Origin of the sequence: Shewanella sp. TB7-MNA-CIBAN-0143, assembly GCF_040310065.1 — a bacterium.
In the GTDB taxonomy this organism is placed as follows: Bacteria; Pseudomonadota; Gammaproteobacteria; order Enterobacterales; family Shewanellaceae; genus Shewanella.
On the sequence record NZ_JBEOPL010000014.1, the window covers coordinates 1 to 57,671 of the forward strand.

Annotated in this window: 53 protein-coding genes and 2 pseudogenes (1 of these 55 running past the window's edge); 38 read left to right on the forward strand and 17 right to left on the reverse strand. The window is 39.9% G+C overall.

The annotated features are described in order from the left end of the window. Window positions 1–63: 63 nt before the first annotated feature. A pseudogene (locus AAEY97_RS12435) lies at window positions 64–1,141 on the forward strand (ISAs1 family transposase). A 146-nt stretch (window positions 1,142–1,287) separates the two neighbouring features. Here AAEY97_RS12435 and AAEY97_RS12440 read toward each other — a convergent pair. Next, window positions 1,288–2,260, reverse strand: a pseudogene (locus tag AAEY97_RS12440) (IS3 family transposase). A 397-nt stretch (window positions 2,261–2,657) separates the two neighbouring features. Between AAEY97_RS12440 and AAEY97_RS12445 the strand changes: the two are divergent. From AAEY97_RS12445 to AAEY97_RS12480, 8 genes are all read left to right on the forward strand, one after another. Continuing rightward, window positions 2,658–3,143 carry a hypothetical protein gene (locus AAEY97_RS12445; protein WP_350999115.1) on the forward strand — a complete coding sequence of 162 codons (486 nt, stop codon included), beginning with the start codon at window positions 2,658–2,660 and terminating at the stop codon, window positions 3,141–3,143. Window positions 3,144–3,177: 34 nt separating this feature from the next. Beyond that, on the forward strand, window positions 3,178–3,945 hold the full coding sequence (locus AAEY97_RS12450; RefSeq protein WP_350999118.1) for a hypothetical protein: 768 nt from the start codon (window positions 3,178–3,180) through the stop codon (window positions 3,943–3,945). Window positions 3,946–3,968: 23 nt separating this feature from the next. Beyond that, a complete protein-coding gene (locus AAEY97_RS12455; RefSeq protein ID WP_350999120.1) occupies window positions 3,969–4,628 on the forward strand; it encodes a hypothetical protein in 660 nt (219 codons plus the stop codon). Window positions 4,629–4,664: 36 nt separating this feature from the next. Then, window positions 4,665–5,075 carry a hypothetical protein gene (locus AAEY97_RS12460; protein WP_342859085.1) on the forward strand — a complete coding sequence of 137 codons (411 nt, stop codon included), beginning with the start codon at window positions 4,665–4,667 and terminating at the stop codon, window positions 5,073–5,075. Between the two features lie 472 nt (window positions 5,076–5,547). Continuing rightward, on the forward strand, window positions 5,548–7,641 hold the full coding sequence (locus AAEY97_RS12465; RefSeq protein WP_350999123.1) for a glycoside hydrolase family 97 protein: 2,094 nt from the start codon (window positions 5,548–5,550) through the stop codon (window positions 7,639–7,641). 398 nt (window positions 7,642–8,039) lie between these two features. Next, window positions 8,040–9,599 carry an MFS transporter gene (locus AAEY97_RS12470; protein ID WP_350999126.1) on the forward strand — a complete coding sequence of 520 codons (1,560 nt, stop codon included), beginning with the start codon at window positions 8,040–8,042 and terminating at the stop codon, window positions 9,597–9,599. Window positions 9,600–9,936: 337 nt separating this feature from the next. Then, window positions 9,937–12,399: a glucan 1,4-alpha-glucosidase gene (locus AAEY97_RS12475; protein ID WP_350999129.1), complete on the forward strand. Its 2,463-nt coding sequence runs from the start codon at window positions 9,937–9,939 to the stop codon at window positions 12,397–12,399. A 170-nt stretch (window positions 12,400–12,569) separates the two neighbouring features. After that, window positions 12,570–12,965, forward strand: coding sequence for a DUF805 domain-containing protein (locus AAEY97_RS12480; protein WP_101087613.1), 396 nt, complete (start codon window positions 12,570–12,572; stop codon window positions 12,963–12,965). 164 nt (window positions 12,966–13,129) lie between these two features. Here the strand turns inward: AAEY97_RS12480 and AAEY97_RS12485 are convergent, their stop codons facing one another. Together AAEY97_RS12485 and AAEY97_RS12490 are read right to left on the reverse strand one after the other, a co-directional pair. Then, on the reverse strand, window positions 13,130–14,062 hold the full coding sequence (locus AAEY97_RS12485) for a DUF808 domain-containing protein (protein ID WP_350999132.1): 933 nt from the start codon (window positions 14,060–14,062) through the stop codon (window positions 13,130–13,132). A 192-nt stretch (window positions 14,063–14,254) separates the two neighbouring features. After that, the gene (locus tag AAEY97_RS12490) at window positions 14,255–15,292 is read right to left on the reverse strand and encodes a LacI family DNA-binding transcriptional regulator (protein WP_350999135.1); all 1,038 of its coding nucleotides are present in this window, start codon (window positions 15,290–15,292) and stop codon (window positions 14,255–14,257) included. A 261-nt stretch (window positions 15,293–15,553) separates the two neighbouring features. Between AAEY97_RS12490 and AAEY97_RS12495 the strand changes: the two genes are divergently transcribed. Then, window positions 15,554–16,078 carry a T6SS effector amidase Tae4 family protein gene (locus AAEY97_RS12495; protein ID WP_350999136.1) on the forward strand — a complete coding sequence of 175 codons (525 nt, stop codon included), beginning with the start codon at window positions 15,554–15,556 and terminating at the stop codon, window positions 16,076–16,078. After that, entirely contained in the window at window positions 16,075–16,482 is a 408-nt protein-coding gene (locus tag AAEY97_RS12500) for a hypothetical protein (RefSeq protein ID WP_350999138.1), read from the forward strand. Before AAEY97_RS12495 ends, AAEY97_RS12500 begins: the two co-directional genes overlap by 4 nt. A gap of 145 nt (window positions 16,483–16,627) precedes the next feature. Here the strand turns inward: AAEY97_RS12500 and AAEY97_RS12505 are convergent, their stop codons facing one another. Then, on the reverse strand, window positions 16,628–17,338 hold the full coding sequence (locus AAEY97_RS12505; RefSeq protein WP_350999141.1) for a DUF3334 family protein: 711 nt from the start codon (window positions 17,336–17,338) through the stop codon (window positions 16,628–16,630). Between the two features lie 275 nt (window positions 17,339–17,613). Here AAEY97_RS12505 and AAEY97_RS12510 point away from each other — a divergent pair, with 275 nt between their 5' ends. The 13 genes from AAEY97_RS12510 to AAEY97_RS12570 all read left to right on the forward strand — a co-directional run bounded on the left by AAEY97_RS12510 (window position 17,614) and on the right by AAEY97_RS12570 (window position 29,846). Then, window positions 17,614–19,230, forward strand: coding sequence for a methyl-accepting chemotaxis protein (locus AAEY97_RS12510; RefSeq protein ID WP_350999144.1), 1,617 nt, complete (start codon window positions 17,614–17,616; stop codon window positions 19,228–19,230). Window positions 19,231–19,564: 334 nt separating this feature from the next. Further along, a complete protein-coding gene (locus AAEY97_RS12515) occupies window positions 19,565–19,822 on the forward strand; it encodes an HPr family phosphocarrier protein (protein WP_041413537.1) in 258 nt (85 codons plus the stop codon). A 12-nt stretch (window positions 19,823–19,834) separates the two neighbouring features. Beyond that, window positions 19,835–21,556 (forward strand): phosphoenolpyruvate--protein phosphotransferase, encoded by a 1,722-nt coding sequence (ptsP, locus tag AAEY97_RS12520; RefSeq protein ID WP_350999147.1) that lies wholly within the window; start codon window positions 19,835–19,837, stop codon window positions 21,554–21,556. Between the two features lie 81 nt (window positions 21,557–21,637). Next, entirely contained in the window at window positions 21,638–22,147 is a 510-nt protein-coding gene (crr, locus tag AAEY97_RS12525) for a PTS glucose transporter subunit IIA (protein ID WP_101087606.1), read from the forward strand. A 275-nt stretch (window positions 22,148–22,422) separates the two neighbouring features. Further along, window positions 22,423–22,764 (forward strand): ArsC family reductase, encoded by a 342-nt coding sequence (locus AAEY97_RS12530; RefSeq protein ID WP_101087605.1) that lies wholly within the window; start codon window positions 22,423–22,425, stop codon window positions 22,762–22,764. Next, complete coding sequence (gene dapE, locus AAEY97_RS12535) at window positions 22,764–23,897, forward strand: succinyl-diaminopimelate desuccinylase (protein WP_101087604.1); 1,134 nt, start codon at window positions 22,764–22,766, stop codon at window positions 23,895–23,897. Before AAEY97_RS12530 ends, dapE begins: the two co-directional genes overlap by 1 nt. Beyond that, entirely contained in the window at window positions 23,888–24,598 is a 711-nt protein-coding gene (locus AAEY97_RS12540; protein WP_101087603.1) for a M15 family metallopeptidase, read from the forward strand. Before dapE ends, AAEY97_RS12540 begins: the two co-directional genes overlap by 10 nt. A gap of 35 nt (window positions 24,599–24,633) precedes the next feature. After that, window positions 24,634–25,482 (forward strand): alpha/beta fold hydrolase, encoded by an 849-nt coding sequence (locus AAEY97_RS12545; protein WP_350999152.1) that lies wholly within the window; start codon window positions 24,634–24,636, stop codon window positions 25,480–25,482. A 109-nt stretch (window positions 25,483–25,591) separates the two neighbouring features. Continuing rightward, window positions 25,592–26,206, forward strand: a complete 615-nt coding sequence (gene can / locus AAEY97_RS12550) for a carbonate dehydratase (RefSeq protein WP_101087601.1) — start codon at window positions 25,592–25,594, stop codon at window positions 26,204–26,206. A 169-nt stretch (window positions 26,207–26,375) separates the two neighbouring features. Beyond that, on the forward strand, window positions 26,376–27,560 hold the full coding sequence (gene kdnA, locus AAEY97_RS12555; protein WP_011637227.1) for an 8-amino-3,8-dideoxy-alpha-D-manno-octulosonate transaminase KdnA: 1,185 nt from the start codon (window positions 26,376–26,378) through the stop codon (window positions 27,558–27,560). A 71-nt stretch (window positions 27,561–27,631) separates the two neighbouring features. Then, entirely contained in the window at window positions 27,632–28,702 is a 1,071-nt protein-coding gene (gene kdnB / locus AAEY97_RS12560) for a 3-deoxy-alpha-D-manno-octulosonate 8-oxidase KdnB (protein ID WP_101087600.1), read from the forward strand. A gap of 88 nt (window positions 28,703–28,790) precedes the next feature. After that, window positions 28,791–29,528, forward strand: a complete 738-nt coding sequence (gene kdsB / locus AAEY97_RS12565; RefSeq protein WP_101087599.1) for an 8-amino-3,8-dideoxy-manno-octulosonate cytidylyltransferase KdsB — start codon at window positions 28,791–28,793, stop codon at window positions 29,526–29,528. Window positions 29,529–29,603: 75 nt separating this feature from the next. Next, window positions 29,604–29,846: a DUF2897 family protein gene (locus AAEY97_RS12570; protein ID WP_182743665.1), complete on the forward strand. Its 243-nt coding sequence runs from the start codon at window positions 29,604–29,606 to the stop codon at window positions 29,844–29,846. Between the two features lie 262 nt (window positions 29,847–30,108). Here AAEY97_RS12570 and AAEY97_RS12575 read toward each other — a convergent pair whose 3' ends face one another. Continuing rightward, on the reverse strand, window positions 30,109–31,191 hold the full coding sequence (locus AAEY97_RS12575) for an AI-2E family transporter (protein ID WP_101087597.1): 1,083 nt from the start codon (window positions 31,189–31,191) through the stop codon (window positions 30,109–30,111). 25 nt (window positions 31,192–31,216) lie between these two features. Continuing rightward, window positions 31,217–31,438 carry a sulfurtransferase TusA family protein gene (locus AAEY97_RS12580; RefSeq protein WP_162022940.1) on the reverse strand — a complete coding sequence of 74 codons (222 nt, stop codon included), beginning with the start codon at window positions 31,436–31,438 and terminating at the stop codon, window positions 31,217–31,219. A 163-nt stretch (window positions 31,439–31,601) separates the two neighbouring features. On the opposite strand from AAEY97_RS12580, the gene bepA reads away from it, so the two are divergent. The 4 genes from bepA to AAEY97_RS12600 all read left to right on the forward strand — a co-directional run bounded on the left by bepA (window position 31,602) and on the right by AAEY97_RS12600 (window position 35,978). Then, window positions 31,602–33,035: a beta-barrel assembly-enhancing protease gene (bepA, locus tag AAEY97_RS12585; protein WP_350999264.1), complete on the forward strand. Its 1,434-nt coding sequence runs from the start codon at window positions 31,602–31,604 to the stop codon at window positions 33,033–33,035. Window positions 33,036–33,132: 97 nt separating this feature from the next. Beyond that, the gene (gene arsC, locus AAEY97_RS12590; protein ID WP_101087594.1) at window positions 33,133–33,489 is read left to right on the forward strand and encodes an arsenate reductase (glutaredoxin); all 357 of its coding nucleotides are present in this window, start codon (window positions 33,133–33,135) and stop codon (window positions 33,487–33,489) included. 11 nt (window positions 33,490–33,500) lie between these two features. Further along, window positions 33,501–33,878, forward strand: coding sequence for a DUF2069 domain-containing protein (locus AAEY97_RS12595; protein ID WP_011637219.1), 378 nt, complete (start codon window positions 33,501–33,503; stop codon window positions 33,876–33,878). 150 nt (window positions 33,879–34,028) lie between these two features. Continuing rightward, complete coding sequence (locus AAEY97_RS12600; RefSeq protein WP_350999156.1) at window positions 34,029–35,978, forward strand: hypothetical protein; 1,950 nt, start codon at window positions 34,029–34,031, stop codon at window positions 35,976–35,978. Window positions 35,979–36,091: 113 nt separating this feature from the next. Here AAEY97_RS12600 and hda read toward each other — a convergent pair whose 3' ends face one another. Further along, window positions 36,092–36,802, reverse strand: coding sequence for a DnaA inactivator Hda (gene hda, locus AAEY97_RS12605; RefSeq protein ID WP_059745344.1), 711 nt, complete (start codon window positions 36,800–36,802; stop codon window positions 36,092–36,094). A gap of 154 nt (window positions 36,803–36,956) precedes the next feature. Beyond that, window positions 36,957–38,054, reverse strand: coding sequence for a DUF2066 domain-containing protein (locus AAEY97_RS12610; RefSeq protein WP_101087592.1), 1,098 nt, complete (start codon window positions 38,052–38,054; stop codon window positions 36,957–36,959). A 238-nt stretch (window positions 38,055–38,292) separates the two neighbouring features. On the opposite strand from AAEY97_RS12610, the gene AAEY97_RS12615 reads away from it, so the two are divergent. Continuing rightward, window positions 38,293–39,522, forward strand: coding sequence for a uracil-xanthine permease family protein (locus AAEY97_RS12615; protein WP_101087591.1), 1,230 nt, complete (start codon window positions 38,293–38,295; stop codon window positions 39,520–39,522). A gap of 122 nt (window positions 39,523–39,644) precedes the next feature. Here the strand turns inward: AAEY97_RS12615 and grxD are convergent, their stop codons facing one another. Continuing rightward, window positions 39,645–39,986 carry a Grx4 family monothiol glutaredoxin gene (grxD, locus tag AAEY97_RS12620; RefSeq protein ID WP_101087590.1) on the reverse strand — a complete coding sequence of 114 codons (342 nt, stop codon included), beginning with the start codon at window positions 39,984–39,986 and terminating at the stop codon, window positions 39,645–39,647. Between the two features lie 234 nt (window positions 39,987–40,220). Here grxD and sodB point away from each other — a divergent pair, with 234 nt between their 5' ends. The 4 genes from sodB (at window position 40,221) to AAEY97_RS12640 (ending at window position 45,888) form a co-directional block, all read left to right on the forward strand. After that, window positions 40,221–40,805, forward strand: a complete 585-nt coding sequence (sodB, locus tag AAEY97_RS12625; RefSeq protein ID WP_011637213.1) for a superoxide dismutase [Fe] — start codon at window positions 40,221–40,223, stop codon at window positions 40,803–40,805. 297 nt (window positions 40,806–41,102) lie between these two features. Then, window positions 41,103–43,037 (forward strand): PrkA family serine protein kinase, encoded by a 1,935-nt coding sequence (locus AAEY97_RS12630; protein WP_350999161.1) that lies wholly within the window; start codon window positions 41,103–41,105, stop codon window positions 43,035–43,037. A gap of 64 nt (window positions 43,038–43,101) precedes the next feature. Next, window positions 43,102–44,367 (forward strand): YeaH/YhbH family protein, encoded by a 1,266-nt coding sequence (locus tag AAEY97_RS12635; protein ID WP_182743670.1) that lies wholly within the window; start codon window positions 43,102–43,104, stop codon window positions 44,365–44,367. A gap of 9 nt (window positions 44,368–44,376) precedes the next feature. Then, window positions 44,377–45,888, forward strand: a complete 1,512-nt coding sequence (locus tag AAEY97_RS12640; protein WP_350999164.1) for a SpoVR family protein — start codon at window positions 44,377–44,379, stop codon at window positions 45,886–45,888. Between the two features lie 134 nt (window positions 45,889–46,022). On the opposite strand, the gene fadR is transcribed toward AAEY97_RS12640, so the two are convergent. Beyond that, complete coding sequence (fadR, locus tag AAEY97_RS12645; RefSeq protein WP_350999167.1) at window positions 46,023–46,742, reverse strand: fatty acid metabolism transcriptional regulator FadR; 720 nt, start codon at window positions 46,740–46,742, stop codon at window positions 46,023–46,025. A 588-nt stretch (window positions 46,743–47,330) separates the two neighbouring features. Here fadR and nhaB point away from each other — a divergent pair. Together nhaB and dsbB are read left to right on the forward strand one after the other, a co-directional pair. Further along, window positions 47,331–48,917, forward strand: a complete 1,587-nt coding sequence (nhaB, locus tag AAEY97_RS12650) for a sodium/proton antiporter NhaB (protein ID WP_101087585.1) — start codon at window positions 47,331–47,333, stop codon at window positions 48,915–48,917. A gap of 116 nt (window positions 48,918–49,033) precedes the next feature. Next, window positions 49,034–49,543, forward strand: a complete 510-nt coding sequence (dsbB, locus tag AAEY97_RS12655) for a disulfide bond formation protein DsbB (protein WP_162022934.1) — start codon at window positions 49,034–49,036, stop codon at window positions 49,541–49,543. A 69-nt stretch (window positions 49,544–49,612) separates the two neighbouring features. Here dsbB and AAEY97_RS12660 read toward each other — a convergent pair whose 3' ends face one another. The 3 genes from AAEY97_RS12660 to AAEY97_RS12670 all read right to left on the reverse strand — a co-directional run bounded on the left by AAEY97_RS12660 (window position 49,613) and on the right by AAEY97_RS12670 (window position 51,400). Next, window positions 49,613–50,059: a YcgN family cysteine cluster protein gene (locus AAEY97_RS12660; protein WP_101087583.1), complete on the reverse strand. Its 447-nt coding sequence runs from the start codon at window positions 50,057–50,059 to the stop codon at window positions 49,613–49,615. 62 nt (window positions 50,060–50,121) lie between these two features. Continuing rightward, window positions 50,122–51,090: a lytic murein transglycosylase gene (locus tag AAEY97_RS12665; protein ID WP_101087582.1), complete on the reverse strand. Its 969-nt coding sequence runs from the start codon at window positions 51,088–51,090 to the stop codon at window positions 50,122–50,124. 31 nt (window positions 51,091–51,121) lie between these two features. Continuing rightward, entirely contained in the window at window positions 51,122–51,400 is a 279-nt protein-coding gene (locus AAEY97_RS12670; RefSeq protein ID WP_101087581.1) for a YcgL domain-containing protein, read from the reverse strand. Between the two features lie 119 nt (window positions 51,401–51,519). Between AAEY97_RS12670 and minC the strand changes: the two genes are divergently transcribed. Genes minC through minE form a run of 3 tightly spaced genes read left to right on the forward strand, consistent with a single transcriptional unit; the run spans window position 51,520 to window position 53,285 of the window. After that, the gene (gene minC / locus AAEY97_RS12675; protein WP_101087580.1) at window positions 51,520–52,185 is read left to right on the forward strand and encodes a septum site-determining protein MinC; all 666 of its coding nucleotides are present in this window, start codon (window positions 51,520–51,522) and stop codon (window positions 52,183–52,185) included. A gap of 27 nt (window positions 52,186–52,212) precedes the next feature. Further along, a complete protein-coding gene (gene minD / locus AAEY97_RS12680; RefSeq protein ID WP_011637202.1) occupies window positions 52,213–53,022 on the forward strand; it encodes a septum site-determining protein MinD in 810 nt (269 codons plus the stop codon). Between the two features lie 2 nt (window positions 53,023–53,024). After that, complete coding sequence (gene minE, locus AAEY97_RS12685; RefSeq protein WP_011637201.1) at window positions 53,025–53,285, forward strand: cell division topological specificity factor MinE; 261 nt, start codon at window positions 53,025–53,027, stop codon at window positions 53,283–53,285. Window positions 53,286–53,387: 102 nt separating this feature from the next. Here the strand turns inward: minE and rnd are convergent, their stop codons facing one another. The 4 genes from rnd to AAEY97_RS12705 form a co-directional block, all read right to left on the reverse strand. Next, window positions 53,388–54,500, reverse strand: a complete 1,113-nt coding sequence (gene rnd, locus AAEY97_RS12690) for a ribonuclease D (RefSeq protein ID WP_182743673.1) — start codon at window positions 54,498–54,500, stop codon at window positions 53,388–53,390. 89 nt (window positions 54,501–54,589) lie between these two features. Further along, entirely contained in the window at window positions 54,590–56,263 is a 1,674-nt protein-coding gene (fadD, locus tag AAEY97_RS12695; RefSeq protein WP_182743674.1) for a long-chain-fatty-acid--CoA ligase FadD, read from the reverse strand. 198 nt (window positions 56,264–56,461) lie between these two features. Next, window positions 56,462–57,355, reverse strand: coding sequence for an alpha/beta fold hydrolase (locus tag AAEY97_RS12700; RefSeq protein ID WP_335692175.1), 894 nt, complete (start codon window positions 57,353–57,355; stop codon window positions 56,462–56,464). A 21-nt stretch (window positions 57,356–57,376) separates the two neighbouring features. Beyond that, window positions 57,377–57,671 carry the final stretch of a class I SAM-dependent methyltransferase gene (locus tag AAEY97_RS12705; protein WP_243756366.1) on the reverse strand. Its footprint extends 488 nt past the window's final position, so 295 of the gene's 783 nt are visible here — the last part of the coding sequence; the start codon falls outside the window, past its right edge; the stop codon is at window positions 57,377–57,379.

A 57,671-nucleotide genomic window follows, 5' to 3' on the forward strand; every position in this document is an offset into this window, starting at 1 on the left:
TGTCCCACCAAAGCAAAAACTGGCACTAGTGGCCTAAGTCTCTACTTTTGACCTCAGCTAAAAATGGGGAGATTACCCCAGAGCGCCAAGGTAGACTACCCCATGTTTGATATTATTTAGGTTCATTCTGCGCCGTTGTTGCGGGAACTAGGGCTGGACTGATATACGAGGGTATGTTATTGGTTATCACAACAGGTTCATTCAACAAAATTTGTTCGAAAATGGTGTTCCTGTCGATGAAACTTTCGCTTACCTAATTGCCACTACACATCGATCCACATGCTTTCGGGAGTATTTTCTGAATTGGATGTGTGCAGTGCATCAGCCCACTCACGGCGAAGTCGTCGCTATTGATGGTAAAACGCTAAGGTGCTCATACAACCTAGAAGATAGGTACAATACTATTCATATGATAAGCGTGTATGCATCAGGTAGAAAACCGGTACTGATACGTATAAAACATCTACAGAAACGATAAGATAACAGTAATCGCGAATTAATTAAGATGCTCGGGCTACGTGGAGTACTTGTGACCATCGATGCTATGGCATGTCACAAAAATATCATCAATCAAGGTGGAGACTTTCTTTTAGCGGAAAAAGGCAACCAAGGAAAGTGAGCCAAAGCTACCCAAAATGCTTTTTCTTGTTATCGTCAGTCGTCGACTGACAATCAAAAAAGGAATACAGAAAAACATCGTGAACGGATAGAGTCACAAACTTGCCACGTGGCTAATGCCTGATTGTTAGAAGGTAATTTCTCTGGCTCGACAGGGCTTAATACTATAGTAATGGTTTAGAACTTCCGAAAAGAAAAAAGTAAAGCAGCAAAGCTGGAATATCGCTATTACATCAGCTCAAAAGATTAACGGCAGAACAAGCAAATATTACGATACGAGCACATTGGAGTGTTTGAATCGATGCATTGGATTTCAGATGTCAGTATTCAATAGAATGCCTGTCAGATTTATCGAGAAAATGCTACTGAAGACCTAGCGGGCCTGAGACACATGTCTTTAAATATGATTCAAAGCGACCCGACCAAGGTAAGCGTTCCGATGAAGCAAAAGCGTTGCATGATGAAACATAAGTTTTTAGAGAGTGCGTTACTGGCTGGATTTGCATCTATGCTTAAAAATTAAACACTCATGCGGAGGCACTGGGTATTTCTGCGTACGGTATTATCGAACGTCTTACTGATCTCACCAATAACGGTGACCTAGTCAACTGGATTCGGTCACCCTAATCAAGTTCGTTAAGCTACTTCTTTTAACGGCTAACCCATACACTAAAATTCATTGGGACTTTGGTAATCAAGGTATGAATGCATTCGCTGGCTGTAGTACCACATTGTGAAGTAATTCATGACATTTTATTGTGCTACATATCGCGTCCGATAATTGCTCCAGTGGACTTGATCCTGTTTCAAGCTACCAAACAAGCTTTCTGCTACTGCATTATTCCAACAACATCCTTTTTACTCATACAGCTTAAAATCCATGTGTTCTCAGTATCCGTCGAAATTGATGACTCGCATATTGAACGCCTTGATCTGAATGTACTATCAACCGGCTTTAGGTTTTCGTTGCCAGATAGCCATTATGAGTGCATCGCAAACAAGTTGCGCTTTCATTCTACTTTCCATGCTCCATCCAGCCACTTTACGGGAAAGAAGGTCAATTACGACGGCTAAATAAAACATCCCTTTGACGTCCATATGTACGTAATATCTTGCACTCACGCTTGATTAGCGCGCTTCCCGTTTGAGTTCATTATCGTATACAGGCTTATTGTGTTCACTATTGGTCGTTGCTTTATATTTCTTATTGTAGCGGACCCAAACGTTTACCTCTTTTATCAATTTTCCTGTTTTCCTGCGGCCAACAGGAAAATCAGGCCCATTTAACGCTTTTTGAATACGCCTTTATCAATAGGTATTATCGTTAAACGCGGCAATAAACATGTATTTTACTTCTTTTCTTTGGCAAAGGAGACCGTGGTTTTTTTAATATTTCACGGTCCATTTCTAAACGTTTCACTTGCGATTTTAGTTGACGGATTTCTTCCTACTCAGGCGTAAGCTTACCGTTTACTCTAAACGCATGACCGTCATCATTTTCAGATTAATTTATCCAGCGGCCAAAGAGTTAAGCACTAACTTCTAGATTTCTTGAGGCATCCATAATGCTGTAATTTTGTTCTCTTACAAGCGAGATGGCATAAAGTTTGAATTCTTTTGAATTGGCTTTACGTTTTTTCATTTAAATCTTCAGTTAAATCAATTATATCTTAACTGGGTTAGTCGGATTAATTAAACCACGTCATCATTATTAGCTGCGAATATTTTAAATAAGCTATACGTATTTAAGGAAAAAGTTCATTTTTGAATTTTAATTCCCTCATAGACACTACCCAATGTAATGCTTTAAGGAAAATTAAACATTACATACTACTACTTATAATGATTTAATCGATATTTTTTAATTTATATTTAAATTTACTCTTGAAACGATGTTTCCTACACAGTATATTATTCAAAATTTCTTATGGAAGAGATATCTTTGGTATTAATTATAAAATCAAAGTCATTATCATGATAGATAAGCATTTGCTACTCTGAAAACTTCCTATTATTTATCTACACACAAGGTAGGCAGTATGTTAAAAAAAACCATTATCACAACTTCATTACTCATAGCCGCAACATTTAGCGTTAACGCTGCAGATATGAAGACCAAAATTGAAATAAAAAAAGCCGAAGAAAATATTGAAGTAGCAAAAGCTAAATTGATATCTGCATGTGGAAATAAAAGTATTGATTTCAATATAGATTGGACAAACTACGACAGCTATGACTATAAAAAATTAAGAAGAACCCCTGAACAAATCGTTCGTTTTAGCGGTGCCTTAATTAACAAGTTAATCGAAGATCTTTCTGAAATATGTTCTCAAGGCGAATATGCCGACATGTACAAGAGTGAATTAACTAAAATTTCCAAGGTCGAAATAACAGGTCATAAAGATCAAGAAACAAGAGATGCTTCATTTAAACTTGACAATGAAGGTACTACACTTGTTATTGCGTTAAATGCTTCATCATCATACGACTCAAAATATTCGAAATTGCTTAAGGCTCTTTGGTAAATAATTTTTATAAATTTCATTTTGAAGGAATAAAATGATAAAAAAACTAATTACAATGATATTTTTTTCAAGTCTAATGGCAAATGCGCATGAAAGTGTATTTGATGTTGACGAAAAAGAAATAAGCACATTGCTAGAACAAGGAGGATATCAGGAAGTAATAAACCTTTTACCCAAAGTCCTTCCTTCTTTACGCTCTTCAGAATGGCAAGCTTCAGCAAAGGCATCATTTACAGAGGTACTGAAACAAAATTTAGCTAGTGGTAATTTTAACGGTAATTTGGAACAAGGAAATGTTATTAAAACTAAGTTTCCTTTATTATTAAACGATGTCGAATTAATGGAAAAAGTACTTCAAAGTGGTTTAGTTGTACATCCTAGTTGTAGAAGTCGTTTTGATAATCAATGTATGTCTATTTTTGGCTATTCTTTAGCATTTAACACCCAAGGACCGAATCAAGCAGCTAGATTATTTGAGGACAATAAAAATCAGATCGCCAGTGAGCAGATAGAACTCATTCAATTCTATGAAATAGCTTCTAGAACACAACGCGACGATATTTGTACAGATCCAAAGCTACAAAATACCATTATTATAGCAGCATCAAGAACCGAGGTCATTTATCAGAAGGCTGCTATTAATATCGTAGTTAAATCTTGCTCAAAATTTAAATTTCCTATTCTAGAGGACAATTTACATCGTGATGATAAAATACAAAATCTGATGTGTGCTCCAATGAGTAAATCTGGACAGCTTGGAAAAATAAGCTCAATGGTTTGTAAAGAAAGAGATTTAATTTAGTAATTAGTGTTATTAGGGGTTTTATGCTGCCACAGTCATATGAATTCTATATTTCTTCATTTTTGAAGATATTGGAAAGAATAAATTCACACAAAAATACTACTCCTCCACAATTAATACTCAAAGATAAGTGTGGAAATAGTTACAGTGGTTCATTAGTCAGCTTAGATATTGATACAAAGATCATTGTATTGTACTCAAGCGATGAAATAATCAGCTATATAATGATAGATAACTTAGCATCTATTAGCTTGAAAAGTGTTAAAGAAAACTTAGAATTATTGTCGAGAAACAATAAAAAAATAAGTAACAACACTTTAGAAGATAACGCTACATTATCACTGGATGAAAGAGTTCAGATGATTGAAGCAGCTATAATAAACAATCTCGGTATTGCAGTAAAGTTTAGATTCTCTAATGTCAATACGCTTGACAATATCGAAACTGAAAATGCTATATCTTTAATCGACAGCACTTTTGAAATACTTTTAGAAATTGCTACTGATGAGTTTGGTAAAGATTTGGTAGGGAAAGTAGAGGAATTTGAATTCACTAATATTGATAGTAACAATTTCTTTATGTTAAAGGACTCTAACCGAATTGTCTTAAAACATTGTTTCGCTCAGAAACTACCTAACGATTATCATTCTTTGATAAAAAGAAAGTTAGAAAAACTTTTATAACGTGTTCAACACTTATTATTTATATGGAGATTACCCATGGGTTTAGCAGAAAGACGTGCAACAAAAGAGTTTGAAAGTAACAGATTAGGATCTTTGAAGGAAAAAATATTTAAAGACTCAGGCTTTGAGTTTGAAATTGAAGTAAACTGGTCAACATTAGAAGTTGATGGTTACAGCCACCTATATGATGAATGTTGGCCTAAAGTTTACTTTCATCCTCTAGCAAAAGCATTTAAAGAAATGTGTTCAGAAGATTTTGCTAGAGACATTATTAAAGAGTCTTTGAAAAAAGTCGTGATTCAAAACTATAGTGATAATCACAGAAGTGATAAATTTGCAGAGTTTAAAAATGGTGTTCTAACTTTAAACCACTCTCCAGTTACCAATGTTGAACAAATAGATGATCGCGCATCTAACATTCAAAAAATTGTAGAAAAAGAATTATAGAAATCAAGGCTCTTAGTTATTACTAAGAGCCTTTTCCCATCATAACCATACGCACTAAAAATAACGCTAATAAATTTAATATCCCCAAGAGATAAACCAACTAAAATGTGAAAATTAATACTTTTCGCCATTCATTAAACACACTTATGCGCTATTTTTAATTTCATTGAAAATGTCCAAATACGTAATGTTGTAGTTCGAGTAGAGCGGATCATGCCAATAGTCACAATTTCTAGCTACGAATTGGTTATAAGGTTCATACTTAAATTTTAGCTCACCGCTGAATTAATGTCTGAGTCAAGTAATCAACCCTGAGCCAATCATTGTTCGTGGGGTAATAAAATTGTTGCGTAATTTCACTTCAAGCACTTGCTTGGCACACTGAATACGTATGCAAATCTTTGCTGTATAAACGAAAAGCGTCATATATTACTTGTTCTAAAGATAAAATAATAATCAACAAGGACATGCTATGGCGCGCGTTTTATTTAACGGAGCAAATCCGCTATCCACACAGTCACACTTTGCACTTAATGTTATCGCAGTAGCTTGTGCTGTCGCGTTATCAACCATTCCCAGTCTCGCTCAAGCTAAAACCATTAATGTCGCCTCGCCTGACAAGCACATCAACATCAGCTTGACCGATGATAATGGCCGTCCTGAATACCAAGTAAAATTTAATGACAATATTGTTATTAACCCAAGTAAATTAGGGTTGGTATTTCAACAGTTAGGTGAATTAGGTACTGATTTTAACATTAAACATGTGACTAACAGCAGCGTAGACCAAACATGGCAGCAACCTTGGGGTGAACGTGAAAATATCCGCGATCATTACAACCGCGTGGTCGCCACTCTGAGTAACGGCAAAATTGACTTTGATATCGAATTTAAAGCGTTTAATGATGGTATTGGCTTTCGTTACCTAGTGCCAAAACAAACCGGGTTGGCTAACACACCAAAACTCGATATTACCGATGAATTGACTGAATTTTCCATCCCAGATCCACAACACACAACCGCATGGTGGATCCCCGGGCGCGGCTGGAACCGATACGAATATTTATACCGTACAACCTCACTTGATAAAATCGACCGAGCCCACACACCTATGACTTTTAGAACGGCTGATGGCGTGCATTTAAGCATTCATGAAGCCGCCCTCACCGATTATGCCGCAATGGTGCTTAATCAAGGGCGTGACGGTATTTTACGTGCTGATTTAACCCCCTGGTCGGATGGTATTCGAGTGAAGACTCAACCTGGCTTTTCAACACCTTGGCGTACGATTCAAATTGCTAAAGATGCCCCAGGCTTACTTAACTCAGATCTTATCCTTAATCTTAATGAACCCAATAAACTAGGTGATGTGTCTTGGGTGCAACCGGGTAAATACGTCGGCATTTGGTGGGGAATGCACCTCAATGAAAACACCTGGGGAAGCGGCCCTAAGCATGGTGCGACCACCAGCGAAACTAAGCGTTATATGGACTTTGCCGCCCAATATGGGTTTGATGGGGTATTGGTTGAAGGTTGGAATGAAGGCTGGGATGGTAGTTGGTTCGATAACGGCGACGTGTTTAGCTTTACTAAAGCTTATCCTGATTTTGACATTGATGAGATAACTCAATATGGACACAGTAAAAATGTCCGTTTAATTGGCCATCATGAAACCTCAGGTTCAGTGACTAATTACCGAAATCAAATGAGTGATGCTTATGATTTATATAAAAAACATGGCGTGACTCAAGTTAAAACCGGTTACGTAGCAGACGGTGGTGACATTAAGCGCGTTGATGAAAATGGTATAGTGCGCCATGAATGGCACGACGGCCAATTTATGGTTAACGAATATCTACATAGCGTTACCGAAGCCGCAAAACGTGGTATTAGCATTAATACTCACGAGCCGATTAAAGATACCGGTTTACGTCGTACTTACCCAAATTGGATAGCACGCGAAGGCGCTCGAGGCCAAGAGTTTAATGCATGGGGAAGCCCACCTAATACTCCAGAACATACAGCAATTCTACCTTATACCCGAATGCTGGCTGGGCCGATGGACTTCACCCCTGGGATCTTTAATTTAGCGCCTGAAGGTCTAGATGCGGTTAACCGCGTAAAAACCACACTCACAAAGCAATTAGCCTTGTATGTCGTGTTGTACAGCCCTATTCAAATGGCTGCAGACTTACCGCGTAACTATGTGCAACGTCTCGATGCCTTCCAGTTTATTGAAGATGTACCAACAGATTGGAGCGACAGTATCGCCCTTGCAGGTGAAGTTGGCGACTATGTTGCCTTTGCAAGAAAACAGCGCGGTGCAGAAGACTGGTATCTAGGCGCATTAACAGATGAAGAATCACGGAAATTGACGCTAAAATTAGACTTCCTCACGCCAGGGAAACGCTACCAAGCCCAAATTTATCGTGACGGTGATAAAGCGGATTGGCTAACAAACCCTTATGATTACGTGATTGAAACCAAAATCGTTACTGCAAAAGACGCGCTGACACTTAACCTCGCAGCCAGTGGGGGTACCGCGATTCGTTTTAAAGCCCTGTAACGCTAGAATGTTACATAAGTGTTCGCATTAGGTTGCTCACATAGCATGAATACGTATGTAGTCAGTTGTACCAAGAACAAGCTCGAGGATACTATAAAACATGCTATTTCGTTTCTAATTGCAGGATGGAATGGTTTAGGTCGTTTCTGGTGTGTCTTCGGCCATGGAGACCATCAGCTTTAGAGTACCTTGATTAACTTTATCCACTGATTATTTGACGAAAGTCGCTAATGGATAAAGCGTAGGTTTTGGCGAATACCCGTCTTAGGGAGATGCGTATTCGCCATTTTTTTAACTATTAATATGTAACGTAGCCAACCTAATGGTTACCAATGAATTCGCCATAAGCAATAAAATTAAAAGAAGTAAGCACAACGACTTACCAAAAAGGATGTCACATGTCTGACAATAATCATAAAAACGTCACCCAACAACCGCAGCTTAATTTTTGGCAAATCTTCAATATGTGTTTTGGATTTTTGGGGATCCAATTTGGTTTCGCACTGCAAAACGCCAATGTCAGCCGTATCTTTCAAACCTTAGGTGCATCTATTGATGATATTCCCATTTTATGGATTGCCGCACCGCTCACGGGTCTCATTGTACAACCTATTATTGGTTACTTAAGTGACAATACTTGGAATAGCCTTGGCCGTCGTCGCCCCTATTTTTTAATTGGCGCCATACTAACCACCTTGTCGCTATTTATCATGCCGCACTCACCTACGTTATGGATTGCGGCGGGTATGTTGTGGATTATGGATGCCTCAATCAATATCGCCATGGAACCGTTTCGTGCTTTTGTCGGCGATAATCTACCCAAAAACCAACGGACCCAAGGCTATGCAATGCAGAGCTTTTTCATTGGTATTGGTGCGGTGGTGGCATCTGCCTTGCCATATATTTTAACCAATGTATTTGATGTCGAAAATACCGCCCCAGCGGGCGAAATTGCCGACTCTGTACGCTATGCATTTTACTTTGGTGGCGCGGTACTAATGTTGGCCGTGGGTTGGACCATTATTTCAACCAAAGAATACTCTCCAGAGCAATTGGCTGAATTTTATCAACAAGACACTACTGATGCACAAGACACTAACGCCAATACGCGTACAGTCAAACAATATCAACATGGTGCCATTATATGGATGGCGATTGGCGCCATTTTCACTCTCGCAATTGTAAGCCTAGACCTAGATAAGCAACTTTATATTTTAAGTTTGGGTATTTTTACCTTCGGACCGCTGCAACTATACTGCTCGCGTAAGTTAGCCAAACTGTCAAACAATAACGCTGAATCGTCAGCAACACGCGACGGCTTAGGCATGACGTTTAATGTTGTCGATGATTTGTTTCATATGCCTAAAGCCATGCGTCAGCTAGCGCTGGTACAGTTTTTTGCTTGGTTTGCCCTATTTGCAATGTGGATTTACACCACAGCGGCCGTTACTTCGTACCATTACGGCACCACTGATGTGGTATCACAAGCCTATAATGATGGTGCAGATTGGGTCGGTATCTTATTCGCGTCATATAACGGCTTTGCTGCAATTGCTGCGATTATTATTCCGTTTCTAGCCAAAGCCGTCGGCATTAAGCTCACCCATACCATCAACATGTTTATTGGCGGTGCGGGTCTCATCAGCTTTATGTTTATTGAAAACCCTAACCTGTTGTGGATACCGATGATTGGCGTTGGTTTTGCTTGGGCATCCATTCTATCGGTACCTTACGCCATGTTATCAGGTGTATTACCCCCGAAAAAAATGGGCGTTTACATGGGGATTTTTAACTTCTTCATTGTGATCCCACAGCTGTTAGCGGCCAGTATTCTTGGCTTATTGCTTAAGGTATTTTTTGATGGACAACCTATTTACGCGTTAGTACTAGGCGGGATATTTATGATGTTGTCGGGCATTGCGGTGTTATTTGTCGATCAAGACAAGCAAACACAATAAGAATTACCAGTCTTTGTCACTGGTAACTAGGGTCTGTTGATCTTTGCAGGTTAAATTTTGTTCGAGATAAAAACGTTTTAATCGAGGCGAGCGGATTGCTGCCTAGCAATCTAAGCTACTTTTACTTAACGAAGAGTAACTCAACAAAGAGTAAAACGTTTTTAGCCGAACCCTTCGGGCAGCGTTTGTTGGTCATTTTTACTGCGTTATCGACTTTTTATGTAGAATAACTACACCACAAAGTCTCTGCCTTGTACAAATGACCAACAATTTGCTGCAAAAACAACCTTGAAAGATCAACAGGCCCTAAATTAAGATCATTATTTTGGGGAATTCCATGTTAAAACCACATTTACTCACGCATCGCAGCATCATAGCGAAAGCTGTCACAACTAGCATGATGGCACTAGCCTTAAGTGCATGCTCACCAGCTGATACTCAAGTAAACACACAAGCTCAGGTTATTAACGTCGCACCTGGTACGCCGGGCATAGAACCTACTTGGGCTTTCTCAGGAAAAACTGGCATAGGCACATCTTACGAGCCCTATGTTAACGGCCATTATCAAGACACAGCTGCAAACCCTGTCAGTAAAGTGTGGTTTTCGATAGCTCAAGGCGTATTAACCGAAACCATGTTTGGCCTTATTCACAATGCCCAGATTAAAGAACTGCAATTTATTATCTCTGGCAATGGCTTTGTCGATACTGAAAAAGACCACACTATCAGCACTATTGAGTATTTAGATACCGATGATATGGGACGACCATTATCCCTGGCTTATAAAGTCATTAATAAAGATGTTGAAGGTAAATACCAAATAGAAAAACATATTTTTACCGATCCCGATAGAAATAGCTTGATGATGAAAGTCACCTTTACTGCTTTTGAGGCTGGCATTACGCCACACCTTTATGTCAATCCGCACATTGATAACAGTGGTTCAAATGACATTGCTAGTGTTGAAGGCCAATCGCTAGTGGCTTACACCAGTGACACTAATTCAACGGTAATGACCGTTAAAACAGATGTTGATTTTGTCGCTGCAAGCGCTGGGTTTGTCGGCACATCAGATGGTATTGTCGATTTACAAGATAACGGTAAACTTGACTCTCATTACCAAACCACTAGCGACACCAATCAAGGCGGCAACGTAGCCCTAACCGCACAATACCCTACCCTCACCAATGCTAATGACAGCCTAAGCTTTAATTTGGTTATTGGTTTTGGCAAAGACAAAGCAAGCAGCTTAGCCAACACTCAAGCGACATTAGATGCGGGTTATGACGCCGTTAAACAAGCGTATTTAGGCGACGATAAACATCTTGGCTGGAAAGATTACTTAGCCTCGCTGAAGCCATTAAATGACATGAGCAGCAACACTACAGATAACGGTAAGTTACTCTATGCCAGCGCCTTAGTGTTAAAAGCTCAAGAAGATAAAACCCATGCTGGTGCGTTAATCGCATCACTTTCAAATCCTTGGGGCGACACCGTTTCAGCTAAAGTCGGTAGCACAGGCTATAAAGCCGTATGGCCACGTGATTTTTACCAATGTGCAATGGCATTTTTAGCCATGGGCGATATTCAAACACCAAAAGTGGCTTTTGAATATTTAAAGCAGGTTCAAGTTCAACAACAAACACCTGGTTTTGCAGGTACTCCTGGATGGTTTTTACAGAAAACCCATGTCGATGGTGAAATTGAATGGGTTGGCGTGCAGTTAGATCAAACCGCTATGCCAATCATGCTCGGCTGGAAACTGTGGCAAGCAGGTGTGCTTAGCGATGCAGAAATAATCCAATGGTATAACGACATGCTTAAACCAGCCGCTGACTTTTTAGTTAAAGGCGGCAAAGTAAAACTGGATTGGAATGACACTGAAATTAACCCTCCTAGTACCCAACAAGAACGCTGGGAAGAACAAGCAGGATTTTCTCCATCCACAACTGCAGCCGTAATTGCGGGTTTAGTGGCTGCCAGTGATATCGGAGCGCTAGCCAAAGATGAACAAGGACCTGAATATGCCGATTTAGCGCGTAAGCTACAAAGTCAGCTCGAAACAACGATGGTCACCACCACTGGCTTATTAGGTGAAACAGATGCCAAAGGTAAAGTTGCACCTTATTATGTGCGCATTAGCCCAAATGGTAACCCTAATAACACCGATAAGCTCATCGATAACAATGGTAAACCTGGTTTAGATCAGCGCATGATCCTCGATGGTGGTTTTTTAGAATTAGTCCGTTATGGTGTGGTTAACGCCCAAGACCCTGTTATTAAAAACAGCGTCATGCTAATAGACAACCAAGGTCTTGAAGATAACTTACGAGTTAAATACCTATTTACCGCTAAAGATGGCAGTAAAGTACCAGGATACCGCCGCTATGGTAACGATGGATATGGTGAAGACACTGTCACAGGTCTTAGCTACGCTGAAAAAGGCGACACCGAAAATCAACGAGGTCGAGTATGGCCTTTCTTTACCGGTGAACGCGGTCATTACGAATTAGCCTTAGCAAAAGCGAATGACACCTTAACCCCTGACACGAAGAAAGTATTAATCAATACCTATGTTCAAGGCATGGAAACCTTTGCTAACCAAGGGTTAATGTTGCCAGAGCAAGCTTGGGACGGCGTAGGCAACGCGACTCGTTATAATTACAAAATGGGCCAAGGTACCAACTCAGCAACACCGCTAGCGTGGACCCATGCTGAATACGTTAAATTGGTGCGTTCGATGACCGATGAAAAAGTATGGGACTTTTACCCTGTTGTACAACAAACACTCGCTAAATAGCACTGTATTAATCACAGTGTATTGATAGCACTGTATTAGCTTGTTCAATAAGCCGTTGTGACTCACAACGGCTTTATTTTTTGTGTGTATGTTGAATAAACCTTGTTAATTCAACACTATCTTGTTACAAATAAACCGGATTAATAAAAGTTAACGTTAAGGAACAACAAATGGATTGGTATGTAAAAGTATTGAAGCAGTATTTTGATTTTAGCGGCCGTGCACGTCGTAAAGAATACTGGATGTTTGGATTAATCAGTGCGGTGATCAGTATCGTACTGACGCTATTAGACATGGGTGTCGGTTTTTACAGCGACGTCTACGGTGCAGGGGTATTAAGCTCAATTTATTCACTCGCCATCATGATCCCAAGTATCGCTGTGAGTGTCCGTCGTTTACACGACACAGACCATTCTGGTTGGTGGTTATTATTGATATTTATTCCATTGCTTGGCATATTAATTTTACTGGTTGTGATGTGCTTTAACAGTAAAGATGACAACGAATATGGGCCAAATCCAAAAACAGTACCAAATCCAGACAGTCCCGATAATTTAACGGTTTAGTCCTAAGAGACTTATTAACATCGTCGTTATCGTCAATACCACGAAAAAAGCATAGTCATGGACTATGCTTTTTTCGTATGTTTTTACCCATCATTGCTTACCACAACAAATACTTGGATTAACTAACTTTTTGCTGGCATTAACTAGTTTTTTGCAGGCAGTAACTAATCTTTTGCAGGCAGTAACTTGGTCACACCATTCATAAATAATACCGCCAAACCACCAGCAACAACACCAAATAGTGCATTCAACACGCTTGGGGTTAATAGCCCTAAAACGTCACCAACAACACTCACTTGGCTTACCAGCGTTTCTGCATGCACAATCCATTCAGACACCACATGAATTCCGTGAGTTAAAATACCGCCACCGACCATAAACATGGCAATAGTGCCGACAAATGTCAGGACCTTCATTAAGTAAGGGGCAGCAGATACTAATCCTAAACCCAATTTATGCCCTATTCCACTTGGCTTACGCTGAGCCAGAAACAAACCAAGATCATCGATTTTAACAATCCCTGCTACTAAACCGTATACCCCTACCGTAATCACAATGGCAATAACACATAAGGTTAAAAATTGCCCCATTAGATCCATGTGTGCAGCCACACCTAAACTAATAGCGATGATCTCAGCCGATAAGACAAAATCGGTACGAATAGCCCCTTTTATTTTTTCTTTTTCGAATGCGGCTAAATCTTCGATATCCGCTTTTGCTTTGGCGACTACCGCATCGTCATCGATCACAGGAGCACGCTTATGTGTTAGTGAATGATAGACTTTTTCAAAGCCCTCATAACATAAAAACAAACCACCAAACATTAATAAAGGCGTTATAGCCCATGGAATAAATGCGCTGATCAGCATGGCCATCGGCACTAAAATCACTTTATTTTTAAATGATCCCATCGCCACCGCAAATACCACAGGCAGTTCACGATCAGAAGCAACACCCGACACTTGTTGTGCATTTAAGGCTAAATCATCACCCAGAACGCCCGCAGTTTTGCGTGCAGCCACTTTACTCATTGCCGCCACATCATCCAGAATAGTCGCAATATCATCTAATAGGGTTAATAAACTGGCACCGGCCATAAAAAACTTATCCTTTAAAAACAATTGAATAGCAGGAATTACACACATATTTGAAAGCGATTTAATGATATGAGCACGTAAGTTGTTACTGTAAAATAAGTGATCTTAACTCAGAGCATTAGTTTGCCAAGCTTCTGTAAATAAACAAAAATAGCACTACATAAAGTATTCAATGCACTTAATATCAATTATCTAATTATCTTCAACATTTGCACCACATGAACTACGCACCACTAAATGGGTCTTGATTAATCGCTGGCTAACTTCTTGACCACGGATTAACTTCAACACACTTTCGACAAGTATTTCACCTGCGAACTGAGTATCTTGCTTTATGGTTGTTAACGCCGGATTGGCAAAACTGGCCACTGGAATATCATCGTATCCCACTACAGCAACTTGATCTGGCACTACAACACCGCGCTTTTTCAATGCACGAATGGCCCCTATCGCAATAAGATCACTCGCAGTAAAAATAGCATCAAATGACACGCCGCTATCTAATAATACGTTGGCGGCATTATAACCAGAGGCTTCGGTATTAATAGCGTCATGCTGTAACTGTTTGTCGGCTTCGATACCGGTAGATTTTAAAGCATCAACATGACCTAAATACCTGTCGCGAAATTCAGGGCTGCGACTTGACGAGTCACCTAAAAACGCAATGTGTTTATGCCCTAACCCGAGCAAATGCTCCGTGGCCACAAAACCACCTTGATGATTATCGCAACCAATAGACAACACCGCTTTATTGTTATGCTCAGCTCCCCAGATAACAAAGTGAGTATTTTTTTCGATAAGCTTATCAAGTTTATGGGCATAATCCATATAATCGCCATAACCTAATAAAATAATACCATCGGCTTTATTGCTGTCTTCATAATCTGCATGCCAATCCGTTGAAAGCTGCTGAAATGACACCAATAAATCATAACCTTGACGGGCGGTTGCTCGAGTAATCGAACCCAGCATAGAGAGAAAAAATGGGTTGATCATCGACTCATCGTTAGTAGGATCTTCACAAATTAGCAATGCTAACGTATGGCTATTTTGCATGCGTAAGTTACTGGCATTTTTATCGACTTTATAATTGAGTTCTTTTGCAATGGCTTGAATACGCTGCCGCGTTTCTAAATTTACCAACGGACTGTTTCTTAACGCGCGAGACACAGTCGATTGCGACACGCCTGCACGGTAAGCTATATCAATAGAAGTCGCTTTAGATGTCATTTCTCTGCATCGCCTTTAGTTAATGGGTGAAGGTTTGAAACTGAAAGTACCTGCATATACCTTTAATAATGATTTAAAAAAATAGTTAGCCTCTACTATTATGAAATTTATAAATATTGTAGTTTATTCGCTTAAAATATTTATTCATACCTCTATCATTTCATAGTAATGAGCCTACTTAGGCTAGCTGAATACGTAAATGGGGGTAGTTAACTTCATCATTTTCATTGCTTTTAAGCACCTATAATCACATGTTAAGTTATGTTATCAGTAATTACTATGGGTAATTTTTTTAACCTTAAGAAGGTGGTATTGTTAATTATTCATTTAATAAGACTGAGTAACAGTCTTATTCAATTTAATAAATTATGGGTTAACCATCCTTATCCCAGCAACCCTTGCGACAAAACATTATTCGCTAATCAATGTGCTATCCGTATGGGTGTGTCATTAGTGGTGTCTGTAATCGACATTTCATCTTTTGATAAAATGTATCCTCAACGTCGCTGTTATCCTAGTTTAAAACATACACCAAGGCATATCCTTGCTGCACAAGAACTTGCAAATTGGATTGACTCTGCAAACTGTAGATTTTTTGGTAACAAACAAGTCCTTAAAAACGATGCTCTATCTGTTTTAAAAGATAAAAAAGGCATTGTTTTTATAATGAATGGTTTGGGAAATACTGATCATATTGATTTATGGGATGGTGAATATTTAAAGGCTGGAGATCCTGACTGGCTTAATTTAGGAGAGCAAATATGGTTCTGGGAAATGTCAGCATGATTCGACCATTTGGTTTACTCGGATCATTATTGTTAATGTCATGTGCTAACGCTCATGTCAGTTTGAACGATGATTCAGGGCAATGCGTTTTCGATAAAGATACTCAACGTATTGCATTACAACTAAAAACACCATGTTCTCTCGTAAAGGTTAATGACGATGGGCGTTATTTTTATCAATACAATAATGTGAAAGTTTATATTGTTGCTGGTGCGCCTGCAGCTTTAGATGAACTCAAAAGATGGCAAGTGAAAGCGATTGATAAATGCTCATTACAATCACAAGCAGTGTTTATCACTGATGGCAAGATGACTGTTTCAACTGTAAGAGATAAAGGGTTAACGTGTCCAACAATTGGCCTAGATGAAAAGGTCTACCGTCACTTCTTAAATAATAAACAATAAATTTTTCTGGTAATAAGATTCTAACGCTATAAGTTGAATGTCTTTAAAGAGCTTCAATAAAGAAATTAACAACCAAGATGGCCTAAATCGAGAGAAACAACCAAGAAGAATTGCTTATTTGGTTATTTCTCTCAATCTGCATTACTTATAATCCAAGTTCACTAAGCAAGTCATCTGCGTCATCGACAACAATGCCTTTAATATTGGGATCATTTAATACGTCTTTTGATTTTGCAGTGCTGACTTGCGCTGCTTTACCATGAGTTTCAATTAACGAATCTAAATCAAACTCTTCGTCCATTTCAAAATCAGCAGAACGAATAAACTCGGTTTTATCCATGGCGAATTCGAGATAAAAGATATGATTGTTTTCAGTCTTAAATGACACTCGTCTGGCAACTGCATTATCGAGGTTTGTATCGATAGAAATAGTTAACTCTTTATTGATAACCAACATTTTAGGTTGACTTTGGCTAATTGATGTTTGCAATTCTTTCGATATTTTACCAATAAAATCACCCAAAATTTGGTTCATTAATTCGCCCATAACATTACTGACATCATCAGAAGTATGTGAAAACGCGAGTTCTGTTTCAGGCATGCCCATGTTGATCATATAGCGGCGATAAATTTCAATAGCCGCAGCAGCTGAAAAATTGATAACAACTAGACCTGAAAAGCCGCCGTCGAAAATGGAAAAACACGCCAAATCAGGCTTTAAACGGGTACGAGAAATACTTTGAACCATCCCAGCATGACTAATATGGCTCGCACTAGTGCTAGACAGAACATGAGAAACAGAATGACAAAGTTTAAGTAAAATGTCGTCATTTTTGACTGTAGAAGATGAATTCATAACGTAGGTACCTTATCCATTAATTAAGCTAATCTTGCGGGTAAATCAAAAAAAAATCAAAATTAAAACAATCGATTAGCATGCTAATTAACCAATCAAACTTAATGGTACACTAATCATTTGATAATCAATAATTTTTTACAAATAAACACATTCAATTAACAAATGTAAAAATCAGCTGTTTGCTCACAAAAACAATCTTTCAAGCTTATGTTTTTTCATATTTTCATTATAATCGCACAACTTTGTATGGATTGTTTGAATTAGGACTGATGATGATTGGATTATTAAGACGCTTAACCATTTTAAAGCGCTTATTCATTATGTTAGCTTTAGCTGCTGTAGGCACTGTGGTTTTCGGTTCTTTTTCAATTAAAGAACAATATAATCATTTAATTGAGGAAAAATATAAGCAGATAAGTGGACAAGTCAGCCAATTAAGTAGCACTCTTGATGCGTTTAAATTGGCTAAGCCGGACGCTACGGTTGAAATATTAAGCCAATTTGCCAGTCAAATTGAGGTTAATGATCATCAAGCTTTTATCATTGTTGATAACCAAGACCGCATTATTGTTAATCCGCTTAATCAAAACTCTATCGGTAAACCACTTGCCAATTTAGAAACATTCAACGGTTCTAATTCATATCAACAATTGATCGCTAACGCCAAAAAAAACAACATCGCACAAAATGAACTTGCTATTGTCGACCAACAAAATCAGCCTCAAACAGTATTAGTCGCAGCGCAGTATTATTCAGCCCTTGATTGGACCTTAATCACTCAAGCTAACGTCAACGATGTTAATGAAAGCATGACGGGTATCATTATTGACTATTTTATTATCATGATGATTATTTCAGTGCCTATTTTTGCATTCTTTTTATTGTTGAATCATTCCATTACCCAACCTCTTAACGTCACTATCGATGCGATGGAACAGATAGCCAAAGGTGAAGGTGACTTGACCCAGCGTTTGTCGACTGAAGGTAACGACGAAGTGGCTAAATTGGCTGATGCATTCAATCAATTTGTGATTAAAATTGCCAATATGGTGGCTAATTTGCAACCGCTCGGGCATACCTTAAATGATGAAGCCATACATTTATTAGACACCGTAAAGTCATCTAATCAAAGCGCGAATCAAGTGCATAGTGAAACCCAAAGTGTCGCCGCGGCTATCAACCAGATGTTATCGACTAGCCAAGAAATGGCACGAAATACACAAGATGCAGCTGACGGTGCCGCTAATGTAAAACATCAAGCGGAACAGAATCAAAAATTGATGCAACAAACCGTTGAACAAACACAAAGTTTAGTCCATGAATTACATCAAGCTGAAACAGTGTCACTAACACTGAGTCATTCATCTGCTGAGATTGGCAGTATTCTTGATGTTATTGGCAGTATTGCAGATCAAACTAACCTGCTTGCGCTCAATGCCGCCATTGAAGCAGCACGAGCCGGTGAACATGGTCGAGGCTTTGCTGTAGTGGCAGATGAAGTACGAGCACTCGCGAATAGAACTCAGTCATCGACTAATGAAATCAATAAAATTATTAGTCAGATCCAAACGGGTATTCAATCGGTTATCGACAGCATTACTCATACCCAACGGGAGTCTGCTCAGTTACAGTCAAAAGCCGTACAGTCAAGCGATGCAATTATCGAAATTCTAGCACTCATCGATAATATTAGTGGCATGACAGCACAACTTGCTAGTGCCACTGAAGAACAAGCATTGGTTACCGAAGACATCAATGTCAACGTCAATACCATTTCTGAACTCACCGAACAGTCGTTGACCGCTAACGAAACCCACAGCCAGGCAGCGCAATCGTTGCAAGCCATTAGTGTTGATATGAGCAAAACACTAGGGCAATTTAAAATATAATTAATAAAACGATTTATTTACTAAGGCTTGTCAGGCGGAGCATTGCAAATGTCAGCCCCAAAAGCCTTCGTTTTTTACCTGTTAAACCCTCTCATTCTTAGCACTGCCAATATTGGCTTATATCCCTGATGATTACATCGCCGATCATTTCGAGTCGAACATCACTTTTAGCCCTTCTGACTTTAGGGTATATTGTCTCCATCAGATTAAAAACTTGGGTTCTACAAGCATTTTTCAACCAAATGGCTAGTGAGTACTTTCGACTAGCTTATTGAAATATTGATACTTAATCCGATGAGTATTTAGTTGTCATTCATTACAGAGTATGTTGTTTATGTATCAAAAAACGGTCACCATTGTTGCTCCTCACGGTATTCACACCCGTCCAGCGGCATTACTGGTAAAAGAGGCAAAAGAGTTTGATTGCGACATTATGGTCGAATGTAATGGAAAACAAGCCAGTGCGAAAAGTTTATTTAAGTTGCAAACATTAGGCCTTTACCAAGGCATGTCTGTGACGGTGTTAGCGTCAGGTGAACACGGCCAAGCAGCCGTTGACAAAATAGCCTCAATGCTGATTACGCTTAGTTAATAGGACAACGTTATGTCAATCAATGGAATCGTTGTATCTGCAGGTATCGCTTTTGGTAAAGCATTAACTATTACCACCCAACTGCCACCACTCGATTTTAAACTGCTTTCTATTGAACAAATTGGCCAGCAACAGCAACAGTTAACCCAGGCAATTAATCACTTGATTGCACATTTACAACACTGCCAACATCACCTGTGCCCAGATTGTGATAATTTCCAACTGATTGATAGCGATATTATGTTGCTTGAAGATGAGGAGCTGCAGCAGCAACTACATCAACATATTGAGCAATTTAGAGTCTGCGCAGCTGTCGCGGTTGATCGTATTTTTAATCAACATGCTGCAGAAATGTTGTCATTAGACGATCCTTATTTGGCCAATCGTAGCGGTGATATAATTTGTTTGGCTAAACGCCTCACCAGTGCTTTGCATGGCCATTTGCAATGGGATTTATCAACACTCACTGAAGACACTATTTTACTCGCTGATGACTTAACCCCTGCTGAATTTGCCATATTGCCATTAACCCACATTACTGGACTTATTCTCGAATCTGGAGGCCTAACAAGCCATACTGCCATTTTGGCTCGGGCAGCAGGAATTCCTGCATTACTCAATTATCAGTTTTCACAATCTGAAGACCCTATTACAGATGGCTCGCAGCTTATTTTAGATGGAATGTCTGGTGAGTTACATATCGCCCCATCACCTGAACTTTTCGACCAATTAAAGCAAAAACAACAACAAGAGTTACTGCGTCGCCAAGCGTTAATGATTTATAAAGATAAGCCCAGTCAAACCAATGATGGTCATCTGGTCACTTTGCTGGCCAATGTGGGTAATCTGAGTGAAATATCTCATACAGCCGAAGTCGGAGCACAAGGCATTGGCTTGTTTCGTACTGAATTTTTATTGATGAATGCCAAAGCGCTACCTAATGAGCAGCAACAATATAAACTCTATTGTGACGCCCTTCATAGCTTACAAGGTGACGTACTGACCATTCGAACATTTGATATCGGCGCAGATAAAGAGATCCCTTGTTTGCCGCAAAGCAACGAAGATAATCCAGCTCTTGGCATTCGTGGTATTCGCTATAGTTTGGCGCACCCAGAGACCTTTATCACCCAGGTAAAAGCGATACTTCGGGCGGCGAATCATGGCCAGGTTCGATTAATGTTTCCGATGGTAAGCCAGGTTGAAGAACTTGACGCCGCATTTTTATTAATTGAACGTGCCAAAGCAGAATTAATTGAACAAGAAAAAGGTTTTGGTACCCTGAGTTACGGCATTGTGGTTGAAACCCCAGCAGCGGTATTGAACCTACCCAGCATGCTGCCACTGCTCGATTTTGTCAGTATCGGCACCAATGATTTAACTCAATATACTTTAGCGGCCGATAGAACTAATCCACATTTAGCCAAACAATATCCACCTTTATCACCTGCTGTTATTCAATTAATTTCCATCACCATAAACCACTGTAAACAGGCAAATGTTAAAGTCTCTTTATGTGGTGAACTTGGCAGCGATCCATACGTCTTACCTTTGTTAGTCGGACTTGGGCTTGATGAGTTGAGTATCAACCCGGCTAATTTATTAGACGTAAAAGTGGCATTGATTAAAGGTAATTACACAAAATTTGTCCGCCATGCACAACACATTGCTTTGTTAACTCGAATTACTGAAATTCGTAAAGCCATTAACGCTTTTGCACATGATTGCGATTAATCACACGAATAAAGTTGGTAAAGTTGACAGAGCCGTTTACAATTAAGCGCATAAAAATATTAATAAAAGGGGCTTGTTCTTATGGGATTTTTAAGCCGCATTAGACGACTTATTTCCGGCCAACCACCATTAACGGGTGGTATTGCCATTTATGCACCTGTATCGGGTGATATTGTTGCAATTGAAAAAGTACCCGACGTGGTATTTGCTGAAAAAATTGTTGGTGATGGGATTGCTATCGACCCTAAGGGCGAATTTATTGTTGCCCCGATTGATGGCACTATAGGTAAAATTTTTGAAACCAACCACGCATTTAGTATTGAGTCTCCACAAGGGCTTGAGCTGTTTGTGCATTTTGGGGTTGGTACCGTTGAACTTAGAGGCAATGGTTTTAAGCGTTTAGCCGAGGAAGGTCAGCAAGTTAAAGCCGGTGAACCGATTTTGTCTTTCGATTTAGCTTACTTACGCGGAAAAGTTGATAGTTTGCTCACTCCGGTAGTGCTGGCCAATATGGAAGACGTTAAACAATTAGATAAGGCCCAAGGCAGCGTTATTGCGGGTAAAGATATTATTTTTACGGTGCAAATGTAACATCAAATTGGTTCGATTTATTTAATACCTCTACTCAATCGTGTCGTAAACTATTACGCCACGATAATATGCAACCTTCAGCTTAAGTGAGCGTAGGTTGCATATTATGAAATCTTTTCAAAACACAGTCTTCGGCTTGTCCAAGCCGCTTCACAATGCCACAATGTTGTTAAATGCATTCAATGATATCAATGTTACATAAGGCACTTTTTCAGGCTTATCTATAGAGCCAAGCCTCTACATGACAACCCTACCGACATTAATGGAGTATTCTTTTGACTTTATACGGCATAAAAAATTGCGATACCGTTCGTAAAGCGCGCAAATGGCTTGAAGCCGAAAAAATTGATTACACGTTTCACGACTTCCGTGAAGATGGCCTAAATGAAGCCATGGTTACGCAGTGGGCTGATGTTGTAGGTTGGGAAACCTTGTTTAACAAACGTAGCACCAGTTTTCGTGGTTTATCTGATGCAGATAAAACGGATATCACTCAAGACAAAGCCATTGCCTTAATGGTGCAACATCCAACATTAATTAAGCGCCCTGTTCTCGTCAATAACGATAAATTACTGGTTGGTTTTAACCTAGCTCAATACCAAGCGTGGTTCGCATGATGAATAATGATGTAGTTGAATTAGCAAAAGATCTGATTTCACGTCCATCGGTAACACCATTGGATGAAGGTTGCCAAACCTTAATGGCCAATCGCCTTGCCGCCATTGGTTTTAACATTGAACCAATGGTTTTTGAAGACACCACCAATATGTGGGCAAGAAGAGGGAACAGTGATCCGGTTTTCTGCTTTGCAGGTCATACCGATGTGGTGCCTACTGGTGATCTTAACCGTTGGCATACTCCTCCGTTTGAACCGACCATCATTGATAACTATTTACATGGTCGCGGTGCAGCAGACATGAAAGGATCGTTAGCCGCGATGATTATCGCGACTGAACGTTTTGTTGCTAAGCATCCAGACCACAACGGCTCTATTGCTTATTTAATTACCAGTGACGAAGAAGGTCCTTTTATTAACGGTACCACTCGGGTTATTGATACGCTCGAAGCTCGTAATGAAAAAATGACATGGGCGCTAGTTGGCGAACCTTCATCAACGCATAAATTGGGTGATGTCGTCAAAAATGGTCGTCGTGGCAGCTTAACGGGCAACTTAACCGTTAACGGAATTCAAGGCCATGTTGCCTATCCACATTTAGCCGACAACCCTATTCATAACGCGGTTCCAGCACTAACTGAACTCGCACAAATGCATTGGGATAACGGTAATGAGTTTTTCCCACCAACCAGTTTCCAAATTGCTAATATAAATGGCGGTACAGGGGCATCTAATGTTATCCCCGGTGAATTAACCGTGATGTTTAACTTCCGTTACTCAACCGAAGTGACCGCTGAAGAGTTAATCCAACGGGTGGTAAGTATTCTTGATGCCCATGGCTTAGATTATGATATCAGCTGGATATTTAATGGTTTACCGTTTCTAACGGGTGACGGTCCACTGCTTGATGCAACACGGGAAGCGATTCGCGAAGTCACAGGTTATGAAACCGACCCCCAAACCTCAGGTGGTACCTCAGATGGTCGCTTTATCGCACCAACTGGCGCACAAGTGTTGGAGTTAGGCCCAGTCAACGCGACAATTCATAAAGTGAATGAATGTGTCAACGTGGCCGACTTAGAAATATTAGCTAATTGCTATGAACGCATTTTGGAAAAGCTATTGTGCAAATAAGCTCACTGCTTTGTTCGATTGATATCCCTAACGAGCAAGCTAAACTATACGGTTTAGACGATCGTCATTTAGTTTCAGTAGGACAGTTTTTGCTTGAACAACGCACTGCAACTGCATTTCAGCTGTTGCAGAACGCGGCATCTGCTGCGGGGTTTAATGTACAAATATGTTCTGCATATAGACCATTTGATCGTCAATTGAGTATTTGGAACGCCAAAGCCACAGGTCAGCGACCATTACTCGACCAAGACTCAAATCCAGTTGAGTTTACGTCACTCACGCCCCAACAGCTGATTGATACCATTTTGATATGGTCTGCACTCCCTGGCGCATCTCGGCATCATTGGGGCACCGATTTCGATATATATGATGCGAATAACATTAGCAAACAAGCACTGCAGTTAATCACTTCAGAATATACCGCCGATGGCCCTTGTGCTCCTCTACATCAATGGCTTATCTCGCATGCTGCTGAGTTTGGATTTTATTTCCCCTATCAACCTGATTTAAGTGGCGTTAGTCCTGAGCCATGGCACATGAGCTATTTTCCTGTCGCTAATGAGTTGTTGGAGCAATTTAGCGCAGATGAATTTGCAAAAGTGTTGTCTGCGGCAGAAATATCGTTAAAATCACCCTTAATTGAACGGCTAACAGAGTTAGTTAATCATTATGTTTTCTTTGTTGCGCCATCTCCGGCTTAATGTTTGCGCGCATTTCCTCTTTGAATGAGTTTGTTATGTCCACTTTAATGCATCACATAGAAATTGATAATCAACCACTGTATTACTTAGATGAAGGACATGGACCTGTTGTTATTCTTTGTCATGGCTTACTCACCAATAGCACTATGTGGCGATCGCAAATTGACCAACTGTCATCACAGTATCGATGTATTGCCATCGACTTTTGGGGCCATGGTCAAACAACCACTATCCCAGAATCTGTTGAAAATTTACAAGATGTGGCCCAAAACGTATTAACGTTAATGGATAAGCTTGAAATCAACTCTGCCGCCATCGTAGGTCATGGTAGTGGCGGTGCAATTGCGGCAGAGCTTATATTACATGCACCGGCTCGCATTAATGGCTTGGTGATGTTAAACAGTTTTGTGGGATTTGAACCGCAAGTTAATTGCGTTAAATACCAAGGGTTAATGGCTCAAGTTGCCAACGACCAAGCTATATCATCAGACCTTGCACAAACCATTAGCACATTATATTTTAGTAAAGAAATTGAGCAATTAGTCAACCAAGACCCCAATCTAGCTAATACTGTTGCACAATTTAGCGCTGAATTAACGTCTTACTCTGGCGCCCAACTTACTGCGTTACTTAAATTTGCCAATATGGCCATATTCAAACGTGACACACTCGAATCGGTTGAGTTATTAACATTACCGACTTTGGTGGCCGTAGGATTAAGTGGTTATTTGCGTACCGCACTGGAAAGTTATTTAATGCATGACTGTATTGATGGCAGTCAATTATTGCACATTGAACAAGCTGGTCACTTAGCTAACATCGAAAAACCAGCCATTTTTAATCAGCATCTTGTTGATTTTTTGAGTAAATTTAATTTTAATTAATCACCTCAATGGATAGACCAGATCCGTCGGCATTGCTGATATACTCATTACAAAATGACATATTACCTGTAATACCTTACCGGTAAAAAACGACCTAATTCGAGCGCTCATGAAACTTCTTAAACCATTATTTGATAATAATCGCCGTTGGGCTGAACGGATCAATAAAGAAGATCCTACCTTTTTTGCGCAACTGGCAAAACAACAAAACCCAGAATACTTATGGATTGGTTGCTCAGATAGCCGAGTGCCTTCTAATCAGATTATCGACTTATTACCCGGTGAAGTGTTTGTTCACCGTAACATCGCTAATATGGTCATTCACACAGATTTAAATTGTTTATCAGTGCTGCAATATGCTGTCGATGTACTAAAAGTAAAGCACATCATGGTCGTTGGGCATTATGGCTGTGGTGGTGTTCGTGCAGCAATGAATAAAGAGCGACTGGGCCTGATTGACAATTGGCTCGGACATTTACGTGACATTTATCGTATTCACGAGGATGCTCTTGAATCGATGAGTGAACAAGGGCGTTTTGATCGCCTGTGTGAGCTTAATGTGATGGAACAAGTGTCAAATGTTGTGTCGACCAACATCGTTCAAGAAGCATGGGATCGTGGCCAAGATGTTGCAATACATGGTTGGATTTACGGAATTAATAACGGATTACTCACAGATTTAGACGTGACAATCGACCGTCTTCATGGGCGCAATTTAGCTTAACCTTGCCTTCTATCTCCATTTACACTTTTAATAGGCCTGTTATTTAGCAGGCCTTTGTTTATTGTTATTAAAAATATGCAATAAAAGTCGCGAACCACCACTGAAGAACGTTATAATCATCCAGTTTATTTAGCGCTACTATGCGCAGAATTTTTAGGAGATGATTTCCATGCCTGGTTTTGAATTATTTGGTCCTGAAGAAAAGCAGGAAGTTGCTGACGTAATGGAGAACGGTTTTACCTTCCGTTATAACTTCGACCATATGCGTAATGATCGCTGGAAAACCCGCGACATGGAGCAACTACTTTGCGAAAAAATGAACGTGAAACACGCTCATTTAGTATCAAGCGGTACTGCTGCATTACAAACTGCAATGGCAGCAGCGGGCATTGGTGCTGGCGATGAAGTTATTGTGCCTCCATTTACCTTCGTAGCCTCTGTTGAAGCCGTGTTTATGGCCGGTGCTGTCCCTATTTTTGCTGAAATTGACGAAACATTATGTTTATCTCCAGAAGGTATTGAAGCTGTCATCACACCACGTACCAAGGCTATTAACCTTGTTCATATGTGTGGTTCTATGGCGAAGATGGACGAAATCAAAGCGGTGTGTAAAAAGCATAACTTGGTGATTTTAGAAGATGCATGTCAAGCCATCGGTGGCAGTTATAAAGGCCAAGCATTGGGCACTATTGGTGATGTAGGTTGTTATTCATTTGACTCAGTTAAAACCATCACCTGTGGTGAGGGTGGCGCGATTGTCACTAACAATAGCGAAATTTATAACCACTCACACATGTTTTCAGATCACGGTCATGACCATGTTGGTAATGATCGTGGTGCAGAATCACACCCAATTATGGGTTTGAATTTCCGAATTTCAGAAATGAATGCAGCAATGGGTTTAGCACAATTACGTAAGCTTGATAAAATCATTGCTATTCAGCGTAAAAATAAGAAAACCATTAAAGATGCTATGGCGTCTATTGCTGAAATCACCTTCCGTGAAATTCCAGATCCAGACGGCGATTCTGCAGGCTTCTTAACATTTATGATGCCAACAGAAGAACGCACTCAAGAAATTAATAAAAAGCTGGCTGCCAACAAAGTTGATGGTTGTTTTTACTGGTATGTTAACAACTGGCATTACCTTAAAAATTGGAAACACATCCAAGAACTTAAAGCACCTGCCGCATTACCTATTATGCTAATCGCTGATCGCCCTGACTACACTAAAGTGCTGACACCTAAATCTGACGCTATCATGAGCCGAACGATTTCGATGTTGATCAAGTTGTCTTGGACTGATGAGCAAATAGCTGAACGTATTGAAAATATCAAACGCGCTTTTGCCTAGCATTGATGCCTCTCGGTCAGTGATGGCTCAGAGCACTTTTTACAGTACTTATCTCAATGGAGACTGTTGTAATGAGTTTTAAAAATTTTAAATGTGTACCAAAAATGATCTTTGGCCGTGGTTCATTTGTACAACTTGATGTTGTATTAGGTCAAGAACGCCAAGATGCTAACGATTTTGTCGTTTTCCTTGTCGATGATGTACATCAAGGTAAACCGCTAGCTGACCGCGTGCCAACTCAAGCGCACGACCTACTGATTTACGTAAACGTAGATGATGAGCCAACAACTGAACAAGTTGATGCGTTAACGGCGCAAGTTAACGCATTTAACACTAAGTTACCAGTGAGCGTAGTTGGTTTAGGCGGCGGTTCAACGATGGACTTAGCCAAAGCCGTATCACTAATGCTCACTAACCCTGGTAGTTCTTCTGAATACCAAGGTTGGGATTTAATTAAAAATCCTGCAATACATCATATTGGTATTCCAACAGTGTCTGGCACGGGTGCTGAAGCATCACGTACTGCAGTATTGTGCGGACCCGTTCGTAAGCTAGGTTTAAACTCAGATTACACCGTGTTTGATCAAATCATCATGGACTCTGAATTAATTGCAGGGGTTCCGACTGATCAGTGGTTCTATACTGGTATGGATTGTTTTATCCATTGTGTAGAATCATTACAAGGCACATACCTCAACGAGTTTGCTAAAGCATTTGCCGAAAAATCAATGGATTTATGTCGTCAAGTGTTCTTAGACGACCACGCAGAAAAAGACGACAAGTTAATGATGGCGTCATACATGGGCGGTATGAGCATTGCTTATAGCCAAGTCGGTGCATGTCATGCGGTATCTTACGGTTTAGGTTATGTACTGGGTTATCACCACGGTATTGGTAACTGTTTAGCCTTTGACGTGCTGGAAGAATTCTATCCAGAAGGTGTGACTGAATTCCGTAAAATGATGAAAATTCATAACATCACTCTGCCTAAAAACATCTGTAAAGATTTGCCAGATGAAACTATCGCTAAGATGGTTGCCGTGACTAAGAGCATGGGTCCACTTTGGGACAACGTGTACGGTAAAGGCTGGGAAGAGAAAGTTACCGATGAAATGCTGACTAAGTTATTCCGTCGTATATAATAAACGACAGATTAAGTCATAAAGGGCTCTTATGAGCCCTTTTATTTATTGTCTATATTATTGTCACAACCACAAGTAGGTCATATTAATGAAAGTTACTCTATTAATCCCGGCACGTTATGGTTCAAGCCGTTTCCCGGGCAAGCCGCTAGCCCCGATTAATGGTAAACCCATGATCCAACACGTTTATGAACGTGCATCATTAGCAAAAGGCCTCGATAGCATCTATGTTGCTACAGATGACGACCGCATTAAAGATGCCGTTGAATCCTTTGGTGGTAAAGTCGTAATGACCAGCCCTGATGCCGCCTCTGGTACCGACCGTATTAATGATGCCATTGCATTGCTTGGTCTTAACGATGACGATTTAGTGATTAATTTACAAGGCGATCAACCGCTGATTGATCCTATCTCAATCGAACAAATCATAAGTCTATTTGAACGTCACCCTGGTGAATTCGAAATGGCGACATTAGGATTTGAAATCGTCGATAAAAGAGAATTAGACGACCCTATGCACGTTAAAATGGTATTTGATAATGACCATAATGCATTGTATTTCTCTCGCTCTCGTATCCCCTTTGGTCGCGATACCAATGACTATCCGGTTTACAAGCATTTAGGTGTTTATGGCTACACTAAGCGTTTTGTGAATGCCTTTGCTAAGTTACCTTTAGGTAGACTTGAAGATCTCGAAAAATTAGAACAGCTACGCGCACTCGAATACGGCCACAAAATTAAAATTGCTATCAGCGCATTTGACTCTCCAGAAGTCGATACCCCTGAAGATATTCGCAAATGTGAACTACGTTTAGCCGTCGACTAACCAAACATATATGCTTATAGCTGGTGTTTTCTTAACAACATCAGCTATAAAATTGCAGGTTAAAAGGAGTTTCCAATGAGTCTAGAAGGTTATGAAGTTTGGCTAATTATCATTTTAGTCATCGGCGTTATTGCAAGTAACATTGCGGTGTTGAAATATTCTGCCAAATTTAAAATGCCTCAATTTGGTGAACATAAAGACCGAGAGCAAAATCCTGAAAAAGAAACCAGTTCACCAGAATCTGAACAAAAACTGACTGAAGAACCTTCAGACGAGAAAGACAACGGCAGCAAAGACAGCAAAGACAAAACGTTATAATGCTCAATGTACCTATCTATAAAATGAGCCTATCTATAATTTAGTGGGTTGCAAATAGCAAAACGCCCATGTTGGCCTATCTTCTCGTTCTTAATCGTTGTTATTTGCCTAGCAGTTATTTTATATCTGTATTTCCATTAGTCATAACCTCTATATGGCGCAACTTAAGCTAATAATAAAAAAGCTAACCTCATAATGGGGTTAGCTTAATGTATCCAACGGCTCTGTTGCTATACTGATGTTTTAATACCACAGGCAAGTGTTACTCACTGTCAAGTGTGACTCGTTGTTGCTCTTGGTTATTAGGCCAAGCATTAATGACTGCTTTTACTAGCGATGCTAGTGGTATGGCAAAAAAGACTCCCCAAACGCCCCATAAGCCCCCAAAGACTAACACGGCGGCAATAATCACAACCGGGTGTAGATCAACCGCATCAGAAAACAATAGCGGTACCAATACATTGCCATCTAGCGCCTGAATAATCCCATAACCTAACATTAAGTAACCAAACTCAGCACTAAAACCCCATTGAAAAAATGCGACTAATGCAATCGGCAATGTAACCAAAGTAGCGCCAACATATGGGATCAATACCGACAAGCCTGTCAATACACCTAGTAGTGCTGAGTAACGCAGCCCCATGATAGCAAAAAAGATATAACTGGCTACGCCAACAATAACAATTTCAATCACTTTACCACGAATATAATTAAAGATTTGTTGGTCCATTTCAAACCAAACTTTTCTCGCTAGACCACGGTTAGACGGGAAAAATCGTTTGCTGCCGTTTAATAAAAAGTCTTTGTCTTTTAAAAAGAAAAATACCAACAATGGCACTAAAATGGCGTACACCATTAATACTAATAATGACGCAGAATAACCTAAAATTTGTTTCCCTAAATCAATAAGGTGCTGTGTATCAAGCATCTTATTAATTTCTTCCATCATCGAATCAAGTTGTGATGCACTCACAAACTGCGGGTAATCAGCGCTAAACTCGCGCACAATTAGCATGCCCTTATCAATCATTGAGGGTAAATCAGTAACCAATGACACCCCTTGACGCCAAATACTGGGCACCAAACCAAACATCAAAATAATCATCACCCCTAAAAATACCACCAACACGATTGTTGCCGCAGCGGTTCGGCTTATACCCAGTCGCGACATTTGTGCTACCGGCCACTCCAGTAAAAACGCTAACACCAAAGCAACCAGCAAAGGCGCAAGCAATCCAGAACCGAAGTACAATGCAAGACCAATCCCAATAATAATAAACATTAACGTTATGGCTTGTGGATCACTAAAACGGGTTTTGTACCAATCAGTTAAAATTTCCAGCATTGAAAAACCTTTTATATAAACAATATCAATTTGTTTTGGTGATGATAAATGACAAACAATGCGGTTGATCAGCAATGATTTCAATACCAAAACCCATTTTTTTTATCAACAAGGGAACATCTCGGCGTGAACCAGGGTCAGATAAGAGTACATGTAATTTTTCATCCACATCCATCTGTTTTAGTAAAAGTTTCACTTTTACTAAAGGATAAGGACAAACATAGGGTGTTAAATCAATTAAAATCATTATCAACTTGCTTTAAACAATCTAGGGCTATTATCCTAGCTTGTACAATAAACCACAAGCAATGTAACTTAAGCAAACTTGCTGGTTAAGCTTAAATTTTCGATTCAATCATCATTAAAGGTTCCGCTTGAGTAAATTATCATTATCGACCTTTTCAAAATCACTGGCTGCTAGCGCTATTAGTGTGCTTTTTGCTGCCAGTATTGGCCACAGTTTTGCCAATAATGATCTTCCAGATCTAGGTACCGCAGCGGTCAATACTTTTAGTTTAGAAAAAGAAACTGTCTACGGAGACGCTTATATGCGCGTTATTCGTTCATCGGCACCGGTACTCAGTGATCCAGTGTTAACCCAATATTTATCTGAACTGGGTAACAAACTAGTTGCTAATGCTACGGGGGTAAAGACACCATTTTATTTCTTTTTACTCCGCAATGATGAAATCAACGCGTTTGCTTTTTTTGGTGGTCATGTTGGCGTACATACGGGGTTATTTTTAAATGCCGACAACGAAAGTGAACTTGCATCGGTATTAGCCCACGAAATTACCCACGTCACTCAACGCCATTTAGCACGATCTCTTGAGGCACAACAAAAAAGCTCAACTGCCACAATTGTGGGAATGTTAGGGGCTATTTTATTAACGATTGCTGCACCACAAGCCGGTATGGCAGCCTTAGCAACCACTCAGGCCTTAGCAACACAATCTAAAATTAACTATACCCGCTTACATGAAAAAGAAGCTGATCGTATTGGAATGCAAATTCTTGTCGATGCCGGATTTGATCCTAATGCTGCCGCTACATTTTTTGGTCAACTGGCAATTCGTTATCGTTTTACCACAACACCGCCGCAAATGTTGTTGACGCATCCATTGCCAGAATCACGTATTACCGAGGCACGTAACCGCGCGGCTCAGTACCCTAAAAGTAATGTCCCTAACAGCCTTAACTTTCAGCTAGCTAAAGCGCGTATCCAAGTACGCTTTTCAAGTTTTAGTGATGATGCCGCGTTATCTTTGTTTGATCAACAACTCAAAAAGAATGAGTATTCGTTTAAACAGGCCGCGCTCTATGGCAAAGCTTTAGCGCTTTTCCGTTTAGAAAAATTTGCACAAGCTGAAGTGATCATTGATGATTTACTAAAACAAGATGACAATAATCTGTTCTACATCGACACCAAAACAGATTTATTAGATCAGAAAAAAGATTTTGCAGGTGCAATAGCATTATTAGAAGCTCAACGGAAATTAAAACCGACCTCACAAGTGGTCAACGCTAACTTAGCCAATATTTATGTTCAGGCAGATCAGCCTAAAAAAGCTATCCCGCTGTTAGAAGAACTGATATTTTTCGATAAGCAAAATATGCTGCCGTATCAAATTATGGCTGATGCATATCGTAAGCTAGACAATAAAGCACTTGAGTATTATAGCAATGCTGAACTCATGGCCTTATCGGCTAACTACAAAGGTGCAATTGACCAACTCAATTATGCATATCGCTATTCTGATGGCCAAAACCTACAAATGGCACGAATTGAAGCAAGAATAAGACAATTCAGACAAGCAGATAGGGCAATGGAAGAATTAAAATAGCCGCGATAATCTAACCTTACAAGCTATTCTTTGATAGAATAATGGCAAACAATAAATCTACTTATTGTTTGCCATTTTTTAATGACGGACTATGACAATGACAACCACCAAAACAACGATATACCATAACCCTCGCTGTTCAAAAAGCCGTGAGACGCTCGCATTGTTGCAAGCTAATGCAGTAGATGTCACTGTCGTTGAATACTTAAAGACGCCACCTACAGCCGCTGAAATTCAGACTATTTTGCAACAACTTGGTTTAACAGCTCGCCAGCTTATGCGCACTAAAGAAGACGAATATAAAGCTCAAAATTTGGCTGACACATCGTTATCGGAAGATCAGCTCATCGCTGCAATGGTAGCAACACCTAAATTAATTGAACGTCCTATCGTGCTAGCCAACAACAAAGCAGCCATTGGTCGTCCACCAGAAAATGTTTTGTCTATTCTTTAACGAGTAAAATAATGACTTCACAAACCTTGTTTCAACTAAGTCGAATTGGTTACCTTGCATTACTCCTGCTGCTCAGCGGCTGGTTTATTCAACAAGGCATGAATGGCACCTACTCGCTAGGATTCAGCTTAATATGGATTGTACCTCTACTGTTTCCGCTTAAAGGCATCTTAACCGGTAACCCATATACATATGCATGGGCCAGTTTTATTCTGTGTGTATACTTATTACATGGCTTAACCCTTGCTTATGTCACCACTGATGCGCTGGTATTTGCACTGATTGAATCAGTATTGATTTGTGTCTTGTTGGTGAGTTTTCCATTCTATGCTCGTAAACGCGGCCGAGAACTGGGATTAGGGTTGAAGAAAAAGTCTGAACAACAATAAACAACCTTCATTTTTGTTGCCTCACTAAGCGCCTTCGGGCGCTTTTTTGTTAGTTGCATTTAACCAAAACAGCGTGCTACATTATTTTGCAAACAAGATGTTATAAAAATGTATTGTTAAACAATAATAAAATAGACATGGAGTCGCTTAATGAAGTTATCGCAAAATTTAGGGATCTATAGCCTTTTAGCCAGTGCCATATTAGTTAGCGCCTGCGGAGGAGATTCAGACAATAACGATCAAGGTGTGCCTACCTCATCCACTTTCGAAATCTGCAGTGAAAGTTTAACTTATTCAATTACCGACACAAACTCTCAATTGACTTTTACCCTTGAACAGCATTATGCCAAAGACAAGCCTGGCAGCATTATTGCCAACCTTAATGAACAAGACACTATTGGCAAATCATTTTTGTGGCAGCAGATATCAGGACCCAGTCTTGAACTAGCTGCAGTTAATAGCCAAGTATTAGCATTCACACCCACAAGTAACCAAGATTACGCTTTTAAGGTGACTGTCTCTGGCGGTAATATCAACATTGAAGAAACGATATCAATTACTGCCGATTCTAATGACAATATTTTACGCATTAATAGCGATCATCAAATGGTGAATAGAACTGATGCGAGTTTACGTATACAAAATATAAACGGCCAAGTACCTGAAAATATTAGTTGGTGCATGTATCCGAGTGCTAATAATAAAGCCTTTACCAACGTGGATTTGAGTGACATAAATAGGCCACTTTTTGTTGCGCCAAACGTCGATACCGATCAATTATTCAGTCTTAAAGCCACTGCCACATTTGATGGCCAAACCATTAGTGATGACGTCAATTTACTCGTAACCAAAGAAAAAAACGCCCCATCGGACGCCTACTTCAGCTACCCCATTGCACGAATGCACCCTTACAAGCCTAACTCACCTTATGCTAATAATCTGGCCTATTGTGTTTACTCGAACCAACTAGTCAATCAATGTAATATTCTTAACGAGCTGCCCTTTATTAGCCAAGATACTAAGCCAGATACGATTGATACTATTATGGACAGAGTACTGGTGTCGCACGACTGGATGGGGGCAAACTTTGAAGCCTATTTACGCGCACAAACACATAATGACTTTGTAGAATTGTTGCAATCAGTGACGGCTGTGGTCATCAGTTACGATATCAGACCAGCCTTTTATGCTGGTTTTATTGGAGCAATATATCTTGACCCTGAATACCTGTGGTTGACTACTGCTCAGCGAGATACAATTAATGAAACCCCTGATTATCGCAGCAACTTTGGTGAAGACCTGAATTATTTATCTCCCTATCGTTATGTTAAAGATAATGCTTATGCAAGTGAATACATAGAAAAAAGTAATCGCATCAACCGCACGATTGACAGCATGTCTTATGATTTAGCTGATTTGCTCTATCATGAGCTGGCTCATGCAAATGATTTTTATCCACAAAAAATGCATGCCAATATTCAAGGCCCTACTTTAAAAGACGAATTTAATCGTCGTTTTGATGGTAAAGAGATGACATCAGACCAACTTAACATCCGCTATCCATTAACCAGTACTGAAATGTACGCTCTTGCTAGCGTTCAATACTCTGGTGAAAATGCAAATAACACCCAAAAAGCCTATACTCCAAGTGATGTAGCGCTATTTTTCTCAAGTGACCTCGCCAACGATGATTATGCTTATTCATCAACACGAGAAGATGTTGCCATGTTGTTTGAAGAAGTGATGATGAGCCATCGATATGGTATTTTGCGTGATATCGCCATTACTGACAAACCAGAAATTGAGACGAGCTCGACGATTGTGGTTGAATGGGGCCAACGCGGCCGAGTCGGTCAACCTGAGTTATACGATCGCGCTAGCTACGTCTTGAGCCAAATACTGCCTGAAGTTGATGTTAGCCAAGTGATGGACGGTTTACCTGCACCAGTAGCGTTAGTTAAAGGCCAAACCTGGGCACAAAACTTGGTGCTAACAACTGATCCATCAAAATCACCACAGAAAATCTCATCACAAACTGAAAAAAACACTGCTGAGACTAGACCATTGCAATTTAGTGGCAGTGATCACGTGAAGCAATAAACCATTGACTCACACAATAAAAAACGCCAAATGAATTCATTTGGCGTTTTTTATTGTGTAATTGCGTAGACTGATGACGATAATTTTTGCCTAAAGAATTAAAACCTAAGGTATTAAAGTCTCAACATCTCTTTTATAAACGGAATAGTCAGTTTACGCTGATGTACCATAGAAGCTTTATCGAGTTTATCGAGTACATCAAACAAGGTGCGTAAATCACGCGCCATTCGCGTCAGTAAAAAGCGCCCTACTTCATCAGACAACTGCAAACCACGCATTGCCGCTCGGCGCTGCAAGGCCACGAGCTTTTCATCGTCTGCCATTGGTTGTAATTGATAGATTAATCCCCATTGCATACGAGAAACCAAATCTGGCAATAAAAACCCCGTTTCAGAAGGTGATGCCTTTCCGCTAACTATTAAACGGCAATCTTGTTGCTCAGCTATACGATTGTATAGATGAAAAATAGCTTCTTCCCATACAGGATGACCCGCTATGGCTTCTATATCATCAATACAAATCAATTCCAGAGATTCTAGGCCCTCAAATAATGCCGGTGAAATACTGGCATGAATGCCTAATGGGATATAGAGAGTGCGGCGTTCTAGGTCATTGGCAAGGGCACAAGCTGCATGCATTAAATGCGTGCGGCCTGATTTTTCTGGGCCATATACATACAAAGAAGACGCTAGATTGCCTTCAGCGCTAGCTTGAAGTTTCTGGATCAACTCATCATTACCCGAAGCAGGATAATAACTCTGAAAGGTTTCATCGTCAGGTAGATAAACGGGTAAAGATAATTGTCTTGGTGAGTTTTGTGTCACTCAGATAGGTCTCAAAATCATAAACTAACTAACGTTATTATACCTAAATCCGTCAATTATGCGAGTATCAGCAAGAATCCTGCACATAAAGATCACCTCGGTATAGCATTTCACGCTGTACAATTAAAGTGTACAGCGCACCTTTTGATAATACTTATTGGCCCAACCATTGATAAAGTAATTTAGGCGTAGAATTGTCGGCCTTAGACTCATAAAATGACTCCACACTGCCAACGGTATCTAATTTTGATAACCGACTATCAATATTAAGCAATCGTTGCAAATCATCTACACTGCTAAACAATTCTATCGTATAAGTGGCTGCTTCACCCTTAAACTGACTAAGTTTCAGGGATTTCACCGCACTAAGCTGACGAAGATAGGTTTCAATATTTACCACTTGAGTCATGTTGTTTAACCCAGTAAAGCTGACTTGGGTAGCTACATCACTGCCTGTAGAGGCTATGGCAAACTGGCTAATATAATAATCGGCCAGAATGTTCATCATTCGCTTCGTGGCTTGTTGATAATCCGTCGCTTCACCCTGTTGTGAAATTAACGGCTGTAGTACACCATTAGTTCTATTTTTATCAAATAATTTGATGGTGAAATGAACGTTACTGCTTTGAGTATCCAAATTGGCAATAGCGAAGTAATCAGCTTGATAACGGGTAGATGCATTAGCTAACACATCAGTAAACATTCCACGTACATCAGTGATACTCACTTGCATCACATCATCCAAATCCATAATCGGCAGCAATAACGGAATGCCTTTATTATTAGACTCTTGAGCCAACTCTGATCGAATATCGGCTGAAGAAGCATCAGCTAAAATAGACGGTTCATTATTTTCATCAACCGACATCCATAACAGGGTTAATGGTCGTTGACTGCCCCAAACAGGTAAACCGGCTTGACGTAACGTTGAAATAACCCGTTGATGGTCAAAGCTGGCTTTGAGCATGAGTTCGCCATTTTTCTCATAATAACCATATTGAGTCAAAATGACTTCTGGGTTATTAATTTGGTCTTTTACCAATGGGTTTAATACTACACTCGGCAGACCAGAGTTTTTTAAGAAAACGGCAGCTAATGCCTCTTTAAGGGCGTTATTTTTCACATCGTTTGCGCGTGAAGCTACCGTAATATCGGCTTCATCAAGCTTGCTCACTTCAGCAGCATGTACAAGCGTAATCGAGGTTAACGCAATTAGTGGTAACGTAATGAGATTAATTAGTTTTTTCAGCATCTGATAACATAAACGCAGCAAATATAAGTGAACAAATTATATCATAATAAAATTCTATCGAGTAATGGATAACGAAAACTCTTTTTTACTGCCGCCAAATTGACCCAGTATTGTAGCCATATCAAATAACAATAATCGCTACAGCGTCCTCAAAGTTGTTATGCATATTATCGCTTTTATGTGACAATTCGCGCCGTTTAATCACACGCTAACTTTCTAAATAATGATGGAGAACAATATGAAACGCGTGTTAATTCCGCTTCAAGGCGCACAAATGCTATTTGTCGCTTTTGGGGCACTCGTGCTAATGCCGTTATTAACGGGTTTAGACACCAGTGTCGCATTATTTACAGCCGGTTTCGGTACCCTACTGTTTCAATTAGTCACTAAACGTCAAGTACCTGTATTCCTCGCTTCTTCCTTTGCCTTTATTGCGCCCATTTTATATGGCGTACAAACATGGGGTATTCCTGCCACCATGGGCGGTTTAATGGCTGCTGGCGTGGTGTATATGCTACTTGGATTAACAGTAAAACTTCGTGGCACTGGATTTATACATACTTTATTACCTCCGGTTGTTGTCGGCCCAGTCATTATGATCATTGGCTTAGGCTTAGCGCCTGTAGCCGTCAATATGGCATTAGGTAAAAGTGGTGATGGAAGCTTGATCATCGTAGAGCAAAATGTCGCGCTAACGATTTCACTTTCGGCATTAATGACCACCATAATCGTAGCGATTTTTGCTAAAGGATTGGTCCGACTAATGCCTATTCTGGCGGGTATATTGGTTGGCTATGGTGTGAGCTTAGCCTTTGGTGTTGTCGATTTCACCCCAGTTACTCAAGCGGCTTGGTTAGCCATGCCAAACTTTGTCGCCCCAGAATTTAACTGGCATGCGATTCTATTTATGATCCCAGTTGCCATTGCACCAGCGGTTGAACATATCGGCGATATTTTAGCCATTTCTAACGTGACGGGTAAAGACTATTTTAAAAAGCCTGGTTTACATCGCACCCTTACTGGCGATGGTATTGCTACGATAGCAGCGTCGGCATTGGGCGGTCCGCCTAATACCACTTACAGTGAAGTAACCGGTGCGGTTACACTGACCAAAAGTTTTGATCCACGGATCATGACCTGGACAGCCATCACTGCGATAACCCTAGCTTTTGTCGGTAAATTGGGGGCCATGATGCAAACCATACCTGTACCGGTAATGGGCGGTATTATGTGCTTATTATTTGGCTCGATTGCAGCTGTTGGATTAAATACCTTAATTCGTCATCAAGTCGATTTATCTGAACCTCGTAATCTGAGTATTGTCGGGGTAACGTTGGTGTTTGGTATTGGCGGAATGGCGTTTGGTATTGGCTCGTTTAGCTTAACGGGGATAAGTTTGTGCGGTATTGTTGCTATTTTGATGAACTTGATTTTACCTGCCGTGAAAAAGCCACAGGTTGAAAAGTAACTTTCTGTAACCGCATGCAGAAGCACTGCTTTGTAAGTACATGTTTAAAAAATAATAAAAAGCCCCAACAGCCTTTCGCTTTGGGGCTTTTTTTGAGTGCGTAAACACTCAATCATCTGCAATTACTCTGCTGCGTCTTCTGTACGGAATTTATCAGCAGTTGCTTTAATAATTGGTTGAAGTTCACCTTTTTGGAACATTTCAGTGATAATGTCACAGCCACCAATTAACTCGCCTTCTACCCATAATTGTGGGAATGTTGGCCAGTTAGCAAATTTTGGTAATTCAGCACGAATATCTGGATGCTGTAAAATATCTACGAACGCAAATTGTTCACCACAGTTGATCATCACTTGAGCAACTTGAGATGAAAATCCACAGCTTGGTAATTTAGGTGAACCTTTCATGTACACAATAATTGGGTTTTCGGTAATTTGCTGTTTAATCTTTTCTACAGTTTCCATTTGATTTCCTAAGTACGACGACTGAATACATAATGTCTATTGTACGACACCTAGACTAAGAACAAAATGCCACAGTTTGTAGGGTTTATCTAAAATCCATAAAATCGATTACTGCAATCCACATAATTCCCTAAACAATGATTCACATCACAAAAATAATCAGTACAATAGCAATAGAGCAATGTTACCTGATGGGTAAACAAAACGATAACCTGAATCCATGGAGAGATACTAATGGCCTTCGAATTACCAGCATTACCTTATGCAAAGAACGCACTTGAACCACACATTTCTCAAGAAACCATTGAGTTCCATTATGGTAAGCATCACAACACATATGTGGTTAAACTAAACGGTTTAGTTGAAGGAACTGAGTTTGCGGGCAAAACACTAGAAGAAGTTGTTAAAACTTCAACTGGCGGTATGTTCAACAACGCGGCTCAAGTTTGGAACCACACTTTTTACTGGAACTGCTTAGCACCTAATGCTGGCGGCGAAGCAACTGGCGATATCGCTGCTGCTATCAATGCTTCTTTTGGTTCTTTTGAAGAATTCAAAGCTAAATTTACTGATTCTGCAGTAAATAACTTTGGTAGCGCTTGGACATGGTTAGTGAAAAAAGCTGATGGTTCATTAGCGATTGTTAACACTAGCAATGCTGCTACACCGTTAACAGATGAGTCTGTTACGATTCTATTAACTGTAGATGTATGGGAACATGCTTACTACGTTGATTACCGTAACGCACGTCCAGAATATTTAGCTCACTTCTGGCAGCTTGTTAACTGGGAATTTGTTAATAAGAATTTTGCTGCTTAATTTCGATTAACTGCAAAAACTAAAGGAGCCTTATGGCTCCTTTTTTTGTCATTTTATCCGCCTAAAGTACGCTGCCTATCATCAGACTATGTTTGCAACTATTGCAAATGCTACTGTTTGTTATTGTTTTTATTTGATTTATTTTTCATTAAAACTTCGCCAAGTTATTTACCCTGTCCTACACTTTAGTCGTAAAGCCTAATATTGCGCTAACAGATTTAACATTACATTCTTGACCATCGCATTCATCACTCAGGCTTTTCACGTCATACAACTGTACGTTTTGAGGGGGTTACTATGGGCATTTTTGAGCACTATCAACAACGCTATGAAAAAAAACGTGACGAAGAATATACCTTAGAGCAATTTCTCGATATCTGTAAACAAGACAGAAGTGCCTATGTGTCTGCTGCCGAACGGTTACTCATGGCCATTGGTGAACCGCAGATTATTGACACAGCAAAAAATCCAATTTTAAGTCGAATTTTTTCTAATCGTGTTATTGCACAGTATCCCGCATTTAAAGATTTCTATGGCATGGAAGATGCGATTGAACAAATCGTGGCCTACTTGAAACATTCTGCTCAAGGCTTAGAAGAGTCAAAGCAAATATTATATCTCTTAGGCCCTGTCGGTGGCGGTAAATCATCGCTGGCCGAAAAACTCAAAGCATTAATGCAACAAGTGCCGATTTACATATTAACTGCCGATGGCGTTCGTAGTCCTGTCAACGACCACCCATTTTGTCTGTTTGATCCTAAAGAAGACAGTGAACTACTCAAAAACGAATACAACATACCAAGTCGTTATATCAAAACGATTATGTCACCATGGACAGTAAAACGTTTACACCAATATGGTGGTGATATCTCAAAATTTAGAGTCGTAAAAGTGTATCCATCGGTGCTCGATCAAATCGGTATTGCTAAAACAGAACCCGGAGACGAAAATAACCAAGATATTTCTGCTTTGGTGGGTAAAGTTGATATTCGTCAGTTAGAACATTTTTCACAAGATGATGCCGACGCTTATGCTTACTCAGGTGCGTTATGTCGTGCAAACCAAGGGTTGATGGAGTTTGTTGAAATGTTTAAAGCCCCCATTAAGGTACTTCATCCATTATTGACTGCGACTCAGGAAGGCAATTACAACGGTACTGAAGGCTTATCGGCCTTGCCGTATAACGGTATTATTTTGGCCCATTCTAATGAGTCAGAATGGTCCGCGTTTAGGAATAATAAAAATAACGAAGCGTTTTTAGATCGCGTCTATATTGTCAAAGTGCCCTATTGTTTGCGGGTATCTGAAGAAATGGAAATTTATCAAAAATTATTGGCTAATTCTGAATTATCCACTGCATCTTGTGCTCCTGGGACCTTAGAAACCCTGGCACAATTTAGCGTGTTATCGCGTTTAAAAGTGCCCGAAAACTCGTCTATTTATTCTAAAATGCGCGTCTATAACGGTGAAAGCTTAAAAGACACCGATCCCAAAGCGAAATCCTACCAAGAATATCGTGACTATGCTGGCGTAGATGAAGGCATGCAAGGGCTATCGACCCGATTTGCATTTAAGATTTTGTCACGAGTATTCAATTTTGACAGTGCAGAAATCGCCGCAAACCCAGTCCACTTATTTTATGTACTGGAAAAGCAAATTGAACAAGAACAATTTCCTAACGATATAAGTGAGAAATATTTAGAGTTTCTTAAAGGTTATTTAATCCCTAAGTATGTTGAGTTTATCGGTAAAGAGATCCAAACCGCTTACCTTGAGTCGTATTCTGAATACGGACAAAATATTTTCGATCGTTATGTTACCTATGCTGATTTTTGGATCCAAGATCAAGAATATCGCGACCCAGAAACAGGACAACTTTTTGATCGTGGTGCCTTAAATGCTGAATTGGAGAAAATTGAAAAACCAGCGGGGATCAGTAATCCAAAAGATTTCCGCAATGAAATTGTTAACTTCGTCTTACGTGCTCGAGCCAATAATGAAGGCAATAATCCGTTGTGGACTAGCTATGAGAAATTACGCACCGTGATTGAGAAAAAAATGTTTTCCAACACTGAAGATTTGCTGCCCGTTATTTCGTTTAACGGCAAAACATCGAATGACGATCAGCGTAAGCATGATGATTTTGTTAATCGCATGATGGAAAAAGGTTACACCAAAAAACAAGTCAGACTATTGTCAGAATGGTATTTACGAGTGCGTAAATCATCGTAGACACCCAATAATTGGTAGCGCCGCTGACCAGGGCGCTACCAAAAATCAGACTTGGGAGCGACGTATGGCAAATTTTATTGATAGACGACTCAACGCAAAAGGAAAAAGCACTGTTAATCGGCAGCGTTTTATTGAACGCTATAAAAAACAAATCAAAAAAGCTGTCGGTGATGCGGTAACACGCCGAAGTGTTACGGATATTGATAAAGGTGAACAGATTAGTATTCCCAAGCGGGATCTCAGTGAGCCCGTTTTTAGGCAAGGACAAGGTGGAATAAGGGACAGAGTTCATCCTGGCAATGATCAATTTAATCGTGGCGACCAAATTCAACGGCCTAAAGGTGGACAAGGCGGTGCAGGTCAAGGCGATGCCTCAAATAGTGGCGAAGGTGACGACGATTTTGTATTTACTATTTCAAAAGATGAATATTTAGCATTGTTGTTTGAAGATCTCGAACTGCCAAACTTACAGAATAATCGCCTTAATAAATTGGTTGAATATCAAACCTATCGCGCAGGCTTCACCAATGATGGCGTACCCGCCAATATCAATATTGTCAGATCACTGCGTTCATCACTCGCTAGACGCATCGCCATGAGCGGCGGGAAAAAGAAAGCACTACAGGCATTGGAAGCCGAACTTGCGGTATTAGAAGATACTCCTGGCGCTCAAGCCGAGCGGATTATAGCCATCAAAGAGCAAATAACAGTGCTCAAGCAGCAAATCGCTAAAGTACCATTTATCGATACCTTTGATTTACGCTATAACAACTATGCCAAACGCGAAGTCCCTTCTAGTCAAGCGGTGATGTTTTGTTTAATGGATGTGTCAGGTTCGATGGATCAAGCTACCAAAGATATGGCTAAACGTTTTTATATTCTATTGTATCTATTTCTGACCCGCAGTTATCAGAACCTCGAGGTAGTATATATTCGCCACCATACACAGGCAAAAGAAGTCGATGAACACGAATTTTTTTACTCACAAGAAACCGGCGGAACCATAGTATCAAGCGCATTAAAACTGATGCATGAAATACAACAAGCTCGTTACCCTGAAAATGAATGGAATATCTATGCAGCTCAAGCTTCTGATGGCGATAATTGGTCCGACGACTCCCCCACTTGCCATGAAATATTAGCAAAACATATTCTGCCCAAAGTACGCTATTTCAGTTACATCGAAATCAGTCATCGGGCTCATCAAACCTTGTGGCATCAATATGAACAGTTACAACAGCAGTTTGACAACATTGCGGTACAGCATATTCACCAAGTTGAAGATATCTATCCCGTTTTCCGTGAACTCTTTAAAAAACAAGCTATATAGGAGGCTATCATGGTTCAACATAAACGTAACCCGTTAGATGATGGTCCCGAGTGGACATTTGATTTACTGCAACAATATCAATATGAAATTGAACAGGCCGCGGCTTTCTTTAAACTTGATACTTATCCGAATCAAATTGAAATTATTACCGCGGAACAAATGATGGATGCCTATGCAGGGATAGGAATGCCCATTGGTTACACTCATTGGTCATTTGGTAAACGGTTTATCCAAACAGAACAAGGCTACAAGCGCGGCCAAATGGGGTTAGCTTATGAAATTGTGATAAATTCCGACCCCTGCATCGCCTATTTAATGGAAGAAAATACCATCACGATGCAAGCATTGGTTATGGCTCACGCCTGTTATGGCCACAATAGTTTTTTTAAAAATAACTATTTATTTAACACCTGGACCGATGCCAGTTCGATTATTGATTATTTAGTTTTTGCTAAGAATTATATTCGTGAATGTGAATTACGTTATGGTGTAGAGCAAGTTGAACTGACCTTAGACTCTTGCCATGCATTAATGAATTACGGTGTAGACCGCTACAAACGTCCAGCTGAAGTATCACTCAAAGAAGAACAAGCAAGACAACAAGAGCGTGAAGATTATCTGCAAAGCCAAGTGAATGACTTATGGCGAACGCTGCCTACATCGCCACAAACAGACACCCCTGAAACGACGGCTATTTTCCCCAGTGAACCTCAAGAAAACATTTTATATTTTATTGAAAAAAACGCACCATTATTAGCACCTTGGCAACGTGAATTGGTGCGTATAGTACGTAAGATGGCGCAATATTTTTACCCACAAAAGCAAACCCAAGTGATGAACGAAGGCTGGGCAACTTTTTGGCATTACACCATACTTAATCGCTTATATGATACTGATAAAGTTACCGACCGTTTCATGTTGGAATTCTTGCAAAATCACACCGCAGTGGTCGCTCAACCTGCCTATAATAGTCCACATTATAGTGGCATAAACCCCTATGCTTTAGGTTTTGCAATGTTTATCGATATCAGACGCATCTGCGAAACCCCCACTGAAGAAGATCGAAAATGGTTTCCAGACATTGCAGGCAGCGATTGGCTGACAACGGTTCACTTTGCCATGAAACACTTTAAAGATGAGAGTTTTATTAGCCAATATTTATCACCTAAAGTGATTCGTGACTTTAAGCTATTTGGTATTTTAGATAATGAAAAACGCAGTCAACTATCAATATCGGCCATTCATGATGATCAAGGTTACCAAGATATTCGCAACACCCTATCACAACAATATAATCTGTCGAATATCGAGCCCAATATACAAGTACAACAAGTGCAAGTGAACGGTGACAGGTCAATTATCTTACGCTACATACCATTTGACGGCATCCCGCTGGCAGACAACCATCAAGAGGTATTAAAGCATTTACATCGATTATGGGGATTTAATGTCACCTTGGAGCAACTTGATCACTTAGGCATTGTTAGTACCTTATCAATGTGTCCAGAAACAGCAGCATAAAGTCTATCTAGTTTACAGTCTGTGGTTTGAACGAGATGATTTATGCTATAAAAAAAGAGCCAATCGATTTGATTGGCTCTTTTTTAAGTGTAAATGAGAGGTTTTACTCACTAATTCACTAATTCACTAATTCACTAGGATTTATCATGACCCATTTCAGCAGGTAAATCATCACGTAATTTTTGCCACATTTTGCCACTTTCGATACCATTGATACGCATTAATGCTGGTACGTCAGAGTAATTTTTATCTTTAGCTAACTTTTCAAGTTTGACATAAAAACGCATGGTTAATTCACGAGCTTCTTGGCTCGAAAAATAATATCGACCAACACGATTATAAAGACCTTTGAAACCATTTAAAATCAATACATACAATGGATTACCTGATGCAAAAGCTAATGTATGATGCAATTGGTAATCAAATGTAGCATACGCTTCTGCATCATTTTCTAATCTATGAATACCCGCTAATACATCAACTACTTTTTCAGGATTGTGGCGAATGGAGGCCCGAAAATAAATGTTGCTTACGTTACCACGAGCAGCCATTAATTGGTCGACAAGTAGTGGAAAACCATCCGGATTTAAATCAGCAATGGTTTCTAAAATATTTAACCCAGACGTTTCCCAAAAATTATTCACCTGGGTAGGTTTACCATGTTGAATTTTCAACCAACCATCTCGAGCAAGACGTTGTAACACTTCTCTTAACGTTGTTCGAGTAACACCGATAAGTTCAGAGAGCTCACGTTCAGCAGGTAAAATTGATCCCGGTGGAAATTTGTTTTCCCAAATGGAACGAACAATATATTTCTCGGCAAAACTCGCTGGCCCTTTGGCATTGATGATCATCAGCCTTCATATCCTATTGCTAAACAATGGCGAAACTATTGTGACTGATCATACCAGAGCGGTAGAAAATAAAAACCATTGTTTAATCACTACGCTCATTACGATTGATTTTCAAACAACTAAACTGAGCAAAAATCAATAATTGAATATTCATCACATTAAACCACTATAATCATCGACATATCATCAATTTATCTGATAGAACTCTTTAAGTTTAGTATATAATGATGTAGCTAGTTTGTTAACGCCACGTGTTAATTCTAACGACAATAACAGCGTTACAATTCGATTTTTTTTAAGCTACACTAGCGATGAAAATAAGAGCCATACGTAGTTAGTGAGTAAACTATTTTGCTAACACATTGTTTGCTATAACAAGATATCTTTATTCAACAGAGAGTAATTGGCCAAAATACTCAGTTCAATCGAATTGAATTTTAAACTCAATTAACGAAAAATTGATGCTTATCAAGTTTTCTAATCTGAGTTGCCTCTATTCTCCCAAATCTATTTGAAAATAATGATGTATTGTAAGCTATCAAAAAATGGTAACAATACTGCCACAATAACAATATCGGAGAGGCTGATATGCCTGTAACCAAAAGTCAGGCGCTATTTGTAAACTTTTTAGGCAATTCACCTAAATGGTACAAATACGCAATTTTGGCATTTTTAGTAATAAATCCCCTGCTGTTTTTTTATGTCAGTCCATTTATCGCTGGATGGGTGCTAGTCGTTGAATTTATTTTCACTCTAGCAATGGCACTTAAATGTTATCCACTTCAGCCAGGCGGTTTGCTCGCAATTCAAGCCGTATTTATTGGCATGACATCTCCCTCGCAAGTTCTACATGAAATTGAAGCAAACTTAGAAGTATTGTTACTTTTAGTTTTCATGGTCGCTGGTATTTACTTTATGAAGCAGTTATTACTGTTTGTATTTACCAAGATGATTACCAAAGTACGTTCGAAAATCATCGTTTCATTGATGTTTTGTACTGCGTCGGCATTTTTATCTGCGTTCTTAGATGCGTTAACGGTCATCGCGGTTATTATTGCTGTTGCCGTTGGTTTTTACTCTATCTACCACAAAGTGGCTTCAGGAAAGAGTTTTAATGATGGTCACGACCATACATCTGAAACAACTGAACAGTTAAACAATGAAGAATTAGAATCGTTCCGAGCATTCTTACGTAATTTATTAATGCATTCAGGCATTGGTACCGCTCTTGGTGGTGTTTGCACCATGGTTGGCGAACCACAAAACTTAATCATTGCGGCCCAAGCCCATTGGCAGTTTGGTGAGTTTTTCTTACGGATGTCGCCAGTGACAATGCCAGTATTGGTTGCAGGTATATTCACTTGTTTTCTTGTCGAAAAATTCAAAGTCTTTGGTTATGGTGCACAATTACCTGATGCAGTACATAAGATTTTAACTGATTACGCCACTCATGAAGACTCGCACAGAACCAATCAAGATAAAATGAAATTGGTTATCCAAGCCCTTATTGGTATTTGGTTAATTGCTGGTTTAGCACTTCACCTAGCTTCTGTTGGCCTCATTGGTTTATCAGTCATCATCTTAGCCACTGCGTTTAATGGTATAACCGACGAACATTCTTTGGGTAAAGCATTTGAAGAAGCTTTACCTTTCACTGCACTATTGGCGGTATTTTTTGCCATCGTTGGTGTGATTATTGACCAGGAACTGTTTGCTCCAGTGATCCAATGGGCATTAGGTTATGAAGGCAATATGCAGTTAGTGATTTTTTACATCGCTAACGGCTTGTTATCTATGGTCAGTGATAACGTGTTTGTGGGAACTGTTTACATTAATGAAGTGAAAGCAGCATTGATGAGTGGCCAAATCACTCGAGATCAATTTGATTTACTTGCTGTGGCAATTAATACCGGTACTAACCTACCTTCTGTGGCTACGCCGAATGGACAAGCAGCGTTCTTATTCTTGTTAACCTCGGCCATAGCACCGCTTATTCGTTTATCGTACGGCCGTATGGTATGGATGGCGTTGCCTTATACGATTGTATTATCAATTGTGGGCGTGATGGCCATTGAGTCAGGTTTCTTAGTCGACATGACTGATTTACTTTATGAAACTCAATTAATTATCCACCACTCAGCCAAAGACATCAGTGGCGCGGCAATGGGTCATTAATTAAATCAGCTTATTGGACTTAGTAGATAAATTATCTTAAAGTCTCTATTGTTTGTGTAAACACCCTCATTTGAGGGTGTTTTTTTATCTGTTAACACATTTATTAGGAACTGAAATTGTCGCAACTACAGCAGTTTTGCCATAACCGTTTGTCTTGGGGTTTATTATTATTGTCCGCCATTGGATTGGAATTGGCAGCCCTTTTCTTTCAATATGGAATGGATCTAGCGCCGTGTGTCATGTGCATTTATATTCGGGTTGCTGTACTCGGTATTATTCTGGCAGCGCTGATAGGGATACTACAACCGAAAGTGTGGTTGTTACGATTTGTGGGTATGGCTGGATGGTCTGTATCGGCGGTTTGGGGCTTCAAATTAGCTTATGATCTAAACCAGATGCAAGTTAATCCTTCACCGTTTGCGACTTGTTCTTTTTACCCCGAATTCCCCAGTTTTATGCCATTAGACACCTGGTTACCTTCAGTATTCTCGCCAACAGGCATGTGTAGTGACTCACCATGGTCGTGGCTGTCTGTCAGCATGGCACAATGGATGATGCTTGGTTTTGCTGTTTATGGTGTTATTTGGTTGTTGATGTTGTTACCTGCACTTAAATCTGCAAAATAAATCAGCAAAAGTTCGAAATCAAATATAAAAAAGACCTCATTGAGGTCTTTTTTATATTTGAAGAATTGATTATTCAACGTCTAGCATCGGCCACAGTACAATACAGTCTTCCAAATACTTCACTTTCATTTCGTTTACGGTTTTACCTTGTACCGAAATGCCCGATGCATGCATAGCCTGTTTATTTCCAGTCAATAACGGATGCCAGCTAGGTAAGCCTTTACCAACATGCAAACGTCGGTAAGCACAGCTATCGGGTAACCAAGTCAGCTCAGCAATATTCTCAGGCGTAATGGCAGTACATTCAGGCACATAAGTAAAACGATCAGGATATCTACGGCAACCACAAGTATCGTTGTCCAATAGATGGCAGGCGGCATTGGTATAATAAAGTTCATCAGTTTCATCATCGATGATTTTATTTAGACAGCACTTACCGCAGCCGTCACAAAGAGACTCCCATTGTTCGGGGGTCATGTTTTCTAAAGGTGTGGTTATCCAAAACTGAGTCATCATTTTATGTCTAAAGTAGTTTATTGTCTAAATTTTCACGCATTTTACACCTAAAACGGTACAATTTACTGTTTAATTTTCTCAGAAAGGTAGGTTATTGCCAGCGTATCGTACAAAGAATTATTAAATTGATGTAATAATCGAAAATTATTATAAGTTAAATAAAAGCGGCCTTTGGGTCCATCCGGCGCAATTAATGATACTTCCATGTCATTACGTTGGGGTAAATCTGCACCATCAAAACGCCTGACACCATAGGCTTGCCAATCTGGAAATGTGTGATGTGATTGTAAACCAAGTAAGTTTGGATCTAACATCATTGTCGTTTTTACCTGTCTTCCCCACGTAGAATCATATTGCCAATCTTGTTGATGTAACATATTAGCCGTAGATGCAAAGGCATCATCCATACTGTCCCAGACATTAATGATGCCGTCTTTATCGGCATCTATACCGTATTGGAGTATCTGGCTAGGCATCATTTGCATCTGCCCCATCGCCCCTGATGAAGAACTTTGCAATAAATCTTCGGTAATATTTTTTTGTTCGATTAGCTTGAGCGCTGCAATAAATTCATTAATGTAAAAAGCTTCTTTATCGCCTTTATAAGCCAGTGAGGCTAAAACAGATAACCCAGAAAAACGTCCTGTTCGCTCTCCAAAACGAGAGTTCATCCCCCATAATGCCATCAGGAATCGGGACTGAACTTGATAAGTTCGGCTAATATTTTCTATTTGTGATTCATGTTGCTGAAATATTGCTCTGGCTGTACTCACGGTAATTTCAGGTACAGCTTGGGGAATAAAGTGTTCTAATGTTTGTGATTCATCTGAATGGGTATTGAGGCTGGCTTTTTTGAAGATTTTAATATTAGCAATATAGCGTTCTGCTGTCAGTTGATTAACGCCAGTGGCTATTGCCCTTTGTTGTAGTTCCAACAAATAGTCGGAAAATTCGCCACGGCGGTCTTCTGCCATGGCAATATTAGAACAAATGAAGTAACAAAATGCACATAAAATGATTTTTTGAATCATATTCGTCTTGATTACTCCTTTAAGAATGAGCTTATTTCTTAAAAGCTAATTCTTGTTTATGTTGTTCGAGTAAATTAATTTGCGGTGGTGGTATTTGCAAGTAATAGCCTTTTTCTACTAATGCTGACTTAACTTTGTCAATATCAGCGATACCTAAATGATCTCGTTTAGATAAAGGTACAATCATCACTAATGTCTTTGAACCAAACATTTCCATTAACGGTTCAGGAACGTCATCAAATACATCACGTTTTTTGACAAAAAGGTAAGTATCTGCTCTTCGACCGCTTTTATATACTGCACATATCATTTTAGTGTAAATTTCCAAAGGTTCAAACTTGATAGTCAACTAAGCACACTATAACATGGTGGCACAAGAAAATAATTGTAAATCAGTTTATCGCTGAAGTATTGGAGAATCACGCCGGGATGGCTAAACAAAATCTCGAATTAAAGGCCACGTCTTTTACCTTATCAGTACTGCATATCAATCATAACGATCTCGATATCATTGCGGCTGAATTAGACAACAAATTGGCTCAAGCTCCCCAGTTTTTTTTGGGCGCCCCCTTGGTATTAAATTTATCAGCCATTCAGCATACTCACATTGATTTTAATGCACTAAAACAATTATTAATTGACCGAAATCTTATTATTGTAGGCATTACCGATGCCAGCCCAGAACAAATTGAACAAGCAAAAAGCATGGCAATTGCAGTGGTTAAATCGGGTAAACAAGCCCGCAAAGCTGAGTTGCCTGTACGAGCAACTAAAATTGTTAAACAAAATGTGCGTTCTGGACAACAAATATACGCACAAAATGCTGATTTAATCATTTTTGGTGCGGTTGGTAATGGCGCTGAAGTCATTGCTGATGGTAGCATCCATATATATGGTGCTCTTCGTGGGAAAGCCATGGCGGGTGCTGCGGGAGATAATCAAAGTGTGATTATCGCTAACTCGTTAGAAGCAGAATTAGTATCGATTGCTGGACAGTATTGGTTGACAGAACATTTGCAACAATACGATCTAAGTCAAAGAGGCTGTGTTCGCCTTGAAGGCGCATCTCTTACTGTTGAATCATTGCCCCAATAATCGGCAAATACAAGGATATAAATATAAATGGCGCAAATTATTGTTGTCACATCAGGTAAAGGCGGTGTGGGTAAAACAACATCCAGTGCAGCAATTGCCACCGGATTGGCCTTAAAAGGAAAGAAAACTGTCGTTATCGATTTTGATATTGGGTTACGTAATCTTGATTTGATTATGGGTTGTGAACGCAGAGTCGTATATGATTTTGTTAACGTCATTAATGGTGAAGCTAATTTGAACCAAGCGTTAATTAAAGATAAACGCTGCGACAAACTGTTTATCTTACCCGCGTCTCAAACACGCGATAAAGATGCGCTCACTAAAGAAGGCGTTGGCCGGGTACTTGAGAATTTAGCCAAAGATTTCGATTATATTGTTTGTGATTCACCAGCGGGTATTGAACAAGGTGCCATGATGGCGCTTTACTTTGCCGACATCGCGATTGTTACCACTAACCCTGAAGTGAGTTCTGTACGTGACTCAGATCGTATATTAGGCATGCTGCAGAGCCGTTCACGTCGTGCGGAATTGTCTTTAGAGCCCATAAAAGAATATTTATTGTTAACTCGTTACTCCCCTGCGCGGGTCAAAACGGGTGAAATGCTCAGTGTTGAGGATGTGAAGGAAATATTAGCCATTGAATTACTCGGTGTGATCCCTGAGTCTCAATCGGTACTGAAGGCGTCAAACTCTGGTGTACCGGTCATTATTGATCAAGAAAGTGATGCAGGTTTAGCTTATGGCGATACGGTTGCACGCTTATTAGGTGATGATGTACCTGTTCGATTTATTACAGAAGAAAAAAAGGGATTCCTTAAAAGGATATTTGGGAGCTAACTATGTCGATACTTGATTATTTTAGAAGCAGTAAAAAGCCCAATACCGCATCATTGGCAAAAGAACGATTACAAATTATTGTGGCTCATCAACGTGGTGAACGTGGTGCACCTGATTATTTCCCAAAGATGAAACAAGAAATCATCGAAGTGATCCGTAAATATGTGCAAATATCAGATGACCAAGTCTCTGTGCAACTTGACCAAAACGATGACAATTTATCGGTGTTAGAGTTAAACGTTACCTTACCTGATTCAAAGTAATCAGCCAAGGTCACCCTACTCTGCTTAACACAAAAAAGGATACTGGCATTATGCGAGTATCCTTTTTTGGTATGTTGATAAATTGCATTAACTAAAGCTGAATTAACTAAAGCGCACTGGCTCTAGTAAATCACCTACCAACTGCCCACGCCAACCGACCAAGAGTATCGGTGTTGGTGTTTGTTTGTTGTGATACAACCATAATAGAAATTCATGAATATGGCGCTTAGAACCAACAAATTCTAATGCTACATTTTCACGCTCACATAATTCAGTTAAGACTGTTTTAACTTCTTTAAAAGCTGATTTATAACCTGACTTAAGCGCAACAACATCAACTTCTTCAGGTAGATTAATTAAATCTGCCGTCGCCATAACTGTTAATAAATCTTTGCCGTGAATGCGTTTCTCTTGATCTGTTAAGTCATTTAAACTATTCAATTCCGCCAGTGTGATCGGTTGTTTTTTGGCTAATGCAATTAATGCATGGTCTTTTACCACAAAACCCAGCGCTAGATTGCGGCTTACCGCTTTGGCTAGACGCCATTTCGCCAATACTTTTAAATAGGCTAGCTGCTGACTCGATAATTGAAATGCATTTTTGACTTTAAGGTAAACGCTGTCGCCTTCTGGCAATGACATGCGCCCTTCAGTCATACGCTGACCTTCTTCAAACAACCATTCAAGACGATTGTCCGCAGCAAGCTTCTGTTGCAGCTGAGGGTATAATTGATATAAATAAAACACATCATTAGCCGCATACTGTAATTGCGCATCAGACAGTGGACGATTCATCCAATCCGTACGTGATTCGCCTTTATCTATTTCGACTTGCAAGCATGCGTCAACGAGCTTGGCATAACCTAATCCGTGGCCTAAACCAGCAAAGCTTGCCGCTATTTGGCTATCAAATAAAGGGCTTGGTTGGCATTCACCATAATGAGCAAACACCTCGAGATCTTCACTGCATGAATGCACTAATTTGACAATATTTTGGTCAGTTAATAACTGCCAAAATGGGCTTAAATCGGTAATCGCAACCGGATCAATTAAGGCTAAAGTTTTGCCATCATAGGCTTGAATAAGGCCTAATTTAGCATAATAGGTTCGAGTGCGGACAAACTCAGTATCTAGCACCAGCAAGGTGCTTTGTTGGTATTGTTCAACTAATGACAACAGGCTGGCATCATCACTGATATATTCAAACGTTAACAAAATAGGCTCCGCTAAAAAAAGGTGTGAGCAATACGATAAGCTGATAACAACCAAACATAAAAAAGCCGGCTTAGTTGCCGGCTTTGATTTTACGCTTTGTTAACTTCATCTCGAAGTTGTCGGCGTAAAATTTTACCCACATTGGTTTTCGGTAATTCGTCTCTAAATTCTACCAGCTTAGGAACTTTATATCCCGTTAAATGATGACGGCAGTGCTTAATCAGTTCTTCTTCGGTTAATGATTTGTCTTTTGCTACCACAAAAATCTTCACTAACTCGCCACTGGCATCATTGGGAACGCCAACAGCAGCGACTTCGATAACTTTAGGGTGTAGGGCAACAACCTCTTCCACTTCATTCGGAAATACGTTAAAACCTGACACTAAAATCATGTCTTTTTTACGATCGACAATGAAAAAGAAACCTTTTTCATCCATATAACCAATATCACCAGTGGCTAACCAACCGTTTTTATCAATCACACTGGCCGTTTCTTCCGGACGCTGCCAATAGCCTTGCATCACTTGCGGGCCTTGAGCATACAACTCACCAGTTTCACCCTGGGCTAATACTTTACCATCATCATCACGTATCTGAATGAAGGTTGAAGGCGCAGGAAAACCAATAGAGCCATTGTACCCACTGAGATTATAGGGGCAGCATGTGACCAATGGTGATGCTTCAGTTAAACCATAGCCTTCTAGTAAACGTGTCTTAGTAAGGTTTTGCCATTTATCAGCAACGGCGCGCTGCACCGCCATCCCGCCGCCAATAGACAATTTTAAACCAGAAAAATCAAGTTGAGTAAATTCTTCATTATTAACCAAAGCATTGAATAAGGTATTAACACCCGTTAATACCGTAAACGGGTACTTTCTAAGTTCACCCACAAATGCTGGGATATCTCGAGGGTTAGTGATCAGAAGATTTTTACTGCCTTTGTGTAAAAACAATAAACAGTTAACTGTCAGTGCGAAAATATGGTAAAGAGGCAATGCTGTCACCACAAACTCAGCACCATCATCAAGCGTTGGAGAATAAGCGCCACTAGCTTGTAAAACGTTACTTACTACGTTTTTATGGCTTAACATGGCACCTTTAGATACCCCTGTAGTTCCACCGGTATACTGTAAAAAGGCCAAATCCTCGCCGCTAATATCGGCTTTAATGTACTGCAGGCGTCGGCCTTTAGAGAGCGCATCGCGAAATGATAATGCATGCGGTAAATGATATTTTGGTACTAATCTTTTAATGTATTTAACAACAAAATTCACTAAGGTGCGTTTGGGTGCGCTGAGCTGATCACCAAGGTTAGTGATAATGACCGACTCTATTGGTGTTTGATCAACAATTTCTTCTAGAGTGTTAGCAAAGTTAGACACCACAATGATGGCTCTTGCACCCGAATCGACTAATTGATGTTTTAATTCCCGTGGCGTATACAGTGGGTTAACATTAACCACCACCATACCCGCACGTAAAATACCAAACAGAGCAATAGGATATTGCAGCAAATTGGGCATCATAATGGCAACACGGTCGCCTTTATTTAAGTGCAGTTCGTTTTGTAAATATGCAGCAAATGCTCGACTTCGCTCTTCGAGTTTACGGTACGTCATCGTCGCACCCATGTTAATAAATGCAGGTTGGTCAGCATATTTTGCTACTGCATCTTCGAACATGTGTACTAAAGAACTGAATTGAGATGGGTCGATTTCGGCCGGAACATGTTCAGGTAAATTATTAATCCAAGGCTGGTCCACAGGTGTCTCCTAATAATGCCCACTGTGCTAAGACGTGCATTCCCCGTCAGTGGTAAAATATTTTATTGTCTGCGTATCATTAATATTGTTTTCGCAGGCTTTATTATGTTGCTTGTCATGAACTAAATCATACAAGTGTTTTAATTTTCGATCATAATCACATAAATAAACTAAAAATAACAGCGTTTTCACCTATGGCTAGCGGCTATTTAGAATAAATGCTCCAATCGATTTAGCAACCAGGTCAGCATTCCCCATGTGAAGATGATGGTCTCCGGCTAAATGAACGATATCAATATTGGAAAACCATTTATTGGCTTGCTCTGTTGATACTGTTAATTGTTTATAGCCATCATGGCCAACAATGAGTAACGAAGGCGTGTCACTTATTGTCATCAAAGCGTCAACCTGTTCAAAGGTAAAACGGTTAAGTGAATCTAATTTTAACCGAGGATCACTACGCCAAGAATAATGGCCATCAGTGGTAGCCATATTACGTTTGGTGATCATTTCGCACCATGGTAATGCTAATCCAGTGAGTTGATGGCGAGCCTGAATCGCAGTATCCATTGAAGAATACGTTGGAGTGACTCTGGCGAGTTGACGATTAAAGCGTTGTTGTTGCTGTAAGCCTTTTCGTAAGCGATCTTTAGCCTGTGTGGCAGATTCAGATAACGGTGCTAGGGCTTCTATTAATATGAGTTTATGGATGTTGTCAGCAAGACATGCATTGTAAGCTGACGCCACAATGCCGCCGAGCGAATGGCCCAATAAGATAATGGGACCCGTTTCTTGTGACAGGGTATGGATCACGGCTTGCAGATCGTAAATATAATCAACCCAATGCAACGGATAACGCCCTGGGCGATGATCTGATAATCCATGCCCTGGCCAATCGATGCACATCAGTTGAAATTTATCGAATAACCCTTGCTGGGCAAAGGCCTGCGCTAAGGGGATAAAACTGTCGACATTATCAAGCCAACCATGCAAAGCCAAAATCACTGGCTTGTCGGCTTGACCATAACGTTTAGCTGCAAGAGTAATATGAGCCAACGGCAATTGAATTTCTTCTACATCAATGTTCAACATTGTTGGCTCACTTTGCAAAAATTATTTAGCGGCTATTTTGGTAAATTTGATTGTCATACGATCACTTTCACCAATATCAAGATACTTCTGTTTATCTTGATCACCCATAGCTAAACGCGGTGGTAATGTCCACACACCTTTTTGATAATCTTTAGTGTCTTTAGGATTGGCATTCACTTCAGAGCTGCCGGTTAATTCAAAACCGTATTTATTGGCCAACTCAACCATTTGATTTTGATCCATATAGCCACTTTCTGCAGCCATACCGATATTGGCACGATGTTCAACAATGCCTAATGAGCCTCCAACTTTTAAC

What these genes read in the sequence shown, in the direction of transcription:
- dapE (WP_101087604.1), top strand. Translation starts at nt 22,764, where the DNA reads ATGAATAATGATGTAGTTGAATTAGCAAAAGATCTGATTTCACGTCCA.
- nhaB (WP_101087585.1), top strand. Translation starts at nt 47,331, where the DNA reads ATGCCTGTAACCAAAAGTCAGGCGCTATTTGTAAACTTTTTAGGCAAT.
- crr (WP_101087606.1), top strand. Translation starts at nt 21,638, where the DNA reads ATGGGATTTTTAAGCCGCATTAGACGACTTATTTCCGGCCAACCACCA.
- kdnA (WP_011637227.1), top strand. Translation starts at nt 26,376, where the DNA reads ATGCCTGGTTTTGAATTATTTGGTCCTGAAGAAAAGCAGGAAGTTGCT.
- AAEY97_RS12545 (WP_350999152.1), top strand. Translation starts at nt 24,634, where the DNA reads ATGTCCACTTTAATGCATCACATAGAAATTGATAATCAACCACTGTAT.
- AAEY97_RS12700 (WP_335692175.1), bottom strand. Translation starts at nt 57,355, where the DNA reads ATGTTGAACATTGATGTAGAAGAAATTCAATTGCCGTTGGCTCATATT.
- ptsP (WP_350999147.1), top strand. Translation starts at nt 19,835, where the DNA reads ATGTCAATCAATGGAATCGTTGTATCTGCAGGTATCGCTTTTGGTAAA.
- AAEY97_RS12445 (WP_350999115.1), top strand. Translation starts at nt 2,658, where the DNA reads ATGTTAAAAAAAACCATTATCACAACTTCATTACTCATAGCCGCAACA.
- AAEY97_RS12630 (WP_350999161.1), top strand. Translation starts at nt 41,103, where the DNA reads ATGGGCATTTTTGAGCACTATCAACAACGCTATGAAAAAAAACGTGAC.
- AAEY97_RS12635 (WP_182743670.1), top strand. Translation starts at nt 43,102, where the DNA reads ATGGCAAATTTTATTGATAGACGACTCAACGCAAAAGGAAAAAGCACT.
- minC (WP_101087580.1), top strand. Translation starts at nt 51,520, where the DNA reads ATGGCTAAACAAAATCTCGAATTAAAGGCCACGTCTTTTACCTTATCA.
- AAEY97_RS12610 (WP_101087592.1), bottom strand. Translation starts at nt 38,054, where the DNA reads ATGCTGAAAAAACTAATTAATCTCATTACGTTACCACTAATTGCGTTA.
- sodB (WP_011637213.1), top strand. Translation starts at nt 40,221, where the DNA reads ATGGCCTTCGAATTACCAGCATTACCTTATGCAAAGAACGCACTTGAA.
- AAEY97_RS12515 (WP_041413537.1), top strand. Translation starts at nt 19,565, where the DNA reads ATGTATCAAAAAACGGTCACCATTGTTGCTCCTCACGGTATTCACACC.
- grxD (WP_101087590.1), bottom strand. Translation starts at nt 39,986, where the DNA reads ATGGAAACTGTAGAAAAGATTAAACAGCAAATTACCGAAAACCCAATT.
- AAEY97_RS12670 (WP_101087581.1), bottom strand. Translation starts at nt 51,400, where the DNA reads ATGATATGTGCAGTATATAAAAGCGGTCGAAGAGCAGATACTTACCTT.
- AAEY97_RS12475 (WP_350999129.1), top strand. Translation starts at nt 9,937, where the DNA reads ATGTTAAAACCACATTTACTCACGCATCGCAGCATCATAGCGAAAGCT.
- arsC (WP_101087594.1), top strand. Translation starts at nt 33,133, where the DNA reads ATGACAACCACCAAAACAACGATATACCATAACCCTCGCTGTTCAAAA.
- AAEY97_RS12660 (WP_101087583.1), bottom strand. Translation starts at nt 50,059, where the DNA reads ATGATGACTCAGTTTTGGATAACCACACCTTTAGAAAACATGACCCCC.
- can (WP_101087601.1), top strand. Translation starts at nt 25,592, where the DNA reads ATGAAACTTCTTAAACCATTATTTGATAATAATCGCCGTTGGGCTGAA.
- AAEY97_RS12460 (WP_342859085.1), top strand. Translation starts at nt 4,665, where the DNA reads ATGGGTTTAGCAGAAAGACGTGCAACAAAAGAGTTTGAAAGTAACAGA.
- AAEY97_RS12665 (WP_101087582.1), bottom strand. Translation starts at nt 51,090, where the DNA reads ATGATTCAAAAAATCATTTTATGTGCATTTTGTTACTTCATTTGTTCT.
- AAEY97_RS12600 (WP_350999156.1), top strand. Translation starts at nt 34,029, where the DNA reads ATGAAGTTATCGCAAAATTTAGGGATCTATAGCCTTTTAGCCAGTGCC.
- AAEY97_RS12615 (WP_101087591.1), top strand. Translation starts at nt 38,293, where the DNA reads ATGAAACGCGTGTTAATTCCGCTTCAAGGCGCACAAATGCTATTTGTC.
- AAEY97_RS12470 (WP_350999126.1), top strand. Translation starts at nt 8,040, where the DNA reads ATGTCTGACAATAATCATAAAAACGTCACCCAACAACCGCAGCTTAAT.
- AAEY97_RS12490 (WP_350999135.1), bottom strand. Translation starts at nt 15,292, where the DNA reads ATGACATCTAAAGCGACTTCTATTGATATAGCTTACCGTGCAGGCGTG.
- AAEY97_RS12510 (WP_350999144.1), top strand. Translation starts at nt 17,614, where the DNA reads ATGATTGGATTATTAAGACGCTTAACCATTTTAAAGCGCTTATTCATT.
- AAEY97_RS12575 (WP_101087597.1), bottom strand. Translation starts at nt 31,191, where the DNA reads ATGCTGGAAATTTTAACTGATTGGTACAAAACCCGTTTTAGTGATCCA.
- AAEY97_RS12455 (WP_350999120.1), top strand. Translation starts at nt 3,969, where the DNA reads ATGCTGCCACAGTCATATGAATTCTATATTTCTTCATTTTTGAAGATA.
- AAEY97_RS12480 (WP_101087613.1), top strand. Translation starts at nt 12,570, where the DNA reads ATGGATTGGTATGTAAAAGTATTGAAGCAGTATTTTGATTTTAGCGGC.
- AAEY97_RS12450 (WP_350999118.1), top strand. Translation starts at nt 3,178, where the DNA reads ATGATAAAAAAACTAATTACAATGATATTTTTTTCAAGTCTAATGGCA.
- AAEY97_RS12485 (WP_350999132.1), bottom strand. Translation starts at nt 14,062, where the DNA reads ATGGCCGGTGCCAGTTTATTAACCCTATTAGATGATATTGCGACTATT.
- kdnB (WP_101087600.1), top strand. Translation starts at nt 27,632, where the DNA reads ATGAGTTTTAAAAATTTTAAATGTGTACCAAAAATGATCTTTGGCCGT.
- minD (WP_011637202.1), top strand. Translation starts at nt 52,213, where the DNA reads ATGGCGCAAATTATTGTTGTCACATCAGGTAAAGGCGGTGTGGGTAAA.
- AAEY97_RS12570 (WP_182743665.1), top strand. Translation starts at nt 29,604, where the DNA reads ATGAGTCTAGAAGGTTATGAAGTTTGGCTAATTATCATTTTAGTCATC.
- AAEY97_RS12505 (WP_350999141.1), bottom strand. Translation starts at nt 17,338, where the DNA reads ATGAATTCATCTTCTACAGTCAAAAATGACGACATTTTACTTAAACTT.
- AAEY97_RS12465 (WP_350999123.1), top strand. Translation starts at nt 5,548, where the DNA reads ATGGCGCGCGTTTTATTTAACGGAGCAAATCCGCTATCCACACAGTCA.
- AAEY97_RS12500 (WP_350999138.1), top strand. Translation starts at nt 16,075, where the DNA reads ATGATTCGACCATTTGGTTTACTCGGATCATTATTGTTAATGTCATGT.
- minE (WP_011637201.1), top strand. Translation starts at nt 53,025, where the DNA reads ATGTCGATACTTGATTATTTTAGAAGCAGTAAAAAGCCCAATACCGCA.
- kdsB (WP_101087599.1), top strand. Translation starts at nt 28,791, where the DNA reads ATGAAAGTTACTCTATTAATCCCGGCACGTTATGGTTCAAGCCGTTTC.
- fadR (WP_350999167.1), bottom strand. Translation starts at nt 46,742, where the DNA reads ATGATCATCAATGCCAAAGGGCCAGCGAGTTTTGCCGAGAAATATATT.
- AAEY97_RS12595 (WP_011637219.1), top strand. Translation starts at nt 33,501, where the DNA reads ATGACTTCACAAACCTTGTTTCAACTAAGTCGAATTGGTTACCTTGCA.
- AAEY97_RS12580 (WP_162022940.1), bottom strand. Translation starts at nt 31,438, where the DNA reads ATGATTTTAATTGATTTAACACCCTATGTTTGTCCTTATCCTTTAGTA.
- AAEY97_RS12640 (WP_350999164.1), top strand. Translation starts at nt 44,377, where the DNA reads ATGGTTCAACATAAACGTAACCCGTTAGATGATGGTCCCGAGTGGACA.
- AAEY97_RS12495 (WP_350999136.1), top strand. Translation starts at nt 15,554, where the DNA reads ATGTTATCAGTAATTACTATGGGTAATTTTTTTAACCTTAAGAAGGTG.